The organism is Paracoccus sp. C2R09, assembly GCF_018860625.1.
Taxonomy (GTDB): domain Bacteria; phylum Pseudomonadota; class Alphaproteobacteria; order Rhodobacterales; family Rhodobacteraceae; genus Paracoccus.
In genome coordinates this window covers 55559-108980 of record NZ_JAHKQB010000027.1, presented here as the reverse complement: position 1 = coordinate 108980, position 53422 = coordinate 55559, and the positions used below count along the sequence as shown (strand labels likewise).

Below are 53422 nucleotides of genomic sequence, written 5' to 3'. Positions count from 1 at the left end.
AACTGGTTCTCGTCGGTCAGGCCCAGCTCGCGGCCGATCTCGTTGCGGGCGCGGCCTGCCACACCCTCGAAGGCCTCGGGCTTGCCGCCAAGGAAGAACGCGGCATCGCCGATGCCCAGGCCCAGCTGCTGGCGGATCGCCTCGGTCCGTTCGGGGCCGATGTTCTTGGCGACGGGGCCCGCGGCCTCGATCTGGCCGTTATCGTCCTTGCGCCACAGGATATAGCCCATGCCGGGCAGGCCCTGGCCCTGGGCAAAGGCGTTCATGCGGTCGGCGAACTTGCGGCTGCCGCCGGTCGGCGCGGGAATGGCGCGGATCTCGGTCCCGTCCTGTTCCAGCAGCTTGGCGAAGATCGCAAAGCCCGAGCCGCGGAAATGGTCGCTGACGACCTGCATCTCGATCGGGTTGCGCAGGTCGGGCTTGTCGCTGCCGTATTTCAGCATGGCCTCGGCATAGGGGATGCGCGGCCATTCGGTATCGACCTTGCGGCCCTTGCCGAATTCCTCGAACAGGCCCTGCACGACCGGCTGGATCGCGGCGAAGACGTCCTCCTGGTCCACGAAGGACATTTCCAGGTCCAGCTGGTAGAAGTCGGTCGGGCTGCGGTCGGCGCGCGGATCCTCGTCGCGGAAGCAGGGCGCGATCTGGAAATACCTGTCGAAGCCCGCGACCATGATCAGCTGCTTGAACTGCTGGGGGGCCTGCGGCAGGGCATAGAACTTGCCCGGATGCAGACGCGAGGGCACGAGGAAGTCGCGCGCGCCTTCGGGGCTGGACGCCGTGATGATCGGCGTCTGGAATTCGGTGAAGCCCTGGTCCCACATGCGGTTGCGGATCGACCGGACCACCTGGCTGCGCAGCATGATGTTGTTGTGCAGGCTTTCGCGGCGCAGGTCGAGGAAGCGATACGCAAGCCGCGTTTCTTCCGGGTAATCCTGATCGCCGAAGACCGGCAGCGGCAGTTCGTCCGCGGCGCCCAGCACCTCCAGATCGGTCGCATAGACCTCGATCTCGCCGGTGGGCAGCTTGGCATTCACGAGGCTGGCGTCGCGCAGCTTCACGCGGCCGTCGATGCGGATGACGGTTTCCGCGCGCAGCTTCTCCATCGCGGCGAAGGCGGGGCTGTCGCTGTCGGCCAGGACCTGCGTCATCCCGTAATGGTCGCGAAGATCGACGAACAGGACCCCGCCATGGTCGCGCACACGATGGACCCAGCCCGAAAGGCGGATGGTTTCACCGGCATTGGCGGCAGTCAGATCGCCGCAGGTATGGCTGCGATAGGCGTGCATGATGGGTCCCCATTTGTTCAGCCCCCGCATGAACAGCGCCACAGGCGGGAAGTCAACCGCTCAGAAGGGACGGACCACGTTGCCGGTATAGAAATAGGCCCCCATACCCACCGCGAACAGCACGTTCCCCGCCACCGCATGCAGGACCCAGGCCGAGGGGAAGCCGTGACGCAGATAGGCGCGCCCGAAGATCCATCCGCCCACGAAGGTCATCACGGCCACGATCAGCGACCAGTACATCAGATGCGCAAAGGCGAAGACGGCCGCGTTCAGGGCGATCGCCGCCTGACCATGCGGCAGGATCGCGCCGTAGCGATGGAAGAACAGCGGGCGGAAGATCAGCTCCTGCGGCAGGGCCGACAGCAGCGGATAGAAGACCCAGATGAAGGGCAGGAATTCGGGCCGGTTGCGGATCAGCGAAAACAGCGCGTCCGGTTGCAGGGTTGCCAGGATGGCCCAGCCCGCGAACAAGGTGGCCAGCGTGATCCCTAGGATCTCCAGCCAGGGAAGGCGGCTCCAGCCGCGGACCAGGACCCGCCACTGAAAGCCGCCGGTCGCATAGAGAAGGGCGATGCCCGCAAGGCTGAAGATCACCAGAGCCTGGAACAGGCGCCCCGGCGGCAGATAGATCGCCATGGCCAGCGGCGCCCCGATATAAAGCGCCGCGAATTCGATCTTCAGCCAGCGATGCGAGACTACCGCACCATTCGTGTCTGCAACCATCTTGCCCAATCCGTTGCGGAACCGGCAAAGGCGTTCAGATCGGTGTCGCCCTTGATGCCCGGGACGATCCCGGTGCCGGTATATTGCCAGAAGCCCCAACGCTGACCCGGATAGATCCGGCTGGGATGATTGGCGACCGAACGCAGCCAGAACTCGGCACGCATGTCGCCCATTTGGTTGTCACGGTAGAAATCGACCGTGGTATAGATGATGGGACGCTGCCCGTAGTGACGTCCGACCAGCTGCAGGAAGACCTCGGCCTCGCGCTTGATCTCGGATGCCGAGGGGCGACGCGGGCAGGTCTTGGAATGCGACCATTCCATGTCCAGCACGGGCGGAAGCGAACCGGCCTCGCGCGGGACGTTGCGGATGAACCATGCCGCGTTCTCCGCACCCGAACGGCAGAAATAGTAGAAGTGATAGGCCCCGCGCGGAATGCGTGCCTGCCCCGCCTCGCGCCAGTAGCGGTGGAAGTTCGGATCCAGGTGATCCCCGCCCTCGGTCGCCTTGATGAAGGCGAAGCTGATGCCCGCCCCGCGCACGCGGTTCCAGTCGATGTCGCCCTGCCAGCGGGAAATGTCGATCCCGTGGACCTGGTGCCCATAGGGCGCGGCATAGTCCCACGAATGCGGCGCACGATCGCCCAGCTGCGAATTGGCGCCCGGTCCGGGGGCGTTGCGATACCCCCCGCTTGGCGGCGTCCGAGAACATGATGCCACGATCGCCAGCGCCATGCATGCGACCAACAGTTTTCCGAGAAGTCTCATTCCTGCCCCGACCTTGTTCTTGAGTATGTCTGCCCGTGACGCGTTCCGCGTCGGCTCGGGCGGTTATCTCAAATACGTGAGGTCTTGTCATGGCAGGGGCGCTATCACGAACTCGTCAGGTGGGACCGGGCCCGTCGCGGCCCGGCGGGTCAGTTCTGGGCGTCGGACTGGCCTTCGGGGGCCGCATCGTCGGCATCGGGCACGCCGTCCTCGGGGGTGACCGTGGGCGTCGGCTCGTCGCCATTGCCCTCGGCATCCTCGACGGGGGTGCCCTCGGGCGGGGCGGTGGTGGCGATGCCCGTTTCCTCGGTCGGTTCGGTGCCGGGGCGCATCACCAGCGTGATGACCAGCACCAGCGCCAGCATCGCCACGATGGCGATGATCGCGGGCTTGTGCCGACGCGCGGACTTGTCCGGATCTTCGTTGTTGTAGGACATGGGGAAAACCCTCCGGTTGCTTGGCAAGTGAACGCCGCCTGAACCAAGCGGTTCCCCCCCGATCGCGGGACGGGCTTGGACTTGGGGCCGGATGCTGTCAGTGATGGGCGCGACCGTTTCCCGACCGAAAGGTGCCGGATGACCGCCATCCCCCTGCCCGACGGCCTGATGGCCGACATGCCCGCCCGCAGTGATCGTGCCTATGTCACGCTGGTCAGCAACGATGCCTATCTGCCGGGGGCCGAGGCGCTGCTGCGGTCCCTGCGCCTGACGGGCACCGATGCCGACCTGGTGGTGCTGCACCGCGCCCTGGACCCCGACGCACAGGCCCGGCTGACGCGCCTGGGCGCGCGGATGGTGCAGGCCGATCTGCTGCCGACCTCGGAAGCGTTCGATCTGACCCATGCGCGCGATGCGCTGCACGCCCGCGCGGCATTCACCCGTGGCGGCAAGCCCGCCTTCCATACGCCCCTGGACAATTTCATCAAGCTTCGGCTGTGGCAGCTGGACTATGCACGGGTGGTCTTCGTGGATGCGGATGCCATCGTGCTGCGCAATATCGACAAGCTGTTCGCGATGCCCGAATTCTGCGCCGCGCCCAATGTCTATGACGGGCTGGACGGGTTTCGCAGGATGAACTCGGGGGTCTTCACGGCCAGGCCCGATTCCGCGACATTCGCCGCGATGATGGCGCATCTGGACCGGCCCGGCATCTTCTGGCGGCGCACGGATCAGACCTTCCTGCAAAATTTCTTTCCGGACTGGCACGGGCTGTCGGTCCATCACAACATGCTGCAATACGCCTGGTTCGCGATGCCGGGGCTGTGGGACTGGGACCAGATCCGCGTGCTGCATTACCAATACGAGAAACCCTGGCAGGACCATGACAAGGCGGACCGCCTGCGCCCGCTGATCGAGCTGTGGCGGACCATCGCACGGGGCGATCCCATGCCGGACCTGTCGCGCATGCCCGGTCCGCCCGCCTGATGCGCGTCGCGCTGACAGGGGCCACGGGGATCGTGGGCGGCTTCGTCCATACCGCGCTGCGGGCGGCGGGGCACCGCGTCACGACGCTGGACAGGCAGAGCGGCTGGCGGCTGGGGCAGAATGCGGACCTGACGGGCCAGGACGCGCTGATCCACTGCGCCTTCGCCCATGCGCCGGGCCTTTATCGCGGGGGCGAGGGCGATGATCCCGACGCCTTCATCGCCGCCAATCTGCAGGGCAGCCGGATGCTGTTCGACGATGCGCATCGCGCGGGCGTCGGGCGGGTGCTGTTCCTGTCCTCTCGCGCGGTGCATGACGGGCATGGTCCGGGGCTTCTGCCGGACGATCTGCCCGCCCTGCCCGCCAATCTCTATGGTCGCGTCAAGGCCGGGGCCGAGGCGCATCTGGCGGCCCTGCCCCTGGCGGGATGCGCCATCCGCGCGACCGGGGTCTACGGGCCGGGGCCTGCGATGAAATGGGGTCCGCTGTTTCGCGACCACCTTGCCCGCCGCCCCATCGCGCCCCGCATCGGGACCGAGGTTCACGCCGCCGACCTGGCGGCCGCGATCATCCTGCTGCTGGACCACCCCCGCCCGCCCGCCACGGTGAATGTCAGCGACATCGCGCTGGACCGTGCCGAGCTGCTGGGAATGGTCAACGAACATCTGGGGCGCGCCCTGCCCCTGCCCGACCCCGCGGACGGCTCGGCGCTTGGGCGACTGGACTGCACGTTCCTGCGACGGGCGGGTTGGCAACCGCGGGGAATGGACGGGCTGCGCCGCGAGATCCCGGACCTTCTGGACGCTGCAACGAATTTGTGATCGGTTTGGCGCGACGGAAGGCCGCATGAATGCCCCAAGCCAAGCGCGACAGATCGACGATACGCCTGCTGAAACCCATGACGCGACGGTTGCGCCATGCGCTGCACCTGATGCGCGACCGCGGCCCCAGCCAGCTGCAGTTCTGGATGCTGGCCCTGATGATCGGCATCGGGGCGGGAACGGCCGCGCTCGGCTTCCGGCTGGGGATCTCGGCGCTGCAGCGCGCGATCTACGGGGCGGACGACCTGACGCTGGCCAGCACGGCGGGCAGCCTGCCCTGGTACTGGGTGCTGACGGTGCCCTGCTTGGGCGGTCTTGCTGTCGGGCTGATCCTGGACCGGTTCACGCCGGACGGGCGCGTGCGGTCGGTCTCGGACGTGATCGAGGGGGCGGCGCTGGATGGCGGGCGGGTCGAGAAACGCGAGGGGCTGGCCTCGGCCCTTGCATCGCTGATCACCCTGGGGACCGGGGGCAGTTCGGGGCGCGAAGGCCCGGTGGTGCACCTGGCGGGCGTCATCTCGACCACGGTAGCCGAACGCATCAAGGCCAGCCCCATCACGGGGCGCGAACTGCTGGGTTGCGCGGTGGCGGGCGCGGTGGCTGCCAGCTTCAACGCGCCCATTGCCGGCGCGCTGTTCGCGCACGAGATCGTGCTGCGTCATTTCGCCGTCCATGCCTTCGCCCCCATCGCCATTTCCGCCGTGGCGGGCACCGTCATCAACCGGCTGCAATTCGGCGGCCTGACCGAGTTTCGCCTGAACGAGGCCGTGGATCTGGCCTTCTATGTCGAGCTTCCGGCCTTCATGGCGCTTGGGCTGATCGCGGGGCTTGTGGCGGCCGCGATGATGCGCGGCATCTTCGGCGCGGACCGGCTGGCAGCGCGGGCTATGTCCCGCCTGGGCTGGCCACGCTGGACGCGACCGGCGCTGGCGGGGCTGGCGCTCGGGGCGATCGCGATTCCGTTTCCGCATATCATCGGCGTCGGATACGAGACGACGGCCGCCGCCCTGTCGGGCCGGATCGGCCTGACCGAGGCGCTGATCTTTGCCGTGGTCAAGGCCGTCGCGGTCGCCATCACGCTTGGCGGGCGCATGGGCGGGGGCATCTTCTCGCCCGCGCTGGTGATGGGGTCGCTGACCGGGCTGGCCTTCGGGATCATCGCGACCTCCATCGCGCCGGAATATTCGGGCGAGGTGAACATCTATGCCTTCGCGGGCATGGGCGCCGTGGGGGCCGCCGTTCTGGGTGCGCCCATATCCACCGCGCTGATCGTCTTCGAACTGACGGGCGACTGGCAGACGGGGCTTGCGGTGATGACATCCGTCTCGCTCAGCTCGGCGCTGGCATCGCGGCTGGTCAGGCGGTCGTTCTTCCTGACGCAGCTGGAACGGCGCGGCATCCGCCTGGCCGAGGGGCCGCAGGACTGGCTGCCCCGTCAGCTGCGGATCACGCCCGTCATGCGGGCCCCCGACAGCGCATCGGCACCCTCACCCGACCTGCTGCGCAACCTTGCCGATCAGGGCCTGTCCCTGCCCGAGGGCAGCCGCCTGGACGTGGCCCTAGCCCGGTTCGAGCGGGAGGGTTCCGCCTTCCTGCCCGTCGTCGCCGACCCCGCCCCGGGGGACGAGGACGGCCCGATCCGGATCGTGGGCGTCGTCCATCACGTCGATGCGCTGCGGGCCTTCAACCAGGCCCTGTGCGAGACCGCGGCCGAGGAACACGGCTGACCCCTCAGCGGCGCTGCGAGGCCATCCCCATCACCCGCGCCCGCTTGCGCGGATCGGCGTCGAACAGCGCCGCCAGCTGTTCGGTGATCGCGCCGGCCAGCTGTTCGGCATCGGTGATCGTGACCGCGCGTTCGTAATACCGCGTCACGTCATGCCCGATCCCGATGGCCAGAAGCTCGACCGCGCGGCGACGCTCGATCATGGCGATCACGTCGCGCAGGTGGCGTTCGAGGTAATTGGCCGCGTTCACCGACAGGGTGCTGTCATCGACCGGCGCCCCGTCCGAGATCACCATCAGGATCTTGCGCGCCTCGGACCGCTTGGCCATGCGGCGATGGGCCCATTCCAGCGCCTCGCCGTCGATGTTTTCCTTCAGCAGGCCTTCCTTCATCATCAGGCCCAGGTTGGGCCGCACGCGACGCCAGGGCGCGTCGGCGGACTTGTAGATGATGTGGCGCAGGTCGTTCAGGCGACCCGGCGTGGCAGGCCGCCCCGAGGCCAACCACGCCTCGCGCGATTGGCCGCCCTTCCAGGCGCGGGTGGTGAAGCCCAGGATCTCGACCTTGACGTTGCAACGTTCCAGCGTCCGCGCCAGCACGTCGGCGCAGATGGCCGCGATGCTGATGGGGCGTCCCCGCATGGACCCCGAATTGTCGATCAGCAGCGTGACGACCGTGTCGCGGAACTCGGTGTCCTTCTCGATCTTGAAGGACAGTGGCATGGTCGGGTTCGCGACGACGCGCGCAAGGCGGCCCGCATCCAGAACGCCCTCCTCGCGGTCGAATTCCCAGCTGCGGTTCTGCTGGGCCTGAAGCCTGCGCTGCAGCTTGTTGGCAAGGCGGCTGACGGCACCGCGCAACGGGTCCAGCTGCTTGTCCAGATAGGCGCGCAGCCGTTCTAGTTCGGCGGGATCGGCCAGATCCTCGGCGCGTATCTCCTCGTCCCAGGTCTGGTTGAAGACCTTGTAACCGGGATCGGCATCGCTGACGGGCGGCGGCTGATCGGGCGGCGCGTCGGCATCGGGCATCTCGGCCTCTTCGGACATCTCGTCCTCGGAGGTGTCGTCCATGCTGACCTGCGCCTGGCGTTCGTCCTGCTGCTGTTCCTGGCTGCGCTCGGGGCTGGCCTCCGCCTCGTCGCCATCATCCTCGTCGCGGGACTGGTTGTCGCCCGATTCCTCGTCCTGCTCGGCATTCTCCTCGGCGTCGTCATCCTCGGGTTCGTCCGGGTCGTCGCCCAGCTGATCGCCATAGCCCAGATCGGTGATGATCCGCCGCGACAGGCGCGCGAATTCCGCCTGATCGGCCAGCGCGCCATCGACATCGCCAAGCGCGGCGCCGGCCTGGCTCTCGATGAAGGGGCGCCACAGATCGGCCACGTTCTGCGCGCCGGGGGGCAATGCCCGCCCGGTGGCCGCCTGGCGCAGCACGTATCCGGCAGCCACCGAAAGCGGCGCATCGGCAGGCTGCGAGATCTGGGAATAGCCCTTCTTGTCGGCCTCGGCCCCCATCTTGACGTCGATATTGGACAGCGCACCCGGCATGTCGCGCGCGCCCAGTGCCTCGCAGCGGGCGGTTTCCAGCGCTTCGTACAGCTCTCGGGCCATGGGGCCTGCGGGGGCGAATTTCGCATGGGTCGCCGCATCGTGATGACGCATGCGCATGGCCAGGGCATCGGCCGTGCCACGTGCGATCAGGATCTCTTCGCGGGTCAGCCTGCGGCTGATCTGCGGCAGTCGCATCGTGTCGCCCGCAACCCCCGAGGGGTCGGCGCTGAAGGTGACGTTCAGCTCCCGTTCATCGGCCAGCGCCCGGGTCGCCTCGGACAGGGCCTTCTTGAAGGGATCGGCGGGGTTGTCGGACTTTTTCATGGCTTGGAATAGACCACCGCCGCGCGCGGGTCGCAAGGGCCTGCGCACCTGCGCAGGGCAGCTGTGCGCCCATGCGGGGCAACCCGCCGCACCGCCCGCGCATTGGTTTACGAACCGCCCCCGTGGCGTTGTTGCGCCTGAAGGAGGAAACCATGCAGACACCCCGCATCGCCGTGATCATCGGCTCGACCCGCGACGCCCGCTTTGCCGACAAGCCCGCAGCCTGGCTGATGGACAAGGTGAAGGACCACCCGGACCTGCAGTTCGAGCTGCTGGACCTGCGCGATCAGGACCTGCCCTTCTTCAACGAGAAGGCGTCGAACCGCTTCGCCCCGTCCAAGGATCCGCGCGTGGTGGCCTGGCAGCGAAAGCTGGAAGGCTTCGACGGCTTCGTGTTCCTCGTGGCCGAATACAACCACTCGATCACCGGGGCGCTGAAGAACGCGCTGGACCAGGCCTATGTCGAATGGAACCGCAAGCCGATGGGCGCGGTGGGCTATGGCGGGGTCGGTGCCGCCCGCGCGGTCGAGCATCTGCGCCAGATCGCGGTCGAACTGCAGATGGTCCCGATCAGCAGCGCCGTCCATATCGGCGGCGGAGATTTCATGAAGGTGTCACCCATGGGCGAGAACGCCCCCATGAGCGCGATCGAGGATCACCTGCAGGGGTCGCTGGACGCGCTTCTGGAACAGATGACCTGGTGGGCGCGCGCTACCAAGGCCGCGCGGTCGCAGGGCTAGGCCGTCACTGGCGGAATGGCGTGTCCTGCCTGATCAAGGCGCGACATGCCTCGATTTCCCGCACAAGCGTTTCGATCTGATCGATCCAATGCGCTGCCGTCCAAGGCATGAAGTGCAGTTCCTTTGGTGCGATCTCCGAGTCGACCCTCAGCCGCGTGATCGCTTTGTACGACCAGAAAGACACGCGGAATGCCTCGCCCTCGCGACGCCAGACACCGTGGCTGATTGTGTTTCTGAATTTGGCATGTTGCTGAACAAGCGATGCGATATTCTGGATGGATGTCCGGGCGGCTTCGATCTCAATATCCGGGAGCAGATCACCAAGAAGTCTTGGATATTGCCCAAGGGACTGGCCCATTGCCCTTTCCAAGCTCATGGCCTCGGGTGCGTCACGGTCATCCACACGCTCACCGTGCCTGAGCACGTGAATATCGATGAACAGCCCGCCGAGAACGTATTCCAGTTCACCATAGGCACAGACCATCCTGCCGATCAGGGCAAGCTGGTCCGCGCCAAGGGCCGTCCCGGTCACAGCGCCCGGGCTGCCGCGCTCTCGGGCAGTTCCTCGTCGAACAGCCGCTGATAGAACTCGGCGACGGTCTGGCGCTCCAGCTCGTCGCACTTGTTCAGGAAGGTCAGCCGGAAGGCATAGCCCACATTGTCGAAGATGCGCGCGTTCTGCGCCCATGCGATGACGGTGCGCGGCGACATGACCGTGGACAGATCGCCCTGCATGAAGGCCGTGCGCGTCAGATCCGCCAGGCTGACCATCTGGCCGATGATCTTGCGGCCCTTCTCGGTGTTCCAGGTCGGGTTCTTGGACAGCACGATCGCCGTTTCCGCGTCATGGGACAGATAGTTCAGCGTGGACACCAGCGACCAGCGGTCCATCTGGCCCTGGTTGATCTGCTGCGTCCCGTGATAGAGGCCGGTCGTGTCGCCCAGGCCCACCGTGTTCGACGTCGCGAACAGGCGGAAGAACGGGTTGGGCGAGATGACCTCGTTCTGGTCCAGCAGCGTCAGCTTGCCCTCGGCCTCCAGCACGCGCTGGATGACGAACATCACGTCCGCGCGGCCCGCATCGTATTCGTCGAAGACGATGGCCGTCGGATTGCGCAGCGCCCAGGGCAGGATGCCCTCGTGGAACACGGTGACCTGCTTGCCGTCCACCAGCTTGATCGCGTCCTTGCCGATCAGGTCGATCCGGCTGACATGGCTGTCCAGGTTCACGCGCACGCAGGGCCAGTTCAGGCGGGCGGCGACCTGTTCGATATGGGTCGACTTGCCCGTGCCGTGATACCCCTGGATCATGACCCGGCGATTATGGGCGAAGCCCGCAAGGATCGCCATCGTGGTGTCGGGATCGAACTTGTAGGTGCTGTCGATCTCGGGGACCCGGTCCGAACGTTCGGCGAAGCCCTTCACCTTCATGTCGCTGTCCAGACCGAACGTCTCGCGCAGGTCGATTTCCTCGGTTGGTTTGGCGTTCATGTCCAGCATCGCAAGCCCTTTCCATCGCGTCGCGCATTGATCGCGCAAAGTTTCGCCATGCGCAAGCGGGGCCTCGTTGACGCCCCTTTCGGGCGTCCATAAGGTGGCCGCGTCGTCCAAGCACGGGAATTCGACGCCTTGACTGACAAACGCCGGACCGAACTGGAACAGCTGATTTCCCGCACCGCGCTTGGGGATCGCGAGGCTTTCGATGCGCTCTATGCGGCGACATCGGCCAAGCTGCACGCGGTGGTGCTGTCGATCCTGAAGGATCGCCCCGAGGCCGAGGAGACCCTGCAGGATGTCTATGTCCGCATCTGGCAAGGCGCGTCGCGATACGCCGTGAACGGGCTGTCGCCGATGACCTGGCTGATCACGATCGCGCGCAATCGCGCCATCGATCGGCTGCGCGCGCGCGCATCGCGCCCCGCGACCGCCCCGGCCGAGGCCGCCTCGACCGTCGCGGCCACCACCCCCAGCCCCGAGACCGCGACGATCCATGCCCAGGAACGCCGGATGCTGGACGAATGCCTGTCCCAGCTGGCCGACGCCCAGGCGGGTGCGGTCAGGGCCGTCTATCTGGAGGGGGCGAGCTATGCCGATCTGGCCGCGCGGGAAGGCAAGCCCATCAATACCGTTCGCAGCTGGCTGCGCCGCAGCCTGTTGCGCCTGAAGGACTGCGTAGGCCAATGACCGAGGACACCCCCCTGAGCGACACCGAGACCGACGAGGCGCTTGCCGCGGAACTCGCGCTTGGGCTTCTGGACGGCGCCGAGGCCGAAGAGGCCGTGGCCCGCCTGTCCACCGATCCGGCCTTCGCGGGGCAGGTCCGCGAATGGCAGGAACGTCTTGCGGGCCTGGCCGAGGGGCTGACCCCGGTGATGGCTCCGGCCCGCGCACGCCAATACATCCGCGAACGGCTGGGTCACGCCGAATCCCCCCTGGCCTCGGACCCGGCCGAGGGCACGCCCTGGTGGCGTGGCCCCATCGGCGTGATCGGCGGCTTCTTCGCCGCGGCCGCCATCGCCTTCGTGCTGTTCAGCCCCGAGGACCGGACCACCCCGCCATCCCAGCCCGGATACCGGGCGGAACTGGCCGCCGAGGATGGCGCCATGGCGGTCGAGGCGATCCTGCGCGGGCGCGAGATGCGCATCGCCATGCAATCGGGCGCCCCGGACGAAGGACGCGACTGGGAGGTGTGGTGGCTGGCCGAAGGGGCCGATCCCGTATCGCTCGGCGTGTTGCCGCGGGAAGGGGACATGACGATGATGCTGCCCGAGGGGCTCGAACCCTCCTCCGATGCGCGCATTGCGCTGTCCGACGAACCAGAAGGCGGATCGCCGACGGGCCAGGCGACGGGCCCCGTGATCGCGGTCGCCGAACTCACGGACATGTGAGCGCATTTTCCAGGGGCGGCGGCGCAACTTTTCCGCATTCCCTCCGTGTTTGTTGGCGACGGCGCGGCCAAAGGCCCGCTGCAACCAACCCGGAGGAAAGACATCATGACCAGCACCATCAAGTTCGGCGCACCGATCCTTGCCGCGGCCATCGCATTCGGCGCGCCCGCGCTGGCACAGAACACCATGGTCGGCGGCGCCGAGATGCTGCCCGGCAAGACCATCGTCGAGAACGCGTCCGCATCGGCCGATCACACGACGCTGGTCGCGGCGGTCCAGGCCGCGGGCCTGGTCGAGACGCTGTCGGGCCCCGGCCCCTTCACCGTCTTCGCCCCTACCGATGCCGCATTCGAGAAGCTGCCCGCCGGCACCGTCGAAGACCTGCTCAAGCCCGAGAACAAGGACAAGCTGGTCCAGATCCTCAGCTGCCACGTCGTGTCCGCCGATGCCATGTCGCCCGCGATCGGCCGCATGATCGCCGATGACGGCGGCGCCCATACCGTGGAAACGCTTGGCGGCTGCATGCTGAACGCGACCATCCGCGACAGCGACAACGCCCTGCAGCTGACGGATGAGAACGGCAATGTCGCGACCGTCAACATTCCCGATGTGGATCAGTCGAATGGCGTCGTTCATGTCATCGACACGGTGATGCTGCCCGCGATGTGATCCCCCTTCGCATCCATGGCAGCGACGCCCGCGCAATCATCGCGCGGGCGTTTTTTATTGCGCGGCAGCCACTTCGCGCTGAACCCGGCTTGCCTTGCGGGCGTTGCCAAGCTTTGCTGAACAGCGACGACATGTCGCCAGAAGAACAATACGAGGGGATAGGGGAATGAGCGGTCTGATCGCGCTGCTGGACGACGTCGCGACAATCTCGAAGGTTGCGGCGGCTTCCATCGACGATGTTGCCGGACAGGCCGCCAAGGCCGGGGCCAAGGCCGCGGGTGCGGTGATCGACGATGCGGCGGTGACGCCGAAATACGTGCACGGCTTCAAGGCCGATCGCGAATTGCCCATCGTCTGGAAGATCGCGCGCGGGTCCATCTTCAACAAGCTGGTCATCCTGCTGCCCATCGCGGTCCTGCTGTCGGTCTTCGCGCCTTGGGCCATCTCTCCGCTGCTGATGCTGGGCGGGGCCTATCTGTGCTACGAAGGCGCCCACAAGGTCGCAAGCCTGTTCCACAAGTCCGACGCGCATGACAGCAAGGCCCATACCCATCCCGAGACGGACGGTGCCGCGCTGGAGGAGAAGCGCGTCGCGGGGGCGATCAAGACCGACTTCATCCTGTCGGCCGAGATCATGACCATCGCCCTGTCCACCATTCCCGCAACCGACAGCGTGATCACCAAGGTGCTGATCCTGGCGATCGTGGCGGTGGGGATCACGGTCGCGGTCTATGGCTTCGTCGCGGTCATCGTGAAGGCCGACGATGTGGGCGTGCATCTTGCGACCGAACGCACCGGCGCGCTGGCGGCCCTGGGGCGTGGGATCGTCAAGGTCACGCCGGGCTTCATGACCGCGCTGACCGTCGTGGGCACCGCCGCCATGATCTGGGTCGGCGGGCAGATCATCGTCCACGGCTTGTACGAACTAGGCTGGCCCCTGCCCTACGAGACCGTGCACCACTGGGCCGAGGCCGCAGCCGCCGCCGTTCCGCAGGCGCCGGGCATCGTCGCATGGATCGTGACGGCCTTCTGCGACGGGGTTCTGGGACTGATCCTGGGGCTGATCCTTCTGCCGATCGTGGCGAATGTCGTGAAGCCCGCGATCGCGGCGATCCGCCCCGAAACGAACTGAAACGAAATTTATTGACCAAACAGTCATGACGTCACATGACTGTTACCCAAGGGTTGCCGGATTGTCGCAATCGCCCGCTAGGCGGTCTTCATCCATGCAGCCCGAATGGGAGGGAAGATAGATGATCCGTTACAGCACCGTATCCGCGGTCGCGCTGGCCGCATCCGCTTGCGCAGCCTCGGCCGAGACGACCATCAACTGGTGGCACGCCATGGGCGGCGAACTTGGCGCCAAGCTGGAAGAAATCGTCCAGGGCTTCAATGACAGCCAGGACGAATACACCGTGGTCCCGTCCTACAAGGGCACCTATCCGGAAACCATGACCGCTGCCATCGCCGCCTTCCGTGCGGGCGAACAGCCGACCATCGTGCAGGTCTTCGAGGTCGGCACCGGCACCATGATGGCCGCCGACGGCGCGATCGTCCCGGTCTATCAGCTGATGGAGGAACACGGTCAGGACTTCGATCCGGCCGCCTTCCTGCCGCAGGTCGTGGGCTACTATACCGATACCGACGGCAACATGCTGTCGATGCCGTTCAACAGCTCGACCCCGATCCTGTATTACAACAAGAACGTCTTCGAAGCGGCCGGTTTGGACCCGGAAACCGCGCCCAAGACCTGGGCCGAGGTCGAGGAGTTCTCGAAGAAGATCATGGATAGCGGTGCGGCCACCTGCGGCTTCACCACCGGCTGGATCAGCTGGATCCAGACCGAGAACTTCAGCGCCTGGCACAACCAGCCCATCGGCACGATGGAGAACGGCTTCGGCGGGCTCGATGCCGAACTGACCGTCAACGGACCCGCGCAGGTCAAGCACTGGGGCAACCTCAAGCGTCTCGCGGACGAGGGCGTGTTCAAGTATGGCGGCCCGGTCGGCGGCGACAACGCACCGCCCATGTTCTATGGCCAGGAATGCGCCATGATCATGAACAGCTCGGCCAGCCGTGCGGGCGTGATCGCCAACGCCACCGATTTCGAGGTCGGCTACGGCATGCTGCCCTATTACGACGATGTCGAGGGTGCGCCGCAGAACTCGATCATCGGGGGCGCCACCCTGTGGACGCTGTCGGGCAAGTCGGATGACGAATACGCCGCCGCCGCCGCCTTCTACAGCTATCTCTCCTCGGCCGAGGTGCAGGCCGACTGGCACCAGTTCTCGGGCTATCTGCCGATCACGCAGGCCGCCTACGACCTGACCCGCGAACAGGGCTACTACGACGAGAACCCGGGCGCCGAGACCGGCCTGCAGCAGATCACGCTGAACGAGCCGACCGAGAACTCGAAGGGTCTGCGCTTCGGCAACTATGTCCAGATCCGCGGCGTCATCGACGAGGAGTTCGAGCAGCTTCTGTCGGGCGACAAGGATGCCCAAGGCGCGCTGGACAACGTCGTCGAACGCGGCAACGCCCTGCTGCAAGAGTTCCGCGAGCAGAACCAGTAATCCAACGACATCACCGGACGGGGCCGCGCGGGACAACGCGCGGCCCCTGACCGTTTCCAACGGGGACCGCGATGAAGCGCACCATTTTCCGCAACCAGCTGCTGCCATGGCTTCTTCTGGCCCCGCAGCTTGCCATCACATTCGTCTTCTTCCTGTGGCCGGCCGCGCAGGCCGTCAGACAGAGCTTTCTCAGGGAAGACGCCTTCGGCACCCGCACCAGCTTCGTCGGCCTCGCGAATTTCGAGAAGCTGTGGGGGAATGCGGAATACCTGAATTCGCTGCAGGTGACGGCGGTCTTCGCCATCTCGGTGACGATCCTGTCGATGGGGCTGTCGCTGATCCTGGCGGTGGCCGTGGATCGGATGATCCGGTCCTCGCGCATCTATACCACGCTGCTGGTCTGGCCCTATGCGGTCGCGCCCGCCGTCGCGGGGATCCTGTGGTGGTTCATCTTCAACCCGACCATCGGGATCATGCCCTATGTGCTGGCGCAGGTGGGCTATGACTGGAACCACATCAGTTCGAAATCCGACGCGATGACGCTGGTGGTGATCGCCAGCGCATGGAAGCAGATCAGCTACAACTTCCTGTTCTTCGTGGCGGGCCTGCAGGCGATCCCCGCATCCCTGCGCGAGGCCGCGGCCATCGATGGGGCGGGCCCGGTGCGCCGCTTCTTCGACATCACCTTCCCGCTGCTGTCGCCCACGACCTTCTTCCTGCTGGTCGTGAACATCGTCTATGCCATGTTCGACACCTTCGGCGTCATCGACGCCACGACCGAGGGCGGCCCCGCCCAGGCGACGAACATCATGGTCTACAAGGTCTATTTCGACGGTTTCGTGGGGCAGAACATGGGCAGCTCGGCCGCGCAGTCGGTGGTGCTGATGATGCTGGTCCTGGTTTTGACCGTGGTCCAGTTCCGCTATGTCGAGAAGAAGGTCGAATACTGATGATCGAGAACCGTCCCGGCCTGAACCTGCTGGCGCATCTGACGCTGATCTTCGGCGTCTGCGTCGTGGCCCTGCCCGTCTGGGTGGCCTTCGTCGCATCGACCCATGGCGCGACCGACTTCATGTCGGGCACCATCCCGATGTGGCCCGGCCCCCACCTGGTCGAGAATTACAGCCAGATGCTGGGCGCGGGCGTGTCCACCAGCGGCACGCCGCCCGTCGCCACGATGATGATGAACAGCCTGATCATGGCGCTGTGCATCGCCATCGGCAAGATCGCCATCTCGATCCTGTCGGCCTTCGCCATCGTCTATTTCCGCTTTCCGTTCCGCGGCCTGGCCTTCTGGTGCATCTTCATCACGCTGATGCTGCCGGTCGAGGTGCGGATCGTGCCGACCTTTCAGGTCGTGGCCGATCTGGGCCTGCTGAACAGCTATGCGGGCCTGTCGATCCCGCTGATCGCCTCGGCCACGGCGACCTTCCTCTTCCGGCAGGTCTTCCTGACCATCCCGGACGAGCTGACCGAGGCCGCCCGGATCGACGGCGCGGGCCCCATGAAATTCTTCCGCGACATCCTGCTGCCGCTGTCGCGGACCAATATCGCGGCGCTGTTCGTGATCCTCTTCATCTATGGCTGGAACCAGTATCTCTGGCCTTTGCTGGTCACCACCAGCAGCGATTACTACACCATCGTCGCGGGCATCAAACGCATGTCCGACGCGGTCGATGGCCTGCCCCAATGGCACCTCGTGATGGCGACGGCGATGCTGGCCATGATCCCCCCCGTGGCGGTGGTGATCGGCATGCAGCGGCTGTTCGTCAAGGGCCTCGTCGAGACGGAGAAATAAGATGGCATCCATCACCCTGGACAACCTCGGCAAGATCTATGCCGGCGGCACCCGCGCCGTGGGCGACGTGAATATCGACATCGCGGATGGCGAATTCATCGTGCTGGTCGGCCCTTCGGGTTGCGGCAAATCCACCCTGCTGCGCATGGTCGCGGGCCTCGAGAGCATCTCCGAGGGCGAGGTCCGCATCGGCGACCGCGTCGTCAACGAGGTCGAGCCCGCGGATCGCGACATCGCGATGGTCTTCCAGAACTACGCGCTCTATCCGCACATGTCGGTGCGCCAGAACCTGGCCTATGGCCTGAAGAACCGCCGCACCCCCAAGGCCGAGATCGACCGCCGCGTGAACCAGGCGGCCGAGATCCTGCAGATCGGCAAGTTCCTCGATCGCAAGCCCAAGGCCTTGTCGGGCGGCCAGCGCCAGCGCGTGGCCATGGGCCGTGCGATCGTGCGCGAACCGGCGGCCTTCCTGTTCGACGAACCGCTGTCGAACCTGGACGCCAAGCTGCGCGTCGCCATGCGGCTGGAGATCAAGGAACTGCAAAAGCGCCTGCGGACCACGTCGCTCTATGTCACGCATGACCAGCTTGAGGCGATGACCCTGGCCGACCGGCTGGTCGTGCTGAACGGCGGGCGCGTCGAACAGATCGGCACCCCGCTCGAGGTGTATCGCCGCCCGGCATCGGCCTTTGTCGCGGGCTTCATCGGCAGCCCCGCCATGAACCTGATCGACGCGGGCGCGGTTCCCTTCCTGCCCGGCAGCGCCCATGCGGGCCAGGTCGGCATCCGCCCCGAGGACATGGACGTCACCCCCGAGGGCCCGATCCACATGCAGGTCACCGCGGTCGAGGAACTGGGCGCGCAACGCCTGGTCCACGGCCATACGGCAGGCGAACGCATGACGATCACCCTGCCATCCGATGCGGCACTGTCCGACAGCCTGCGCCTGACGCCGCGCCCCGGTGCGCTGCATCTGTTCGACCGGGAAACCGGAATGCGCATGGACTGAGCTTGCCCGAAAAGACACGCGGGCCTAGGCTTCGGGGGCAACACACCCCCGAGGTCGCCTCATGTGCCTGTCGCTGTCCTGCAACCACGCGGTCCACAACCCGATCGCCTGCATCGTCCCGCCCTACATGCTGCGCGTCCTTGCGATGCGCGGCGATCCGGCCACGGCCCGCATGGCGCGCAGCCTTCTGGATCACGACCGCGAATTGCGCGACCTTCGCGCCGCGCAATCCAGCCCGCCCCTGCCCCATGACGGCATCCTGCCCATCGCTGATCCCGATCTGTGCTGCCCCGACAGGCGCATCCATGACGGCGAATTCCGCGCGACACTTCCGGGCAAGCTGGTCCGTGCCGAGGGCGACGACCCGGCCGGGCTGACCGATGCCGATTTCGCCTATGATGCGGCGGGTCAGGTCTTCTCGCTCTTTGCCGAGGAATACGGCCGCAACTCTCTGGATGGCCAGGGGATGCCCCTTGTCGCCACGGTGCGCCACCGCCGCGATTACAACAACGCCTTCTGGAACGGCGAACAGATGGCCTATGGCACCGGAGATGGAAAGATTTTCCAGACCTTCCTGGAACTGTCTGTCGTGGCGCATGAGATGACCCATGGCGTCATCCAGCATTCGGGCGGGCTGATCTATGAAAACCAGTCGGGCGCGCTGAACGAAAGCGTCGCCGACGTCTTCGGCGCCCTTGCCCTGCAACGCGCGCGCCGCCAGATGCCGCACGAGGCCGACTGGCTGATCGGCCGGGGCATCCTGGGGCCGAACATCGCGGGTGCCGCGCTGCGCAGCATGAAGGCGCCGGGCACCGCCTATTCCGACGATCTGCTGGGACAGGACCCGCAGCCCTGGCACATGGACGGCTTCATTTCGACCACTGACGACAATGGCGGGGTGCATGTCAATTCGGGCATCCCGAACCACGCGTTCTATCTTTTCGCGTCATACCTCGGCGGCCCCGCATGGGAGCTTCCGGGACGGATCTGGTATCATGCGCTGCAGAACCTCAACAATCCGATGGCCAGCTTCTCGCAATGGGCCGAACGGACGCTGCGCAGCGCGGACGAGCTGACGGGATCGGGATCCTACCAGGGGCAGATGCTGCGCCGCGCCTGGAAGCTGGTGGGGGTGGCCGTCTGATGATCATCCGCATCGAGAGCATGGGCGGCTTTGCCGGCATCGCCGCCGCCGCCGCACCCCCGCGCCGGGTCGAGGTGCCGGACGGATCCGACATGGCCCATGCCTTCGCCCCCGAGGCTCTGGACCGGATCGCCACGGGACGCGGGGATTGCACCGATGGCATCAGCTATCGCATCACCGTCATCCGGCAGGGCGACGAACGCTGCTTCGAGCTGCCCGAATCCCGGCTGCCCCCCGAATTGCTGGACATGATCGACCGGATCTAGAGCCAATTCTTCCAGCGCAGGAACAGATAGGTGCCGCCCGTGGTCAGCGCCATCAGCAGCAGCGCCCAGGCATAGCCCCAGGGCTTGTCCAGTTCCGGCATGTGGGCGAAGTTCATCCCGTAGATGCTGGCGATCAGCGTGGGCGGCAGGAACAGCGCCGCGATCACCGACAGGATGCGCACGGTATTGTTCTGTTGCAGGTTGATCATCCCCAGGGTCGTATCCACGGCCAGGCTGACGCGATTGCCGAGGAAATCGGCATGAACCTCCAGCGCCTGGACATCGCGCATCTGGGCGCGGATCGCGGGGCGCATGCGCTTGGCCTCGGGGCGATCCTCGATCACGGCGGTATAGAAGGCCAGGATGCGCTCGATCGTCAGCAGGCCCAGCCGCACGCGGGCCATCGTCTCGGCCTCGCGGCCCACGTCGCGCAGTGCGGCCTGCAGCCGGTCCGATGCGGCACTGGTGTTGCGGCGCTCGAAGACCGAGGCCGTCGTCGCGTCCAGCACCCGCCCCGACCCTTCGAGAATGTCGGCCAACCGGGCGATGATCTCCTCGAGCAGGCCCGAGAACAGCCTGTCCGGCGTGCCGCACCCCAAGGTCGAACGCTCGGCCCGCGTCGGGAATGTCAGGAAGGGGCGCGGCGAATGGTGGCGGACGGTGACCAGCCGCCTGTCCGACAGGATGAACGTCACCGGCAGGGCGCCGTTTTCTCCGCTGCTGCGTTCGCCGGGCAGGACGGCCGTCATGTAATCCAGCCCGTTCTCGCGATAGAGCCGGTTCGACAGCTCGATCTCCTCCATCTCGGCCAGGGTCGGGACAGCCACGCCCATCTCGCGCAGCAGCGCCATCTCGCGGTCCGAGGGCTGGACGAGGTCGATCCATTCGGCATCGCGCAGGTCGCGGTCGCCCTCCATCCGGACCAGCCGGTTGCCGTCGGTGACATAGGCGTAATGCATGGCGTTTCCCGGAACTGTCTGCTGCAAGGCTGGACGATAGCGACGGGTCCGCCAATGAGAAAGGGGACGCCGAAGCGTCCCCTTTCGCCGTCACCCCCTGACGGATTCACTTGTCGCGGAAATACTCGTCGATCTCGCGATCGGCATCGGCCTTGGCCCAGCCGTATTTCTCCTGCAGCTTGCCCGACAACTGGTCCTTGTTGCCGTCCAGCTGATCGACATCGTCCTCGGTCAGCTCGCCCCACTTCTCGCGAAGCGAACCTTTGACCTGCGACCACTTGCCTTGGATGATATCCCAGTTCATCTGAGAACTCCTTCCATTTCTACATCGCGAACAGAACACCGCTGCCCCCGCGCAGGTTCCGTGTCGATCAGGCGACACGATCGGGCGGGTTGCGCCCTTCGGCCACGGCCAGCAGGTTCTCCATCGCCCGCAGGCCCATGCGGCTGCGCGTCTCGTCGGTGGCGGTGCCCAGATGCGGCAGCAGCGTGGCATTCGGCGCATCCAGCAGCGCCTGCGGCACATCGGGTTCGCGCGCATAGACGTCGAGCCCCGCCCCCGCGATGGTGCGATCATGCAGCGCCGCGATCAGCGCATCCTCGTCCACGACATCGCCCCGCGCGATGTTCACGAGGTAGCCTTCGGGGCCCAACGCCTCCAGCTCCGGGCGGCCGATCAGGTGGCGCGTCGCCGCCCCGCCCGGCACCGCCAGAACGGCGATGTCGCACATGCGCAGCATGTCGCGCAGCTGGGGCACCTGCCGCGCAGGGATGTCCAGCGACGACACGGTCGAGCGGTTGAAGAACTGCACCTCCATCCCGAAACCCAGATGGCAGCGCCGCGCGATGGCCTTGCCGATGCGGCCCATGCCCACGATGCCCACGCGGCGGCCGGTCATCTCCTGCCCCAGCAGCTGCGTGGGGCGCCAGCCGATCCAGTTGCCGTCACGCAGAAGGCGTTCGCCCTCGGACGCGCGGCGTAGCGTCATCAGCATCAGCATCAGCGCGATGTCGGCGGTGGCATCCGTCACCACGTCGGGGGTGTTCGTGACGGCGATGCCCGCGGCCCGCGCGGCATCCAGGTCGATATGGTTCGTGCCCGCACCGAAATTGGCGATCACCTTGCAACGCAATTCGCCTTGGAAGGCGGCCGCGCCGAAATCGTCACCCAGGGTGGGCAGGATCGCGTCATGGGTCTGCATGGCGGCGCGCGCCTCGGTCGCATCCATGGGCGTGTCGTCGCGGAACGCGACCTCGAAGCGGGCCTGAAGCGCGGCGGTGGCCCGGGCGGTCATCGGGCGTGTGACGAGCAGTTTCAAAACAGTCTCCCTCCGTTCGGAACCGGCAGATCGGGGCGGATCAGCACGACCTCGCCCGTGTCGTCGGGCAGGCCCAGCACCAGCACCTCGGACCGGAAGGGCCCGATCTGGCGCGGGGCGAAGTTCACCACGCAGATCGCCTGTCGCCCGATCAGCACCTGCGGATCGTAATGCCGCGTGATCTGGGCCGAGGATTTGCGTTCACCCAGATCGCCCAGGTCCAGCCACAGCTTGATCGCGGGCTTGCGCGCCTCGGGAAAGGGTTCGGCGCGGATGATCGTGCCGACGCGGATGTCGATCCTCTGGAAATCCTCGAAGCTGGCGGTCATTTCTCGCCCCGGCCCAGCGCGCGGCCCCGTTCGGCGGCGGCAGCGACGGTGCGCACCATCAGCGGCGGCAGGCCGTTTTCGGCATCCATCAACACTTCGAGCCCCGCAGCGGTGGTCCCGCCGGGCGAGGTGACGTTCCGGCGCAGCACTGCGGGATCCTCGTCGGCATCGACGGCCAGCGCGCCCGCGCCCGCGACCGTCATGCGGGCCAGTTCCAGCGCCATGTCCGCGGGCAGACCTTCGGCGCGACCGGCTGCGGCCATCGCCTCGATCATGTGGAACACATAGGCCGGGCCGCTGCCCGACAGCGCGGTCACCGCATCCATCTGGTGTTCACCCTCCAGCCGGACGACGCGGCCCACGGCCGACATCAGCGCCTGCGCCAGATCCAGATGCGCCTCGGTCGCGCGCGCATTGCCGACCAGGGCCGAGATGCCCTGCCCGATGGCTGCGGGCGTGTTCGGCATGACGCGCACGATGGGCGCATCGGCAAAGCTTTCCTCGAAGGTGGCGATGGTGGTGCCTGCCGCGACCGACACGACCAGCGTGTCGCGAAGCTGCGGGACGTGGCCCAGGGCATCGGCCATCATCTGCGGCTTGACGGCAAGGACCAGCACGGCGGGATCGGCGGGCAGATCGGCATTCACGCGCAGGCCGACATCCCGCCATTCGGGCGCAAGCCCCGGATCGATCACCGTGACGGCGCCGGGTTCCAGCCCCCGTGCCAGCCACCCCTTGAGCATGGCCCCGCCCATGCGGCCGCAGCCGACCAGAACCAGCCCGCGTTCGTTGATGTCGTCGAAATCGCTCATCCGTTCCCCTCCGTGGCGGTCGGGGGTCGGTGCCCCCTCAGGCTCGTCCGTAGGTTTCCCCAAGCGCGATGTCCAGCGCCTGGCGCGGTTCGGCATTGCCCCAGCCCACCAGCTGGAAGCTGGGATAGAACCGCTCGCAGGCCTTCACGGCATTGACGACGATCTGGTCCACCTGATCGGGCGTGGGCATCTGGTCGGGCCCCAGCACAAGGCCATAGCGCCAGACCATCTGCCGCTGCCCCGCCCAGTAGGTGAAGTTGCCGTCCCACACGGTGTCGTTGGCCAGGTTCAACACCTCGAACAGGGCCGGGCGGCGGTCCTGCGGCGGGTCCAGATCGAAGCTGCAGACAAGGCGCAGCACCTCGTCGCGGGCCGACCAGGCCAGCGTCAGGCAATAGCTGCGCCACTGCCCCTCGATCGCCATGACAAGCTGATCCTCGGCCAGTCGGTCGAAGTCCCAATCGCGCAGGCTTGCGACCTCTTCGGCGATGTCGATCGGGTGTATCCCGTCGCTGTCGATGAAAAGTTCGGTCTGCGCCATGGCGTCGTATCCTTGCGGGCGGTGAAGGGCCCTCTATCGGTGGGGTGAAACACAAGAAGGGGCGTGATCGCGCCTTCGTTCATACCATATATCGTGTGTTCATGGCGACCGGCTGTAAAGTCGAAAGCTGTGGATGGATTGCACGGGCCGGACGGTCGCCCTAGGACATGGACAGGGACAAGCTGGGGACAGATGCAGGATGCAGCGCGATCACGGGGGAAATCTGGACTGGGCGCAGGCGCATTGGGGCGGGGATGACTGGATCGACCTGTCCACGGGGATCAACCGTCGTCCTTGGGTTCCGGGCGTCTTATCCACAGAAGCGTTCCGCGCCCTGCCCACCGGAACCGCCGAATCGCGGCTGATTTCCGTGGCCGCCGAATGGTTCGGATGCCCCGCCGACATGGTGCTGCCAATGGCCGGCGCATCCGCCCCGATCCAGGCGCTGCCGCGCATCCTGACGCCCGGACATGCGGCGGTCCTTGCCCCCAGCTACAACGAACATGCCGCCAGCTTGAAGGCCGCGGGCTGGCGGGTGACGGATGCCCCGACCCTCGCGCGGATGGAGGGGGCGGATCTGGCCGTCGTCGTGAACCCCAACAATCCCGACGGGCGCGAATTCCCCCCGGCGACGCTGCGCGCGCTTGCCGCGCGGACGGGCCGGCTGATCGTCGACGAAAGCTTTGCCGATCCGCGTCCCGACCTGTCGCTGGCCCATGACCTGCCCGCCAACGCGGTCGTCCTGCGCAGCTTCGGCAAGTTCTGGGGCCTTGCGGGTCTGCGATTGGGCTTCGTCATCGCGGCCCCTGCCCTGCTGGCGCGTCTGCGCGAATTCAGCGGCCCCTGGTCCGTCAGCGGCCCCGCGCTGGAGATCGCGACCCTTGCGATGGCGGATCGCGAATGGGCGGCCGATACCGTCACCTATCACGCCGAGGCCGCGAACAGGCTGGACATGCTGGCCATGGGCGCGGGCTGGTCGGTGGCGGGCGGCACGCACCTGTTCCGACTGTTCGACACGCCGGATGCCGCCGCCGCGCAGAATGCATTGGCGCGACACCGCATCTGGTCGCGGCGCTTCCCCTATTCCGACCGCTGGCTGCGTCTGGGCCTGCCCGGCACCCGCGCCGAATGGGACCGGGTCGCGACTGCGCTTGCCGCCATCCGAGGCGTCGCGCCATGATGCCCCGACCATCGAAAGCCACCGCCATGCGCCTGATCCTTGTCCTTTCCGCCTGCCTTGCCACCCCCGCCCTGGCCGATGCACCGCTGATCGTGCTGGACCGGACGCAGCTGCCCTTCGATCTGGGCCCCGGTCATCCCGCGAACCGGCCCTCGCGCACGGGGAATTCGCCCAACGCGCCGTGGAATTCGGCCGGGAATACCGCCAATTCGCCCTCGGCCTGGCAGAACCGCCCGTCGAACCCCGAAAACGAACAGCGGCTGATCTTCACCTCGGATGGCAGCGTGCTGGGTTATTACGCGCAGAATGCGGGGGGCGTGCTCAACATCTTCGACACGCAGGGGCGCCGCTTCGCCTATCGCCCGGCGCGGGGAACCCGCAGCATCTTCTCGGTTTCGGGGGAATGGTGCGGGACGGTGGACAACCCGCGCGGGGGTGGCATGGTATTGGCCATGACCCCCGAATGCGCCCGCCGCTTCGGGCGCTGACGCGTCACTGTCACACGAACCACCTAAGACCCCGCCCGACACCACCCCTTCGGAGAAGACCCATGGATGAGACCGCCCGCGATTGGCTGGAAGCCGAACTTCAGGAAACGCTGGACGAGGACATGGAGATCGAGCTGGAGGATGCCATCCTGTCCGAGGAGATCCGCCGCATCTATCGCAGCCATCATCCCGACCAGATGGACCGCAAGACTTATTTCCAGGAACTGCTGCGCCTGCAATCCGAACTGATCCGGCTGCAGGACTGGGTCAGCTATCACAAGGAAAAGGTCGTAGTCATCTTCGAGGGGCGCGACAGCGCCGGCAAGGGCGGCGCGATCAAGCGCATCACGCAGCGCCTGAACCCGCGCGTGGCCCGCGTCGTGGCCCTGCCCGCGCCGTCCGACCGCGAGAAGACGCAATGGTATTTCCAGCGCTATGTCCCCCATCTGCCCGCGGGCGGCGAAATCGTCCTGTTCGACCGCAGCTGGTACAACCGTGCAGGCGTCGAACGCGTCATGGGCTTTGCCGACGAGGAACAGGTCGAGCAGTTTTTCCAGGACGTTCCCGAATTCGAACGGATGCTGGTCCGTTCGGGCATCCGCGTCATCAAGTACTGGTTCTCGATCACCGACGAGGAACAGCAGATGCGCTTCCTGATCCGCATCCACGATCCGCTGAAGCAGTGGAAGCTGTCGCCCATGGACCTGCAATCGCGCATCCGGTGGGAGGCATATACCAAGGCCAAGGAGGACATGTTCGAACGCACGAACATCCCCGAAGCGCCTTGGTACATCGTTCCGGGCAACGACAAGAAACGCGCCCGCCTGAACTGCATGAGCCATCTTCTGAGCATGATCCCCTACGAGGACGTCCCCCACGAGGAGGTCCGCCTGCCCGAGCGCGTCTTCAACCCCGATTACGAACGAGAGGTCTTGCCGCGAGAACTGTATGTGCCCCAGAAATACTGATGCAGGTGAACCGGGGGCCCGAATGCTGAACTATCATATCCGCGACGTCTTCACGGACCGCGCCTTCGCGGGCAACCCGTTGGCGATCGTGATGGAGGCCGACGGGCTGACGGGCGCGCAGATGCAGGCCATCGCGACCGAGTTCAACCTGTCCGAGACGATCTTCGTCACCGCCCCCACGAATCCCGACCACGATGCCGCCGTGCGGATTTTCCTGCCCCGTGCCGAGATCCCCTTTGCGGGCCATCCCGTCATCGGATGCGCCCTGCATCTGTCGGGCGGACGCGACGGGCGGATCGCGCTGGAATGCCAGGCGGGCCTCGTTCAGGTGGAAATCGCGGATGGTCGTGCCGAACTGACCGCGCCGGTCCTGCCCCGTCTGATCGCGGGCGATGTCGATGCGACGGAACTGGCGGCGGCGCTGGCGCTGGCGCCCGAGGATATCGGCTTCGGCACCCATGCCCCCTGCCGTGCCGAGGCCGGGCCGGGCTTCGTCTTCGCGCCGCTGCGCGATATCGCAGCGCTGGAACGGGCGCGGCCTTCGGGCGATGCCTTCGCGCGGATCACGGCGGGCCTGGGCAAGCTCTATGCCTTCGCGCCCGATGGCGGCGGCTTCCGCGCCCGCATGTTCGCCCCCGAGATGGGCGTCCCCGAAGATCCCGCCACGGGGTCCGCGACCGTTGCGCTGGCGGCCCCCCTGCTGGCGGCGGGCGTGCTGCGTCCGGGCGAAAACGCCTTTGCCCTGCGCCAGGGGGTCGAGATGGGCCGCCCGTCCGATCTGGGCCTGCGCATCGACGTGGCGAATGGCGCGCTGAGCCGCGTATGCGTGTCCGGCCGCAGCGCGCCCGTCGCCTCGGGCCGCATCGCGATCCCGCCGATGTGACGCGCATTCGCCTTGCCCGCATCGCGCGGGCGGGGCATCCTGCGGCGATGTTCAAGGATATCCTCAACCGCCTTCTGGGCGAAGATCCGCATCCCCAGCCGCTGGCCTCGTCCGAGGCCGAGCTGGCGATTGCCGCGCTGCTGGTCCGGGTCGCCCGGTCCGACAACAGCTATGACGAGACCGAGCGCCAGCGCATCGACCGCGTGCTGGCCCGCCGCCGCGGCCTGTCCCCCGACGAGGCCGCGCATCTGCGCCTTGATGCCGAAGCGATGGAGGCCGAGGCCAGCGATACCGTCCGCTTCACCCGCCAGATCAAGGACATGATCGCGCTGGACGACCGCGCCGGCGTGATCGAGGCGATGTGGGAGGTGGCCTATGCCGACGAGGACCGCGCCGCAGACGAGGAATCGCTGATCCGTCTGGTCGCGGGGCTGTTGGGCATCCCCGACCGCGAAAGCGGCCAGATCCGCCAGCGCGTGCTGGACCGCATGGGCCTGCCGCGCGCCTAGAACCCCAGCCGGTCGCGCAGCCCGTACCAGGCCATGCCCGCCACCAGCAGCGGCCCGCGCAGCAATGCGCCGCCCGGAAACGCACGCGTGGGCACCGCGGCCATCGCGTCGAAGCGCCCCGCCTGCCCCGCGACCGCCTCGGCCATCAGCCGCCCCGCAAGCGTCGCCATCGCCACCCCGTGCCCCGAGAACCCGCTGGCCGACAGGCAATTCGCCGCCGGTCGTGCGAAGCAGGGCATCCGGTTCATGGTGATCGCCAGCGTGCCGCCCCAGGCATGGGTCAGCTCAACCCTTTCCAGCTGCGGATAGACCGACAGAAGATGCGGCCGCACGGTCGCGAAGATGTCCTTGGGGAAACGGTAGGTCACCGTCTCGCCCCCGCCGAAGACCAGGCGGCGTTCATGGTCCAGCCGCCAATAGTTCACGACGAACTTGGTGTCGGCCACCGCGAAACGGTCGGGCAGGATCTCGGGGAAATCGTCGCCAAGCGGACGGGTGGCCACGATATAGTTGTTGATCGGCATGACCCGCGCCGCGACATGCCCGTCCAGCCCGCCCAGATATCCGTTGGCCGCCAAGATCACGTGCCGCGCCCGCAGGCTGCCCTGCGCGGTGCGGATCGTGCTGTCCTGTCCCGCATGGGATGCGTGGTCGATGCCCGTCACCTCGGACCGTTCATGGATGACGGCACCGGCATCCCGCGCCAGCCGCGACATGCCCAGAACCAACGCCAGCGGCTGCACATGGCCCGCCCCCATATCGACGTCGCCCCCTGCATAGGCGCTGCTGCCGATGGCCTGCGCCAGCCCCTGACGGTCCAGCGGGCGGACCTTGTCATAGCCATAGTTCCGCGCAAGGTGATCGGCCATGTGGCGGGCATGGGCGATCTCGGGGTCCGTCCGGCAGGCATGGGCGATGCCGAAACGCACGGGCACGCCGGATTCGGCGGCCAGCGCGCGGGTCAACGACTTCGCCTCTTCGGCCAGATCCCACAGCCTGCGGGCGGCGTCGCGGCCCAGCTGCGCCTCCAGCCAGTCGACCTCTTGCCGCTGGCCCGACCCGATCTGCCCGCCATTGCGCCCCGACGCACCGAAGCCCACACGCTGCGCCTCCAGCACGGTGACCGTCAGGCCCTGCCGTGCCAGGTGCAGCGCCGCCGACAGCCCTGTATATCCCGCCCCGATCACCGCGACATCCGTGCGGGCATCGCCCTGCAGCGGCGGCAGCTCGGGCTGCGGCCCCGCCTGCGCGGCATAGAGGCTGGGCGGATAGGCCCCCGGCGCGTCGTTCAGATGCAGCAGGTTCATACGTTCAGCAGCAGGTGTTCACGTTCCCATGGGCTGATGACTTGCAGGAACTCCTTGTATTCGTTCCGCTTCACGGCCTCGTAGACGGCGCAGAACTCCTCGCCCAGAACCTCGCGCATGGGGGCGCTGTCGGCCATCAGATCCAGCGCGTCGCCCAGGTTGTAGGGCAGTTCGTCCCGCGACATGTAGGCATCGCCCAGGCATTCGGCACGCGGATTCTCGGCCTCGATCAGACCCAGGTAACCGCAGGCAAGGCTGGCCGCGATCCCCAGATAGGGGTTGCAATCCATGCCCGCCAGGCGGTTCTCGATCCGCCGCGCCTCGGGGCCGGAAATCGGCACGCGCAGGCCGGTGGTGCGATTGTCGCGCCCCCATTCCAGATTGATGGGTGCCGCGAAATCCGGGACATAGCGGCGATAGCTGTTCACATAGGGCGCAAGCAGCGCGACTGCGGCAGGCAGATGGCGCTGCATCCCCGCGATGAAATGCAGGAATGCGCCCGTCTCGCGGCCCTTCTCGTCCGAGAAGATGTTGTTCCCCGTCGCAATATCCGTGACCGAATGGTGGATATGCATGGCGCTGCCTGGTTCGCCCTCGATCGGCTTGGCCATGAAGGTCGCGAAGCAGTCGTGACGCAGCGCAGCCTCGCGGATGAGGCGCTTGAAGTAGAAGATCTCGTCTGCCAGCGCGACCGGATCGCCGTGGTTGAGGTTGATCTCGACCTGGCCCGCGCCGCCTTCCTGCAGGATGCCGTCGATCTCGAATCCCTGCGCCTCGGCAAAGTCGTAGATGTCGTCGATCACCTTGCCGTATTCGTCCACCGCCGACATGGAATAGGCCTGCTTGGCCGCGGCCCGCCTGCCCGTGCGCCCCATCGGCGGGATGATCGGCTGGTTCGGGTCGATGTTGCGCGCGACCAGGAAGAACTCCATCTCGGGGGCGACGACCGGGCTCCAACCCTTGTCGCGATAGAGCTGGACCACGCGTTTCAGCACGTTGCGCGGGGCGGTCGGCACCGGGTTGCCCTGCTGATCGACCGCGTCATGGATCACCTGCAGCGTCCAGTCCGCCGTCCAGGGCGCCGCGGTCGCGGTGGTGAAATCTGGCGTCATCACCATGTCGGGTTCGGTGAAGGCCCCCGCCGGGTTGTCCGCCCATTCCCCGGTGATCGACTGCAGGAAGATCGAGTTCGGCAGATAGAACTTTTCCTGCCGCGCGAATTTCGAGGCGGGCATCGCCTTGCCCCGCGCGACGCCCGCGATGTCGGCCACGATGCATTCGACCTCGTCCAGGCGACGGTCGGCCATGTAGTCCCGCGCCGCCTGCGGCACCTTGTCGGTCCAATGTGTCATGCGGCCCCCTTGTCGGTGGTTGTCTGCGTTGCAGCGGTGCGCGGCGCCTTGAGGAAGGCCTCGATGCGGTCGGCCAGAAGCCCGGTATCCTTGGGTTCATCCATGCGTTCGGCCGCGAGGTCCAGCAGATCCTGCGGGACGACGCCCTTCGCGCGGGTGTCCATCAGGCCCTGGACGAAGGCATCTTCGAATTCGGGATGGGCCTGCACCGTGAAGGCCCGATCGCCATAGATCAGCGCCGCATTCTCGCAGAATGCGTTGCTGCCCACCGGCACGGCACCTGCGGGCCTGCGGGTGACCTGGTCCTGGTGCCAGGCGTTCAGGCGGACGGTCTGGCCGTCGAAATCGTAATCCTGCGTGCCGACGGCCCAGCCGCCAGCGAATTTCTCGACCTTGCCGCCCAGTGCCTGTGCGATGATCTGGTGACCGAAGCAGATGCCCACCATCGGCATCCCGGCATCGTGGATCCGGCGGATCAGATCCTCGAGCGGGGGGATGAAGGCGTGATCCTCGTAGGCACCGTGGCGCGAACCGGTCAGCAGCCAGCCATCGGCCTCGTGGATATCCTGCGGGAACTCCATCTCCTCGACATGCCAGTTGCGGAACTCGAACCCGCGGCCGGCCAGCAGGCGCAGGAACATGTCGGGATAATCGCCCAAGCCTTCCTTCAACTGGGCAGGCGACTGGCCGCATTGAAGTATGCCGATACGCATGAAAAACCTTGATGTTGCTGATATTGCGAAGGTAGCCATCGGAACGGGTCAGCTGCAAGGGTCAAAGGCCAGGGGAATGAACATCACCATCGCATCCGAGGATCCGCGACATCCGGATCTGGACCTTCTGTTCCACCGCCATGCCGAGGCGATGCAGGCCGACACGCCGCCCGAATCGATGCACATGCTGCCGCGCGCCGAGCTCGTGTCCGATCGCATCGGCTTCTTCGTGCTGCGCATCGACGGACGGCCCTGCGCGATGGGCGCGCTGAAGGATCTGGGCGATGGACTGGGAGAGCTGAAATCCATGCATGTCCTGTCCGAAGATCGCGGACGCGGCCTGTCGCGGCAGATGCTGGCGCATCTGATGAAGACCGCCCGCGCGCAGGGCCTGACGCATCTGTCGCTGGAAACCGGGGCGCAGGCCAGCTTTGCCGCGGCACGGGGGCTTTATTCCCGGGCGGGCTTTGCCGAATGCCCGCCCTTCGGCAGCTATCGCCCCGATCCGAATTCCGTCTTCATGACAATGGCGATCTGACGCAATTTGCCTTTGAAAGCGTCAGGCCGTGACGCTATGACGACGCCACGGCCCCGTAGCTCAACTGGATAGAGCACGGACCTTCTAAGTCTGTGGTTGTGGGTTCAAGTCCTACCGGGGTCGCCAAAATCCTCCAGTCCCGTCAATGCATCGCCCTGCGCGGCTGATCCTGCATGGCATCGGTCGCAGGGGGGGCGGCAACCATCCCGTCGACCGAGACCCGGTTCCGGCCCGACCCCTTGCTGCGATAGAGCATCCTGTCGGCGGCTGTCAGCCAGTATTCGGCATCCAGCCCCGGTTCGGACATCCCCCATGCGACGCCGACGCTGACCGTCACGCAGGGGCCCGCATCGGATGCGCCATGCGCGATGGCCAGCGCCTCGATCCGGGCGCGGATCGTTTCGGCCATATGCGTTGCGCCCTCCAGGTCGGCATCGGGCAGGATGCAGGCGAATTCCTCGCCGCCATAACGGGCCGCGAAATCCGCGCCCCGCTGCATGCATCGCCCGATCTCGGCCCCGACCTGGCGCAGGCAGCGGTCGCCCTCGGGATGGCCCAACGTGTCGTTGAAGCGCTTGAAATGGTCGATATCCATGAGGATCACGGCAAGCGTCCCCTCTTCGCGGGCCAGGCGGCGCAGCTCGGATTGCAGCTTGCGTTCCAGCATCCGACGGTTGCCAAGCCCCGTCAGCGCGTCGGTCAGCGCCTGATCGGCCAAGCTGTCGCGCATGCGCTTCATCTGGACGTGGTTCGCGACCCGGCGGCGCAGCGATGCCGGGCGAATGGGCTTGGTCACGAAATCGATCGCGCCGGCGGTCAGCCCGCGGACCTCTGCTTCGTCATCGCCCAGGCCCGTGGCGAAGATGACCGGGATGTCGGCAAGCTGCCTGTCGTCCTTCAGTGCGCGGCACAGCTCGTATCCGTCCATGTCGGGCATCACCACATCCAGAAGGATCAGGTCGGGACGGACCTCGTGGACGGCCTCCAGCGCCTGGGCGGCGGACAAAGCGAAGCAGACTTCGTACTCCTCTTCCAGCGCGGCGCTGCAGATCTCGATATTGGCAGGATCATCGTCGATGATCAGGATGGTGGGGCGATCGGTCATGTCAGTTTCCGGGTTCCAGGGGGAAGGGTCCGACCAAGCCGGCAGCGGTAGCATAGTCGAGACGTTGAAGGGCGATGGAGAGCGGGTGCGCGTGACGCGCAGTGTTCGGGACCTGCAGCGCATCGGCGAGCTCGTCGAAACATGCGCGCGCGGACATGCTGCGACGGCGGATCAGTTCGCCCAGTTTCCGACGCAGATCGTCGGCGGCGGCAGGATCGGCCTGGCGACCGGGTTCGGGCGTCACGGGGATGGCAATCCCGGATGCGGCGGCGACCGCCATGTCCAGCTGCCGGGCGAATTCCGGCATGATCGGCTGCACGGCCTTGCCGTCGCGGATCGCATGTTCCAACCGGCCGGCTTCGGCTGAAAGGTCGTCCAGTCCAAGCGACGCGGCCACCCCCTTGAGGCTGTGGATACGGCGATGCGCGGCCTCTTGGTCATCCCGGGCGACCAGGTCGTCCAGCAGGGCGACGTCATCCGCATGTTCGCGCGCAAAATCGGTGATCAGGCGGCGCAGCAACGCCTCCTTGCCGCTGAGGCGCCGAAGGGCTGCGGCCAGGTCGAAGGGTCCAAGCCGATCCGGCAGGTCGCCCGAGGGACCGGTCGGCCGCGCCTCCGGCGCCGCATCGCCCCGCAGGTGGCGCCGCAGAACCCGGATCAGGCGTTCGGGATCGACGGGCTTGGCGATATGGTCGTTCATTCCCGCATCCAGGCACCGCTGGCCTTCCTCGTGGAATGCATGAGAGGTCATGGCGATCACGGGAAGCTCTTGGCTATCATGGCGCTGACGGATGCGGCGCGTCGCGGTCAGCCCATCCATGCGCGGCATCTGCAGGTCCATCAGAACGGCGGCATAGCGGTTCTGCCAGACCATCTCGACCGCCTGCTGGCCGTCATGGGCGCAATCCACCTGCAGCCCGTTCTCGGCCAGCATGGCCAATGCGATTTCACGGTTGATCGGGTTGTCTTCGACCAACAGGACATGCTGCCCTTCGACGGCGCAATCGGGCACGGGCAGTGCATGTTCGACGGCAGGCACCTCCAGCAGGACGGCGAAGGTGAAGCTGCTGCCCTGGCCCGGCACGCTCTCGGCACGGATCCAGCCATTCATCTGCGTGACGATCTGGCGGCAGATCGTCAGGCCCAGCCCCGTGCCGCCGAAGCGCCGCGTGGTCGAGGCGTCCGCCTGCGTGAAGGGCACGAACAGGCGATCCAGCTGTTCGGCCGTCATCCCGATCCCGCAGTCGGAGATCCGGACCTGCAGCCCCGGTCGATTGTCGCAGGCTTCACCGACCGTGGCCTCGACCACGATCTCGCCATCCTCGCTGAACTTGATGGCGTTGCTCAGCAGGTTCAGCACGACCTGGTTCAGGCGCAGTTCGTCCCCCAGCACCACCTGCGGGACCGCATCGTTGAAGCTCAGCCGAAGGGTCAGTCCCCGGTTGCGCATTTCCTCGGCCATCAGCTGGCCCTGGGCGGAAATGGCCACACGCGGATCGAACTCGCGCCGCTCGAGGATCAGCTTCCCATCCTCGTTCTTCGAGAAGTCCAGAAGGTCGTTCACCAGCCGCAGCAGCGCCGTCCCGGCCGAGGCGATCTTGCCCAGCTGATCGCGCTGCCGGTCATCCAGGGAACCGCGCTGCAGCAGGTGGCAGAAGCCCAGGATCGCATTGATGGGCGTGCGGATCTCGTGGCTCATGTTGGCCAGGAACATGCTCTTGGTGCGGGTCGCGGCCTCGGCCTCTTCGCTGCGTTCTTGCAAGGCGCGGCCATTCGCGTCCAGTTCGTCACGCACGCGGGACAGATCCATGAAGGAATCGACCGTCTTGTCGCGCACCCACAGAAGGACGGTGGTCTGGAAGGCGACGACGCCCCCGTGCAGCAATGCGCGGCTCATGTCGCCGCCATTGGCGAAGACCGCACTGGGCAGGACATAGGACAGCACCAAATGGTGCAATGTCGTGGCGGTCGCAGCGGCCAGCAGCGCGCCCCGGTCGAACCAACCAAGGTTCAGTGCCAGCAGCGCGAAGAAATACATGTGCATGTCCATCTGCCAGGGATGGCCGCGAAAGATCAGCAGCAGCATGGCAGGCTGGGCGACCAGCGCCACGGCGGCCAGATACCGGGTCGTGGGCGCGATGCCCCAGGCCCGCCAGGCAAGGTGATAGATTGCGCCCAGAAGCACCGACCAGAAGACCGCAAGCGCAACGGGCATCCCGCCGGTCCAGGCCGCCGTCAGCCCCATCAGGGGCACATGCGCCCAGAACAGCGGCACCAGCATCCCCCCGAAGCGGCCCCGCAGGATATCCAGTTCCAGATTCACGACACCACCCCGCCCGAGGCGCAACCCAGATCGCGTGAATTAGGCAGGACCAGCCAGGCACCCTCGGCCCGCAGGCGGCGCGGAAAATCCGGATCGTCCGAAAGCGCGACCCCGAAACCGGGCAGGACGCCCTGGCGCAACAGACCGCCCCCGGCCCGCCATGCAAGGTCGATCAGCCCTGCCCCGCCGATCCGGGGATCGGTCACGACAAGGAACTGGCCCGCAACTCCGGGGCGAGTCACCTGAATGACCGTCAGGGCCAGAAGCAGGACAAGACCCAGCCCCAGGGCGGGGAACCAGTCAGGCATTTGGCGGCTGCTTGTGATATCGCTCATTCCACCCGTCTTTCGCATAGGTTGCATGTCCTGCATAAAGGAACGGGTCCCTGCAGTCCCTTGCTGGGTAGAATTCGAAAGACTCGGGTTTTAGGAAAAATATGCGTCCGGTGTGACAATCGAGACCCTTGCCCCCGTGGCCCGCGCATGGCCACCCTGCCGCAGCGGAACCGCATCTGACGGAGGTATCATGGCCTGGCCCGGTACCCGGATCGACGCCGAGAAACGCCTTGCCGATTTCGCGCCGTTCATGGGCGATGCCTATTGCAGACGGCGCGGATTCGACCGTGGCCCGGGTCGGCATTCGGACGTCTCGCGCCTGTCGCCCCTGCTGCGGCACCGCCTGATCCTGGAACGCGATTGCATCGAACTGGCGATCCGCACCCATGGGCGGGCCGCCGACAGGTTCGTCCACGAGGTCTTCTGGCGCAGCTACTTCAAGGGCTGGCTGGAACAGCACCCGCAGGTCTGGACCGACAGCCGCCCCGACGGGCCGCCGGACGAGGCCACGCTGCGCGCCATGCGGGGCGAAACAGGCATCGACTGCTTCGACGCATGGGTCCGAGAGCTGGTCGGAACGGGATACCTGCACAACCACGCACGGATGTGGTTCGCCTCGATCTGGATCTTCACGCTTGGGCTGTCGTGGCGCAGGGGTGCGGATTTCTTCCTGCGGCATCTGCTGGACGGCGATCCGGCGTCGAACACGCTGTCATGGCGATGGGTGGCGGGGCTGCACAGCCGCGGCAAGTCCTACCTTGCCGATCCCCGCAACATCGCGGAATTCACCCTGGGCCGATTCAACCCCACCGGACTGGCCACAACGGCACCCCCGCTGGACCACCAGGAACCCGATGCACCCGAACGCCGCCCCCTGCACGAACCGCAGGCACCGCAGCCGGGGCGCCCGACCGTCCTGCTGATCACCCCCGAGGATTGCCGCCCCGAGGATTTCGCCTGGCCCGAGACACCGCGTGCCGCAGCCACGCTGCACACAAGCCACCTGCGATCCGACCTGCCCGTGGCCCCCATGGTCGCGGAATACGAAGACGCGCTGTTGCGGGATGCGGGCCGGCGCAGCGGATACGAGGTGACGCGGCTGCGCGCGGGCGACCCGCGCCAGCTGGCGGATTGGGCGCAGGGCCACCGGGCCACCCAGATCGTCACGCCGCATGTCCCGACCGGTCCGCTGCGCGACTGGCTGGATGCCGCCCGCCCCCATCTGGACGCCCGCGGGATCACCCTGGCCCAGCAGCGCCGCGACTGGGACAGGATCGTGCATCCATTCGCAAGCGCCGGATATTTCAAGCTGAAAAAGCGCATCCCCGAGATCCTGCAGGCGACCGGACTGGCCTGAGGCGCGGCGTATTTCCCCATTGCACGCAACGGGGGCCCGGCGCATCAATTCCCCGAAACAGGCAAGAGGATCGCCATGAACCGGCAAGGCAGCCCCTCCGAGGTCTTTCGCGTGTTCCTGCGGCTGGGGCTGACCTCTTTCGGGGGGCCGATCGCGCATCTGGGCTATTTCCGGGATGAACTGGTGACCCGCAGGCGCTGGCTGGACGATGCGGCCTATGCCGATCTGGTCGCGCTGTGCCAGTTCCTGCCCGGCCCCGCCTCGAGCCAGGTGGGCTTCGCGCTTGGGCTGATGCGGGCGGGATGGCGCGGGGCGGCGGCGGCGTTCCTGGCCTTCACGCTGCCATCCGCGCTGATCCTGATGATCTTCGCGATGGGATGGGGCGCGGGCGGCGGGGCGCTGGCGGGCCTGAAGATCGTGGCCGTCGCGATCGTGGCGCAGGCCGTGCTGGGCATGGCCCGCACCCTCTGCCCCGACCGCGAACGCGCATCCATCGCGGTGATGGCGGTGGTGCTGCTGGCGCTGCTGCCTACGGCTGTCGGGATGATCGGGGCGATCATTGCGGGTGCCGCGGCGGGCCTGGCCCTGGGGCGGGGGCAGGCCCGTCCACCCGCGCATGCCCCGAGGCTGGCCGTCACGCGTCGCCAATCGCTGCTGGCCGCCATCGCCTTCGTCCTGTTGCTGATCCTCGGAACGGGCCTTTTCGGCGGGTTCTTCCGCGCGGGTGCATTGGTCTTCGGCGGCGGTCATGTCGTGCTGCCATTGCTGGAACAGGCGACGGTCGCGCAGGGCTGGCTGAGCCATGACAGCTTTCTGGCGGGATATGGCGCGGCGCAGGCCGTGCCAGGGCCGCTCTTCACCTTTGCGGCCTATCTGGGGATGGCGATCGACGGCATCCCGGGCGCGGTCATCGCCTTGGCGGCGATCTTCCTGCCGGGCTTCCTGATCCTGATCGCGGCCCTGCCCCATTGGGATCGGCTGAGGCAGGCAGCACTTGCGCAATCGGCCATGCAGGGCGCGAATGCGGCCGTGGTCGGCATCCTGGGGGCCGCGCTCTATGACCCGGTCTTCACGGGCGGGATCGGCGACATGGGCGATTTCGCACTGGCCCTTGCGGGCTTCGTCGCGCTGGTCGCGTGGCGGATGCCGCCCTGGGTGGTCGTCGCCGCCAGCGCGGCGGTCGGGGCGCTGATGGTCTAGGGCTGCGCGGGCGTGGGCAGGCGGAAGTTCCAGGCGATCAGCAGGTTCAGGATCACCGCCCCCACCAGCGACCACAGGAACTGGTCCACCGGCAGCACGAAGGCCGCCATCAGAAAGATCACGGCGTCGAAGCTCATCTGCACCCAGCCCGCCTTGATCCCGCGCGTTTCCTGCAGCCACAGCGCCAGGATGCCGATGCCGCCGGCGCTGGCCTTGTGGCGGAACAGCGCGATCAGTCCGATGGCGATGCAGCAGCCCGCAAGGATCGCGCCAAGGGGGACGGGCAGCGTCTGGAAGGTGACCAGCCGCCCCAGCAGGGGCGACAGCGTCGATATGCCCGCGACCGCGATCAGCGTGCGGATCGTGAAGGCCGCGCCGCGCTTGCGCCAGGCCAGCACGTAGAAGGGCAGGTTCAGCAGGAAGAAGGCCAGCCCGAAGGACAGCGGCGTGACGAACGAGGCCAGCACCGACAGCCCCGCAAGCTGACCCGTGACCAGTCCGCAGGATTCGAGGAACAGCACGCCCAGGCTTGTCATCACGATCCCGAAGGCGATGCCCTGAACGTCGTGGAACTGTTCCATCCTGCGGCCCATGCGGTATCCCCCTGCTGCGATTCTCCGCTTCTTAACGGGGGGCGCCGCGTCCTTGCAAGCGGTCCTCAGTCGTAGGCGCCCGCCGAATAGGTCAGCTCGTAGCTGTGGCTGTAGAGTTCGAAGACGATGCCGAAGGGATCTTCGACATAGACCATGCGATAGGGCTTCTCGCCGGGGAAATATTCGCGCACGGGCATGCGCTGACGACCGCCCGCCGCGACGATCTTCGCGGCCAGCCCTTCGACATCGGGGTCCTGGATGGCGAAATGGAAGGTGCCGTGGCGACGATAATCCAGGTTCTCCTCGGGGGGGCGGTTGCCGTCGAATTCGAACAGTTCCAGCCCGATCCGGTCCGCGGTCGCCATATGCGCGATGCGCAGACGGTTCCAGCCGGGGCCGAAGACATCGGTGCACATCGTGCCGATATCGCTGTCATCCTCGGTCACTTCGGTGGGCTCCATGATGACATAGAGGCCCAGCACGTCGCGGTAGAATTCGACGGCCTTGTCGAGATCGGGAACCGACAGGCCGATATGGGAAAAGCTGCGGGGATACATGATCGCTCCTTGGGGTGGTGGCGTTTGCGTAAGTGTCAGGGCGAAAATGGCCTTGCGGGGCGCGAACATCAAATTATGATTTGTCGCGTGTTTGATAATGAAACGTTTGTCATGCTGAACGCGACCTGGCTCGAGACCTTCCGCATCCTCTGCCGCACGGGCAGCGCTACGCGCGCGGCACGCATGCTGAACATGACTCAACCGGGCGTGTCGCAGCATCTGCGCAAGCTGGAAGGTCAGGCCGGGACCGAACTGGTCCTGCGCCAGGGCAAGGGCTTCGTCCTGACCGAGGCCGGGGACCGGCTGCGCAGGCTGGCCGAGGATCGCCACCGACAGGAACGCGACCTGATCGAGGGGTTGCGCGGCGACGACCCCGATCGCGGAACTTTGGCCATCGCCTGTTCGGGCAGCTTCGCGCTGATGCTGGGGCCGCGGCTGATCGCCCATGCCGCGACGCGACCGGGTCTGGGCATCACGCTGGAGGCCGCGCCGCAGCCGACCATCACCGAGGGCGTGTTGTCGGGACGGTTCGACCTGGGCATCCTGCATGCCGATCCGCAGAACCCCCGCCTGACAGCCACCGCCATCGGACAGGAGGAGCTGTGCCTGGTCATGCCGAAGGGGGCGCCGCCGCCCACGGGGATCGACGATCTGCAGGATCGCGGCTTTGTCGGGCACCCCGACGGCCCGGCGCTGGCGGATCTGCTGCTGGGTCCGAATTTCGACGACCATCCCGGCGGAGACCGTTTGCGCATCCGCGTCCACCTGAACCAGATCGGGCAGATCCCCCTGCCCATCGCGGCGGGCATCGGCTGGACCGTCCTGCCCCGCAGCGGCATCGAGGCAAGCCCCGCCCGCGACCGTCTGGCGATCTGCCCGTTGCCCGTGCACGTCCGTCAGCCCCTATGGCTGATCACCCTGGCCGCCCGGCCGACCACCAGCAGGCTGGAGGCTGCGGCCGGCCTGATCGGCGAAACGGCGGCGCTGCTGGATCAGACCGTATCCAAATACAGCTCGACGGTTTCCTCGTCGGACAGCTCGGCCATGTAGAACAGCTCTTGCCGCTTGGTCATCAGGTAGTTGTCGATCAGGTGCTGCGGGAAGATGCGCCGCATTTCGGGGCAGTTCGCGAAGGCTTCGATGGCCGAGCCCCAATCGGTCGGCAGCTGCGCCATCTGCTTGTCATAGGCGTTGCCGGTGAACGGCTCGGGCGCGGGCAGCTTGTCCTCCAACCCGTCCAGCGCCGCGCCGAGGATCGCGGCCACCGTCAGATAGGGGTTCACGTCGCCCCCCGCCACGCGATGTTCGATCCGGCGGGCCTTGGGCCCGGACGAGGGGATGCGGATGGCCGCGGTGCGGTTCTCGTAGGCCCAGCCGATGCTGGTGGGCGCATGGGCATTCGGCACCAGCCGGTCATAGCTGTTCTCGTGCGGGGCGAAAAGCAGGGTCGATCCCGGCATGGCACGCAGGCACCCCGCGACCGCGTGGCGCAGTTCGTCGGTGCCGCGTTCCGTGCCGTCGTCGAAGATGTTGCGCCCCGCCTTGTCCAGCACCGAGAAATGCATGTGCATGCCGTTGCCGGAAAACGCCTCGTAGGGCTTGGCCATGAAGCTGGCGGCAAAGCCGTAGCTGCGGGCGATCCCCTTGACCGCCATCTTGAACAGCCACGCATCATCGGCGGCCTTCAGCGGGTCGGCCTGATGCATCAGGTTGATCTCGAACTGGCCGGGTCCGGCCTCGGAGATGGCGGTATCGGCGGGAATGTCCATCGATTCGCAGACATCGTACAGGCGGGTGAAGAACTGGTCGAAGGCGTCCAGCGCGCGCAGGCTCAGAACCTCGCCGCCGGTGCGGCGCTTGCCGGAACGGGGGTTGGGGGGCACGCGCAGCTGGCGGCCGCTGTCGTCGATCAGGAAGAACTCGAGCTCGGTCGCGACGACGGGAACCAGCCCCGCGGCGTCATAGCGTTCGACCACACGGGCCAGCGCCTGGCGGGGATCGCCTTCATAGGCGCGGCCATCGGGATGGAACATCCACAGCGGCAGCAGCGCGGTCGGCGCGTCCAGCCAGGGCATCGGCAGGAAGCCGCGTTCGGTGGGCATCAGCAGCCCGTCGGGATCGCCGGATTCGAAGACCAGCGGGCTGTCCTCGACATCCTCGCCCCAGATATCGAGATTGAGGACCGAGAAGGGGAACTTCGTCCCTTCTTCCGTCAGCCGATCGGTATAGCGTGCGGGAATGCGCTTGCCGCGCGCCACCCCGTTCAGATCTGCAGCCGCAACGCGGATCGTCTTGACTTCGGGGTGTTCACGCAACCATTCCATTGGGATCATCTCACAAGTTGGGGCCTGTATCGGACGCGCCCGCCCTGCCCCGGCAGATGTCGGTTCAGGCGCTTGTTCACCCTGCCGAAAACCCAGATCAGCAGCAAGGTCGCGATGATGAAATACATCGCGGCCACCGGATAGGCGACGAAGGGGTTGAAGGTCCGGTCCGCGAAATAATTCGCGTAATAGAGCGCGTCCCCCTTCTGCTGGAACGCCGGGAACCCCGAGAAGAAGACCAGCGTCGTTGCATGGAACAGGAAGATCGCCTCGTTGGTATAGGCGGGCCAGGCAAGGCGCAGCATGGTGGGCCAGGTGATCCGGCGGAACCGCGACCAGCCTGCCAGGCCATAGGCATCCGCAGCCTCGATATCGCCCTTGGGCACCGACATCAGCGCGCCGTGGAAGATCTGCGCCGAATAGGCCGAGGTGTTGAGGATCAGCACGATCAGCGCACCGGCCCAGGCCTTGGTCAGCCAGCTGGTGGCCACGGTGATACCGAAGATCTCGATCCCCGCGCGGGGCAGCATGACCAGCGCCTCGTAGGCCAGGAAGAACTGGATGAAGAGCGGGCTGCCCCGGAACAGGAAGATGAACCCGTCCGCGAACTTGCGCAGGACGACGCTGCGCCCGGCCCGCGCGACGGCCAGACCCGTGGCGATGAAGAAGCCCACGAACAGCGCCAGCGCCGCGAAATACAGGTTCCAGATCAGCCCCGACCCGATCAGCACGAATTGCTGGCACAGGTCGAAATCGGATCGCGGCAGCAGCCGCTCGCCCATGCCGATCGAACGAAGGGCATAGTTGGAAAAGACTTCGGTGCAGGTCATGCGGCCCCCTTGCGCAGGGCTTCACCCGCCAGCGTTGCCTGCCCCGCCGACAAGCGGCGCGTCAGGCGACCGATGATCCGTTCGGACCCCCAGGTCATCAGAAGATAGAAGATCAGGATCCCGATGAAGTAATACAGCCGCCAGTCGGGATGCGGATAGGTGAAGGCGCTGGTCTTGGCCCCGCCCAGCTCGCGCGCCCAGTAGACGATATCCTCGACCCCCAGCAGGAACAGAAGCGGCGTGGCCTTGATCAGGATCATCCACAGGTTCGACAGGCCCGGAATGGCATAGGTCCACATCTGCGGGATCAGGATGCGGCGGCTGATCTGGCGCTGCGTCAGGCCGTAGGCCTCGGCGGTCTCCAGCTGCGCGCGCGGGACGGCGCGCATCGCGCCTGCCAGCACATTGGCCGCGAAGGCGCCGAAGACGATGGCAAAGGCCATGACCGCCAGCGTGAAGCCATAGACCTCGTGGACCCATTGCGGGCTGGTGGACAGGGGCAGCTTGGCGGCCGCGCAGACGACGAAATCGTTGCCCTGCCGGACAGGCGCGTCACCGCCGCACAGCGCCTTGTGCCGCAACCATTCCAGGCCCTGATCGACCGCGATGGGCACGAACAGGAAGAACAGGATGTCCGGCACGCCCCGCACCATCGAGGTATAGAGCCAGCCGAACCAGCGCAGCGGCGCAATCCGCGACCGCGAGGCCAGCGCCCCCCCGAAGCCGAAGGCCAGGGCCAGCGGCGCGGTGATCGCCAGAAGCAGCAGCACCGTGCCGAAACTGGCATAGAACATCATGTGCTTGCCCGATGTGAGGTAACACATCAGCCATGACAGCCCCTGAAGCGAGGCGGGATCGGCACATTGGGCAAGCATCGTGGTTCTTCCTTGCAGCCGTCCCCGTGGGGGCGGCCCTCATCTGGTCGGCCGCCCGCGAACGGGCGGCCATCTCGGATCACTCGTAGGTGGTGGCGTCTTCGCCCAGCCACTTCACGATCAGCTCGTTGATGGTGCCATCTTCCTTCAGCTCGGTGATGACGGCGTCCAGCTTGTCGCGCAGCTCGCCATCCGACTGACGCAGACCGATGCCGATCCCCTCGCCCAGGGCCACGTCCTCGCCGACCCAGACCAGCTGCCCCGAGGATTCCTCCACATGGGGGGTCAGCACGTCCTTGTCGGCCAGCACCGCGTCGGCCTCGCCGTTGCGGACGGCGGCCAGCGTGTCGTCCAGCGTCGCGTATTCCAGCAGCGTCGCGCCGGTCTCGGACACGTGACCCGCCTGGATGGTGCCCGCCTGCGCGGCGATGATGGCGGTTTCGGGATCGATATCGTCCGACAGCGCGACATAGGCCGATGCGATCGGCGGGATGTAGTTCTGCGTGAAGGAGATGACCTCCTGCCGCTCGGCCGTGATGCTCATCCCGGCCATGATCGTGTCGTAGTTCCCCGAGACGAGGTTCGGGATGATGGAATCCCAATCGTTCGTGACCCAGGTGCAATCCAGTTCGGCACGTTCGCAGATGATGTCGCCCAGCTCGCGTTCATAGCCGTCGACCTCACCGGAATCGTTGATGAAGTTATAGGGAGGGTATGCGCCCTCGGTGCCCATGCGCAGCGACTGGGCCTGGGCCACGCCCGCCCCCATCGCAAGGATCGCGGCGGTCAGTACGATCTTCTTCATATGGTATTCTCCCGTTGGTTTCTTGTCTTGTCAGCCGGCCATCGTCGCGGACAGGAACTGCCGCAGGCGGTCCGTCTTCGGCGCGCCGAACAGATCTTGCGGGGGGCCTTCCTCGCAGATGACGCCCTGATGCAGGAACACGACATGGTCGCTGACATCCGCCGCAAGGCGCATGTCATGCGTCACAAGGATCATGGTCCGATGCTCGGCCGCAAGATCCTTGATGACCTTCACGACCTCTTGCTGCAGTTCGGGGTCCAGCGCGCTGGTCGGTTCGTCGAACAGCAGCGCCTTGGGCTGCATGCACAAAGCGCGCGCGATCGCCGCGCGCTGCTGCTGGCCGCCCGACAGCTGGGCGGGCCATGCATCGCATTTGTCGCCGATGCCCACCTTGGCCAGCAAGGCGCGGGCGCGGGTCTCGACCTCGGCGCGGTCTTCGCCCAGCACGGTGACCGGAGCCTCCATCACGTTCTGCAGGATGGTCATGTGGGACCACAGGTTGAACTGCTGGAACACCATCGACAGGTTGGTGCGCAGGCTGCGGACCTGCGCGCGGTCGGCGGGACCGCGATCCTGGCCCTGCCCCTTCCAGCGCACGGGCTGACCCTCGAACAGGATCTCGCCCTCCTCGCTCTGCTCCAGCAGGTTGCAGCAGCGCAGCAGCGTGGACTTGCCCGATCCCGACGATCCGATCAGGCTGATGACATGGCCGCGCGGCGCGCGCATCGAGACGCCCTTCAACACCTGAAGATCGCCATATGATTTGCGAAGGCCCCGGATCTCGATGACCGGGGCGGCGGCGTCAATCGTCATGTCATTCCTGTCGTTCATCCGCGAATAGGGCGGGAATTGCACCGATTTTGCAACCGGGCATGCCGGGCAACCTGCCGATAATGGCAGATTGCCGCAGCGTCAGCCGGTCTTACTGCGCGATCTCGATGCTGTATTTCTCGATCACGGTATTGGCCAGCAGGCCTTCGCACATGCGCGCCACTTCGGCGCGCGCGGCCTCGGCATCGGTCGCCTCCAGGTCAAGCTCGATCAGCTTGCCCTGGCGGACGCCGCCGACGCCCTTGTGGCCCAGACCGCCCAGGGCGTGGCGGATCGCCTCGCCCTGGGGATCAAGGACGCCGTCCTTCAGCATGATGGTGACAAGAGCTTTCATGGCGTCCTCTCAGTTGATCGCGGTCGGTTTCAGGCTGGTCGTGTTGGCGGGCATCAGGCCCAGCCGGCGTGCCACCTCGGTATAGGCGTCGGTCAGATCGCCCAGATCGCGCCGGAACACGTCCTTGTCCAGCTTCTGGCCGGTCTTGACGTCCCACAGCCGGCAGCTGTCGGGGCTGATCTCGTCGGCCACGATCAGCCGCATGAAATCGTTGTCCCAGACGCGGCCGATCTCGATCTTGAAATCGATCAGCTTGATGCCCGCGCCATAGAAGACCCCCGACAGGAAGTCGTTCACGCGCAGCGCAAGGCTGACGATGTCGTCCAGATCCTGCTGCGTCGCCCAACCGAAGGCGATGACGTATTCCTCGGACACCATCGGATCGCCCAACTCGTCGTTCTTGTAGCTGTACTCGACGATGGGACGGGGCAGCATCGTGCCCTCTTCCAGGCCCAGGCGCTTGGCCAGCGACCCTGCCGCGAAGTTGCGCACGATCACTTCCAGCGGCACGATCTCGACCTGGCGGATCAGCTGCTCGCGCATGTTGATGCGCCGGATGAAGTGGTTCGGCACGCCGATATTCGTCAGACCCTGCATGAAGAACTCGGACAGGCGGTTGTTCAGCACGCCCTTGCCTTCGATGGTGGCCTTCTTCTGCGCATTGAAGGCGGTCGCATCGTCCTTGAAGTACTGGACCAGCGTTCCCGGCTCCGTGCCTTCGTAAAGGATCTTGGCTTTGCCTTCGTAAATCTTCTTGCGCCGCGGTGCCATGGCCCGACCGTCCTTTCGCATGTCCCCGATGCCGCGCCTTATCGCGAAACGCCCCCCACACGCAATACGAGGCTTGCCTGCAAGGGGTCCGCATGCCCATATCTGGGTGATAAGACAGCAGGAGGGTCCGATGACCACATTCGACGATCGCGAACGCGCTTATGAATCCAAGTTCGCCCACGACGCCGAGTTGCGCTTCAAGGCCGAGGCCCGCCGCAACCGCCTGCTGGGCGAATGGGCGGCGGAACTGCTGGGCAAGACCGGCGACGACGCCCGCGCCTATGCCATGAGCGTGGTCACCTCGGATTTCGAGGAACCGGGCGAGGACGACGTCTTTCGCAAGGTCGCGGCCGATCTGGACGGCAAGGCCGATGCGGACACGATCCGCACCAGGATGGCCGAATTGACCCTCGAGGCCCGCCGACAGGTCGCCGACGAGGCCTGAGCGATCATGCCGGGGCGGCCGCCGCCTCGGCCCTTGGGTACAGGCGGATCATCGTGACCGCCCGCGCCGCGTTCAGCGCCATCAGCGCCGCCCACAGCCCGTGATTGCCCATGACGGGCGGCAGCAGGACCACCCCCAGCACGAAGACCGCGACCGACTGGATCATCGCGACGCGCATCTCGCGCGTCAGGGTGGCGCCGATGAAGATCCCGTCCAGCATCCATGCCCCCGCCCCCAGAAGCGGCGCGATGCCGATCCAGGGCAGGTAATGTCGCGCCTCGGCCCGGACGCCCGGCGCCGTGGTCAACAGGTCGATGATCGCCCCGCCCGCCCCCATGAAGAACAGCCCCAGCACGACGGCCCCGCCCATTCCCCATTTCGAGGTCAGCACAGATGCCCGCCGCACCCGGTCCGGCCTGCCGGCCCCCACGGCCTGCCCCACCAGGCTTTCGGCGGCAAAGGCGAAGCCGTCCAGCGCGAAGGCGGTCAGGGTCAGGAACTGCAGCAGAACCTGGTTCGCGGCCAGCGTCACGTCCCCCTGCCCCGCCCCCAGGAACAGGAAGCTGGTCATGCAGCCCTGCAGCAGGACCGACCGGATCATGATGTCGCCATTCACCCGCGCGAAGCGTTCCATCTTGGCCCGCGCCAGCAGTACCGCACCGCTGCGCGCGGCGGCCACGGCCCGGCGCAGCACCGGCATGGCCAGCCAAAGCCCCACGGCCAGCCCCGCATATTCGGCCGCCAGCGTCGCCCAGGCCACGCCCGCGACGCCCAAGGCCAGCCCCAGCACGAACCACAGGTCCAGGACCACGTTCAGCCCGTTCTGCAACAGTTGCAGCGCCAGCACGGCGCGTGTGCGCTCGACCGCGATCAGCCAGCCGGTCAGTGCATAGAGCCCGATCGTCGCAGGCGCGCCCCAGATGCGGATTGCAAGATATTGCCGCGCCAGGGTCTCGACCTCGGGGCTGGCGGGGGCCAGCCGGAACGCCGCCCAGAAGATCGGGATCTGCAGCGCGACGAAGGCCAGCCCCGCCGCGAAGCCGATGACCAGCGCGCGCAGCAGATGCGCGCCCACCTCGGGGGTATCGCCCGCGCCATGCGCCTGCGCGACCAGCCCCGAAGTGCCCATGCGCAGGAACCCGAAGATCCAGTAGACCGAGGCCAGGATCACCGCGCCGATGCCCACCGCGCCGATGGGTTCGGGCGCACCCAGCTGACCCACCACGCCCGTATCGACCAGCCCCAGGATCGGGACGGTCAGGTTCGACAGGACGATGGGCAGCGCGATATGCAGAACCCGGTTGCGGGTCAGCTCGGCTGCGCTCATGGCTGCGGCATCAGGAAATGCCCCGTGGCCTGCGCCATCAGCCGCGACCGGTTGTCCTGCCAGGTCTCGACATGGACGCTGGCATAGCGGCGGCCCGACCGGACGATCCGCGCTCGTGCATAGGCGTCGCGCGGCAGGCCCGACCGCAGATAGTCCACGGTGAAGTCGATGGTCTTGGGCAGACGCGGCACGCTGCCCGGCACCTCGGCGGTGGGGGCGATGCGGCCGGCCTCCATATCCTCCCACATGGCGGTCCAGGCCAGCTCCATGATCGCGGTCATTTCAAGGAAGGCCGCCGTCACGCCGCCATGGATCGCGGGCAGGCGCGGATTGCCGATCAGCCTGTCGGCATAGGGCAGGATGGCCGTCAGTTCGTCCCCGCGGCGGTCGAACTGGACGCCCAGCCACTGCATGTAGGGGACGCCTGCGACCAGCGCCTTCAGCGCCGAATCGCGGCGGGACTTGATCTGGTGAAGCGGTTCGTTGCGATCGCCCATGGACTACCTCTCGATCGTGAAGGCGCCGGTCGCGGTCGCCACGGGGTTTCCGCCGTCCTCGTCCAGCGCGACGGCGCGCAGGAAGGCGACGCTGCGGGTCATGTGATAGCATTCGGCCCGCGCGGTGATCCGCTGGCGCGGCGTGGCCGACCGCATGTAGTCGATGCGCAGATCCAGCGTCGCGGTGGACCGCGGCTGGCTGGGATGGGACATGACCGCCGCCCCCGAACAGGTGTCCATCAGCGCCGAGATGACGCCCCCGTGGATCACGCCCGTATGGGGATCGCCCACCAGGTGTTCCGCCCAGGGCATCGAGACCACGGCCTTGCCGGCCCCGATCTCGTCCACGCGCATCTGCAGGGCCCTGGCATGCGGCAACTGCTCGATGAAGGCCTGCGCAAGCTTGGCCCTCTCTTCGGCGCCGGGCGCCGTTCCGTCCTCGGACATTGATGCTCCTGTCGTTTTGTCATGATTATCCCTGCCCGCGTCCCATCCTCAACCCCGTCGATTCGGTTGAGATGCGTTCGCGCATTGCCTAGGTTGACGCCAAGGGAAATGCACAGGAGGCGCGGATGACCGGGGACGAACTCAGTTTCAAGGAAATGTGCACACGCTTCGACGTCACGCCGCGCACGCTGCGCTATTACGAATATATCGAACTGCTTCAGCCCCGTAAGGAGGGTCGCGCCCGTTATTACGGCCCGCGCGAGGTTGCGCGGATGACGCTGATCCTGCGCGGTCGCCGCTTCGGCTTCAGCCTCGAGGAGATTCGGCAATGGCTGCAGATCTACGACAAGCAGGGCTCGCGCGAACAATACGAGGTCTGGATCGGGATGGCCGAACGGCAGCTGGCCGTGCTGGACCAGCAGCTGAAGGAAATGCAGGGCGCGCGCGACGAGCTGGAGGAGCTGCGGCGCGCCACTGCCGAGGAGCTGAGCCGCATGGACTGACGTGACGGCAGGTGGCATCCGTGACGCGGCGTCTTGCTTACGTTCACGTCAACCTGCCCATATGTTCAGCCCAAGGACGACAAGCCGGTGAAGGAGGAGAAGCCGCCAGATGTCCGATACGCTGATGACCATCCGTGAAATGTGCGATGCCTTCGAGGTGACGCCCCGCACGCTTCGGTTCTACGAGGCGCGCGAGCTGATCTTTCCCCAGCGCAAGGGGCAGCATCGCCTGTACGACCGCCGCGACAGGGCACGCCTGACGCTGATCCTGCGCGGCAAGCGGTTCGGTTTCAGCCTCGAACAGATCCGACAGCTTCTCGAGCTCTATGAACCCGGCGGCGCGAACCGCACCCAGATCGCCGCGACGATCGAGGTGAGCCGCGACCGCCTGGCCGACATGGAGCGCCAATACGCCGAACTGAGCATCGCCATCGACGATCTGCGCCGCCAGATCTCCGATGCCGAAGGCCGGCTTGCCGCCGAGACAAACGAACAGCCCACGGGGTAAAGCCATGCCGATCTTCGAACCGCCCGTCCGCGACCTGCAATTCGTCCTGCACGACCTTCTCAAGCTGTCCCAATCGGACCTGCCCGGTCATTCCGATCTCGATCCCGAATTCACCGAAGCCATCCTCGAGGCCGCCGGCAAGCTGTCGGCCGAGGTGCTGGCGCCCCTGAACCGCGTGGGCGACGAGCAGGGCTGCGTTCTGGAAAACGGCGTCGTCCGCACGCCCGAGGGCTTCGGCAAGGCGTTCGAGGCCGTGAAGGAAGGCGGCTGGACCGCGCTGGATTGCGACCCCGAATATGGCGGGCAGGGCATGCCCTTCGCCCTCGGCACCGCCGTGGGAGAGCTGTTCGTGGGCGCCAACATGGCCTTCAACATGTATCAGGGCCTGACGCATGGCGCCTATTCGGCGATCCACGCCCATGGCACCGACGAACAGAAACAGACCTATCTGCCCAAGATGGTCAGCTGCGACTGGACCGGCACGATGAACCTGACGGAACCGCATTGCGGGACCGATCTGGGCATGCTGCGCACCAAGGCCGAACCGCAGGATGACGGCAGCTACCTGATCACGGGCCAGAAGATCTTCATCTCGGCCGGCGATCACGACATGTCGGAAAACGTCATCCACCTGGTGCTGGCCAAGGCCCCCGGCGGCGGCGAGGGCACCAAGGGCATCAGCCTGTTCATCGTGCCCAAGTTCCTCGTGAACGAGGACGGCTCGGTCGGGGAACGCAACGGCGTCTCGGTCGGATCGCTGGAAGAGAAGATGGGCATCCACGGCAATGCCACCTGCGTCATGAACTATGACGGTGCCAGGGGCTGGCTGCTGGGCGACCTGCACAAGGGCATGCGCGCCATGTTCACCATGATGAACGAGGCCCGTCTGGGCGTCGGCCTGCAGGGCTATGCCTGCGCGGTGCCCGCCTATCAGAACGCGCTGGCCTATGCCAAGGATCGCCTGCAGGGCCGCGCCGTCACCGGCACGCAGAACCCGTCCGGTCCCGCCGATCCGCTGATCGTGCATCCCGACATCCGCCGCAGCCTGATGGACCAGAAATCCTTCCTGGAAGGCGCGCGTGCGCTGGCGCTGTGGGGCGCGCATCTGATCGACCGCAGCCACATGGCACAGGATGCCGATGCCGAGGGGCTGATCTCGTTGCTGACGCCGGTCATCAAGGGCTTCATGACCGACAAGGGGCTGGAGACCACAATCCAGGCGCAGCAGGTCTTCGGCGGCCACGGCTATGTCGAGGAATGGGGCATGTCGCAATTCGTTCGCGATGCGCGCATCACCATGATCTACGAAGGCGCGAACGGCGTTCAGGCGCTGGACCTGGTCGGGCGCAAGCTGGCGCAGGACGGCGGCAAGCACGTCATGGCCTATTTCGAGATGGTGAAATCCTTCTGCAAGGAAAACGCCGACGGACCGCTGGCCGACGATTTCATCGCGCCGCTGAAGGCAGCCTCCAAGGACCTGCAGACCGCCGCCATGTTCTTCATGGAACGCGGGATGAAGAACCCCAACGACGCGCTGGCGGGCAGCTACGACTTCATGCACCTGTTCGGGCATGTGACCTTCGGGCTGGTCTGGGCACGCATGGCCGTCGCCGCGCAGGCGGCGCTGGATGCGGGCACCGCGGACGAGGCCTTCTATCGCACCAAGCTGGCCACCGGGCGCTACTACATGAAGCGCCAACTGCCGATGACGGCGACGCATCTGGCCCGCATCCAGTCGGGCGCCGAAACCGTCATGGCGCTGGAGGCCGAAGCGTTCTGAACCCGTGAACCGCAACATGCCGGGGGCCGCACCCCCGGCAGCAGGAGGAAAGATGACCGCAGATCTCTGGTGCTTCGGCGAAAGCGGCAATGCCTACAAGGCGGCGCTGACCCTGGAACTGACGGGCCATGACTGGCGCCCCGTCTATGTGGACTTCTTCAACGGCGAGGCCCGGACACCTGAATTCCGCGCGCTGAACCCCATGGGCGAGATTCCCGTCTTTCGCGAGGGCAGCCTGACGCTGACACAGTCGGCGGTCATCCAGATGCACCTGGCCGACCTGCACGGCAAGTACTGGGGCAGCGACCGCAACGAGACGCTGCGCTGGCTGATGTTCGACAACCACAAGGTTTCCGCCTCGGGCGGGCCGGCACGGTTCCAGCTGAACTTCATCCCCCAGAACAAGCGCCCCGTGGGTGCGGCAGAGTTCCTGCAGGGTCGCCTGCTGGCAGCGCTCAAGGTGCTGGACACGCATCTGGCCGATCGCGACTGGGTGGCCCCGGGCGGGCCGACCATCGCCGATTTCGCGCTGTGCGGTTACCTCTATTATCCCGAACCCTTCGGCTTCGACCGCGCCGAATGGACGAATATCGACCGCTGGCTGGACGGCATCGCCGATCTGCCCGGCTGGAAGCACCCCTATGACCTGATGCCCGGAAATCCATCGGACCGGGCGACCGAGGAGGACATATGACCGACGCATATATCTATGACGCCGCCCGCACGCCGCGCGGCAAGGGCCGCCCCGATGGCAGCCTGCACGAGGTCACGTCGCTGGCGCTGTCCGCGCGCCTGCTGAACGCCGTCAAGGAACGCAACAACCTGGAGGGCCACGCGGTCGAGGACGTGATCTGGGGCAACGTCACCCAAGTCAAGGAACAGGGCGGCTGCCTGGCACGCAGCGCGGTGCTGGCATCCGATCTGGACGAACGCATTCCGGGCCTGTCGATCAACCGCTTCTGCGCATCGGGGATGGAGGCCGTGAACCTGGCCGCCAACCAGATCAAGGGCGGTGCGGGCAGCGCCTATATCGCCGGCGGGGTCGAGATGATGGGCCGCGTGGCCATGGGCAGCGACGGCGCCGCCATCGCGGTCGATCCCAGCCTTGCGATGAAATCCTATTTCGTGCCGCAGGGCATCAGCGCGGACATCATCGCGACCGAATACGGCATCACCCGGGACGAGGCCGACGCCATGGCGCTGGAAAGCCAGCGCCGCGCCGCGCAGGCATGGGAGGAAGGTCGCTTCGTCAAGTCCATCGTTCCGGTTCTTGATCAGAACGGGCTGACGATCCTTGATCGCGACGAATACATGCGCCCCGGCACGACGATCGACGATCTGGCCAAGCTGAAGCCCGCCTTCAAGGAGATGGGCGAGATGATGCCCGGCTTCGACAAGGTGGCGATGCTGAAATACCCGCATCTGTCCGCCATCGACCACATCCACCACGCGGGCAACAGCAGCGGCATCGTGGACGGCGCGGCTGCCGTGCTGATCGGGAACGAGGAATTCGGCAAGGCCCACGGCCTGAAGCCCCGCGCCCGCATCCGCTCCACCGCCAAGATCGGCACCGATCCCACGATCATGCTGACCGGCCCGGTCCCCGTGACCGAGAAGATCCTGCGCGACAGCGGCATGTCCATCGGCGATATCGACCTGTTCGAGGTGAACGAGGCGTTCTCCTCGGTGGTGCTGCGCTTCATGCAGGCCTTCCAGGTCGATCCCTCGAAGGTGAACGTCAATGGCGGCGCGATCGCCATGGGCCATCCGCTTGGCGCGACCGGCGCGATCATCATCGGCACCCTGCTGGACGAGTTGGAGCGTCAGGACAAGAACGTGGGTCTGGCGACCCTGTGCATCGCGTCCGGCATGGGCGCGGCCACCATCATCGAGCGCGTGTGAGGAGCCTGATCATGACCGATTTCACGATGGAGAAGGGCGCCGACGGCGTCGCGATCATCACCTGGGACGTTCAGGGCAAATCCATGAACGTGCTGTCGATGGATGGCGCGAACACCCTGAGCGACCTGATCGACGACGCGCTGGCCGATGATGCGGTCAAGGGCATC

Annotated in this window: 61 protein-coding genes and 1 tRNA gene (2 of these 62 cut by a window edge); 31 read left to right on the top strand and 31 right to left on the bottom strand. The window is 66.5% G+C overall.

The features are described from left to right. The 4 genes from aspS to KO490_RS10860 all read right to left on the bottom strand — a co-directional run. Positions 1 to 1289 carry the 5' portion of an aspartate--tRNA ligase gene (aspS, locus tag KO490_RS10875; RefSeq protein ID WP_216019443.1) on the bottom strand. Its footprint begins 487 nt before the window's first position, so 1289 of the gene's 1776 nt are visible here — the first part of the coding sequence; the start codon lies at positions 1287 to 1289; its stop codon lies off the left edge, out of view. A 60-nt stretch (positions 1290 to 1349) separates the two neighbouring features. After that, complete coding sequence (locus KO490_RS10870; RefSeq protein WP_216019442.1) at positions 1350 to 2012, bottom strand: CPBP family intramembrane glutamic endopeptidase; 663 nt, start codon at positions 2010 to 2012, stop codon at positions 1350 to 1352. Next, on the bottom strand, positions 1985 to 2779 hold the full coding sequence (locus KO490_RS10865; protein ID WP_216019441.1) for a GH25 family lysozyme: 795 nt from the start codon (positions 2777 to 2779) through the stop codon (positions 1985 to 1987). Before KO490_RS10865 ends, KO490_RS10870 begins: the two co-directional genes overlap by 28 nt. Before the next feature lie 149 nt (positions 2780 to 2928). After that, positions 2929 to 3216, bottom strand: coding sequence for a hypothetical protein (locus tag KO490_RS10860; RefSeq protein WP_216019440.1), 288 nt, complete (start codon positions 3214 to 3216; stop codon positions 2929 to 2931). Positions 3217 to 3354: 138 nt separating this feature from the next. Here KO490_RS10860 and KO490_RS10855 point away from each other — a divergent pair, with 138 nt between their 5' ends. The 3 genes from KO490_RS10855 to KO490_RS10845 are packed head-to-tail and all read left to right on the top strand — an operon-like array spanning position 3355 to position 6751. Further along, positions 3355 to 4203, top strand: coding sequence for a glycosyltransferase (locus KO490_RS10855; protein ID WP_216019439.1), 849 nt, complete (start codon positions 3355 to 3357; stop codon positions 4201 to 4203). After that, positions 4203 to 5024 (top strand): NAD(P)-dependent oxidoreductase, encoded by an 822-nt coding sequence (locus KO490_RS10850; protein ID WP_216019438.1) that lies wholly within the window; start codon positions 4203 to 4205, stop codon positions 5022 to 5024. Before KO490_RS10855 ends, KO490_RS10850 begins: the two co-directional genes overlap by 1 nt. A gap of 29 nt (positions 5025 to 5053) precedes the next feature. Then, positions 5054 to 6751 carry a chloride channel protein gene (locus KO490_RS10845; RefSeq protein ID WP_371822304.1) on the top strand — a complete coding sequence of 566 codons (1698 nt, stop codon included), beginning with the start codon at positions 5054 to 5056 and terminating at the stop codon, positions 6749 to 6751. A 4-nt stretch (positions 6752 to 6755) separates the two neighbouring features. On the opposite strand, the gene cobT is transcribed toward KO490_RS10845, so the two are convergent. Beyond that, positions 6756 to 8621: a cobaltochelatase subunit CobT gene (gene cobT / locus KO490_RS10840; protein ID WP_216019437.1), complete on the bottom strand. Its 1866-nt coding sequence runs from the start codon at positions 8619 to 8621 to the stop codon at positions 6756 to 6758. Between the two features lie 152 nt (positions 8622 to 8773). Here cobT and KO490_RS10835 point away from each other — a divergent pair, with 152 nt between their 5' ends. Continuing rightward, a complete protein-coding gene (locus KO490_RS10835; RefSeq protein ID WP_216019436.1) occupies positions 8774 to 9361 on the top strand; it encodes an NADPH-dependent FMN reductase in 588 nt (195 codons plus the stop codon). 4 nt (positions 9362 to 9365) lie between these two features. Here KO490_RS10835 and KO490_RS10830 read toward each other — a convergent pair whose 3' ends face one another. Continuing rightward, positions 9366 to 9893: a hypothetical protein gene (locus KO490_RS10830; protein WP_216019435.1), complete on the bottom strand. Its 528-nt coding sequence runs from the start codon at positions 9891 to 9893 to the stop codon at positions 9366 to 9368. Beyond that, the gene (gene cobS / locus KO490_RS10825; RefSeq protein WP_216019434.1) at positions 9890 to 10861 is read right to left on the bottom strand and encodes a cobaltochelatase subunit CobS; all 972 of its coding nucleotides are present in this window, start codon (positions 10859 to 10861) and stop codon (positions 9890 to 9892) included. The genes KO490_RS10830 and cobS overlap by 4 nt, the downstream gene beginning before the upstream one ends. Positions 10862 to 10990: 129 nt before the next feature. Between cobS and KO490_RS10820 the strand changes: the two genes are divergently transcribed. From KO490_RS10820 to KO490_RS10775, 10 genes are all read left to right on the top strand, one after another. Beyond that, positions 10991 to 11545, top strand: coding sequence for a sigma-70 family RNA polymerase sigma factor (locus tag KO490_RS10820; RefSeq protein ID WP_216019433.1), 555 nt, complete (start codon positions 10991 to 10993; stop codon positions 11543 to 11545). Further along, on the top strand, positions 11542 to 12249 hold the full coding sequence (locus KO490_RS10815; RefSeq protein WP_216019432.1) for an anti-sigma factor domain-containing protein: 708 nt from the start codon (positions 11542 to 11544) through the stop codon (positions 12247 to 12249). The genes KO490_RS10820 and KO490_RS10815 overlap by 4 nt, the downstream gene beginning before the upstream one ends. Before the next feature lie 105 nt (positions 12250 to 12354). Further along, positions 12355 to 12918 carry a fasciclin domain-containing protein gene (locus KO490_RS10810; protein WP_216019431.1) on the top strand — a complete coding sequence of 188 codons (564 nt, stop codon included), beginning with the start codon at positions 12355 to 12357 and terminating at the stop codon, positions 12916 to 12918. 166 nt (positions 12919 to 13084) lie between these two features. Next, positions 13085 to 14050, top strand: coding sequence for a DUF808 domain-containing protein (locus KO490_RS10805; RefSeq protein ID WP_216019430.1), 966 nt, complete (start codon positions 13085 to 13087; stop codon positions 14048 to 14050). 121 nt (positions 14051 to 14171) lie between these two features. After that, positions 14172 to 15491, top strand: a complete 1320-nt coding sequence (gene ugpB / locus KO490_RS10800; RefSeq protein WP_216019429.1) for a sn-glycerol-3-phosphate ABC transporter substrate-binding protein UgpB — start codon at positions 14172 to 14174, stop codon at positions 15489 to 15491. Between the two features lie 71 nt (positions 15492 to 15562). Further along, positions 15563 to 16441 carry a sn-glycerol-3-phosphate ABC transporter permease UgpA gene (gene ugpA, locus KO490_RS10795; RefSeq protein ID WP_216019428.1) on the top strand — a complete coding sequence of 293 codons (879 nt, stop codon included), beginning with the start codon at positions 15563 to 15565 and terminating at the stop codon, positions 16439 to 16441. Beyond that, on the top strand, positions 16441 to 17289 hold the full coding sequence (gene ugpE, locus KO490_RS10790; protein ID WP_216019427.1) for a sn-glycerol-3-phosphate ABC transporter permease UgpE: 849 nt from the start codon (positions 16441 to 16443) through the stop codon (positions 17287 to 17289). The genes ugpA and ugpE overlap by 1 nt, the downstream gene beginning before the upstream one ends. Before the next feature lies 1 nt (position 17290). Further along, positions 17291 to 18298: a sn-glycerol-3-phosphate import ATP-binding protein UgpC gene (locus KO490_RS10785; protein ID WP_216019426.1), complete on the top strand. Its 1008-nt coding sequence runs from the start codon at positions 17291 to 17293 to the stop codon at positions 18296 to 18298. Between the two features lie 61 nt (positions 18299 to 18359). Further along, positions 18360 to 19442, top strand: a complete 1083-nt coding sequence (locus tag KO490_RS10780) for a M4 family metallopeptidase (RefSeq protein ID WP_216019425.1) — start codon at positions 18360 to 18362, stop codon at positions 19440 to 19442. Then, positions 19442 to 19708 carry a protealysin inhibitor emfourin gene (locus tag KO490_RS10775; protein WP_216019424.1) on the top strand — a complete coding sequence of 89 codons (267 nt, stop codon included), beginning with the start codon at positions 19442 to 19444 and terminating at the stop codon, positions 19706 to 19708. The genes KO490_RS10780 and KO490_RS10775 overlap by 1 nt, the downstream gene beginning before the upstream one ends. Here KO490_RS10775 and KO490_RS10770 read toward each other — a convergent pair. The 6 genes from KO490_RS10770 to KO490_RS10745 all read right to left on the bottom strand — a co-directional run bounded on the left by KO490_RS10770 (position 19705) and on the right by KO490_RS10745 (position 23668). Beyond that, positions 19705 to 20667, bottom strand: coding sequence for a magnesium transporter CorA family protein (locus KO490_RS10770; protein WP_216019423.1), 963 nt, complete (start codon positions 20665 to 20667; stop codon positions 19705 to 19707). The two genes, KO490_RS10775 and KO490_RS10770, sit on opposite strands and share 4 nt — an antisense overlap. 106 nt (positions 20668 to 20773) lie before the next feature. Then, positions 20774 to 20971 carry a CsbD family protein gene (locus tag KO490_RS10765; protein ID WP_216019422.1) on the bottom strand — a complete coding sequence of 66 codons (198 nt, stop codon included), beginning with the start codon at positions 20969 to 20971 and terminating at the stop codon, positions 20774 to 20776. 67 nt (positions 20972 to 21038) lie between these two features. Continuing rightward, the gene (locus KO490_RS10760; protein ID WP_216019421.1) at positions 21039 to 21986 is read right to left on the bottom strand and encodes a D-glycerate dehydrogenase; all 948 of its coding nucleotides are present in this window, start codon (positions 21984 to 21986) and stop codon (positions 21039 to 21041) included. Further along, positions 21983 to 22315, bottom strand: coding sequence for a tRNA-binding protein (locus KO490_RS10755; protein WP_216019420.1), 333 nt, complete (start codon positions 22313 to 22315; stop codon positions 21983 to 21985). The genes KO490_RS10760 and KO490_RS10755 overlap by 4 nt, the downstream gene beginning before the upstream one ends. After that, entirely contained in the window at positions 22312 to 23127 is an 816-nt protein-coding gene (proC, locus tag KO490_RS10750; protein WP_216019419.1) for a pyrroline-5-carboxylate reductase, read from the bottom strand. Before proC ends, KO490_RS10755 begins: the two co-directional genes overlap by 4 nt. Positions 23128 to 23164: 37 nt before the next feature. Further along, entirely contained in the window at positions 23165 to 23668 is a 504-nt protein-coding gene (locus tag KO490_RS10745; protein ID WP_216019418.1) for a YbjN domain-containing protein, read from the bottom strand. A 199-nt stretch (positions 23669 to 23867) separates the two neighbouring features. On the opposite strand from KO490_RS10745, the gene cobD reads away from it, so the two are divergent. From cobD to KO490_RS10720, 5 genes are all read left to right on the top strand, one after another. Then, positions 23868 to 24848 (top strand): threonine-phosphate decarboxylase CobD, encoded by a 981-nt coding sequence (gene cobD / locus KO490_RS10740; protein ID WP_216019417.1) that lies wholly within the window; start codon positions 23868 to 23870, stop codon positions 24846 to 24848. A 26-nt stretch (positions 24849 to 24874) separates the two neighbouring features. Then, the gene (locus tag KO490_RS10735; protein ID WP_216019416.1) at positions 24875 to 25336 is read left to right on the top strand and encodes a hypothetical protein; all 462 of its coding nucleotides are present in this window, start codon (positions 24875 to 24877) and stop codon (positions 25334 to 25336) included. Positions 25337 to 25398: 62 nt separating this feature from the next. Next, positions 25399 to 26304, top strand: coding sequence for a polyphosphate kinase 2 (gene ppk2 / locus KO490_RS10730; protein WP_216019415.1), 906 nt, complete (start codon positions 25399 to 25401; stop codon positions 26302 to 26304). A 22-nt stretch (positions 26305 to 26326) separates the two neighbouring features. Continuing rightward, a complete protein-coding gene (locus tag KO490_RS10725; protein WP_216019414.1) occupies positions 26327 to 27187 on the top strand; it encodes a PhzF family phenazine biosynthesis protein in 861 nt (286 codons plus the stop codon). Next, positions 27127 to 27696, top strand: coding sequence for a TerB family tellurite resistance protein (locus KO490_RS10720; protein ID WP_371822302.1), 570 nt, complete (start codon positions 27127 to 27129; stop codon positions 27694 to 27696). The genes KO490_RS10725 and KO490_RS10720 overlap by 61 nt, the downstream gene beginning before the upstream one ends. Here KO490_RS10720 and KO490_RS10715 read toward each other — a convergent pair. Genes KO490_RS10715 through KO490_RS10705 form a run of 3 tightly spaced genes read right to left on the bottom strand, consistent with a single transcriptional unit; the run spans position 27693 to position 31068 of the window. Continuing rightward, complete coding sequence (locus KO490_RS10715) at positions 27693 to 29003, bottom strand: FAD-binding oxidoreductase (protein ID WP_216019413.1); 1311 nt, start codon at positions 29001 to 29003, stop codon at positions 27693 to 27695. The two genes, KO490_RS10720 and KO490_RS10715, sit on opposite strands and share 4 nt — an antisense overlap. Then, the gene (locus KO490_RS10710) at positions 29000 to 30355 is read right to left on the bottom strand and encodes a glutamine synthetase family protein (RefSeq protein ID WP_216019412.1); all 1356 of its coding nucleotides are present in this window, start codon (positions 30353 to 30355) and stop codon (positions 29000 to 29002) included. The genes KO490_RS10715 and KO490_RS10710 overlap by 4 nt, the downstream gene beginning before the upstream one ends. Beyond that, the gene (locus KO490_RS10705; protein ID WP_216019411.1) at positions 30352 to 31068 is read right to left on the bottom strand and encodes a type 1 glutamine amidotransferase; all 717 of its coding nucleotides are present in this window, start codon (positions 31066 to 31068) and stop codon (positions 30352 to 30354) included. Before KO490_RS10705 ends, KO490_RS10710 begins: the two co-directional genes overlap by 4 nt. Positions 31069 to 31144: 76 nt before the next feature. Between KO490_RS10705 and KO490_RS10700 the strand changes: the two genes are divergently transcribed. Together KO490_RS10700 and KO490_RS10695 are read left to right on the top strand one after the other, a co-directional pair. Continuing rightward, positions 31145 to 31606, top strand: a complete 462-nt coding sequence (locus KO490_RS10700) for a GNAT family N-acetyltransferase (protein ID WP_216019410.1) — start codon at positions 31145 to 31147, stop codon at positions 31604 to 31606. A gap of 49 nt (positions 31607 to 31655) precedes the next feature. Next, positions 31656 to 31732, top strand: a tRNA-Arg gene (locus KO490_RS10695). Positions 31733 to 31748: 16 nt separating this feature from the next. On the opposite strand, the gene KO490_RS10690 is transcribed toward KO490_RS10695, so the two are convergent. From KO490_RS10690 to KO490_RS10680, 3 genes are read right to left on the bottom strand one after another with little or no spacing between them, the layout of a single operon-like run. Further along, positions 31749 to 32711, bottom strand: coding sequence for a diguanylate cyclase (locus KO490_RS10690; RefSeq protein WP_216019409.1), 963 nt, complete (start codon positions 32709 to 32711; stop codon positions 31749 to 31751). 1 nt (position 32712) lies between these two features. Next, complete coding sequence (locus KO490_RS10685) at positions 32713 to 35034, bottom strand: response regulator (RefSeq protein ID WP_216019408.1); 2322 nt, start codon at positions 35032 to 35034, stop codon at positions 32713 to 32715. Continuing rightward, positions 35031 to 35369 (bottom strand): hypothetical protein, encoded by a 339-nt coding sequence (locus KO490_RS10680; RefSeq protein ID WP_216019407.1) that lies wholly within the window; start codon positions 35367 to 35369, stop codon positions 35031 to 35033. Before KO490_RS10680 ends, KO490_RS10685 begins: the two co-directional genes overlap by 4 nt. Before the next feature lie 190 nt (positions 35370 to 35559). Here KO490_RS10680 and KO490_RS10675 point away from each other — a divergent pair, with 190 nt between their 5' ends. Next, positions 35560 to 36726, top strand: a complete 1167-nt coding sequence (locus KO490_RS10675; protein WP_216019406.1) for an FAD-binding domain-containing protein — start codon at positions 35560 to 35562, stop codon at positions 36724 to 36726. A gap of 75 nt (positions 36727 to 36801) precedes the next feature. Beyond that, a complete protein-coding gene (gene chrA / locus KO490_RS10670; RefSeq protein WP_216019405.1) occupies positions 36802 to 37926 on the top strand; it encodes a chromate efflux transporter in 1125 nt (374 codons plus the stop codon). Here chrA and KO490_RS10665 read toward each other — a convergent pair. Together KO490_RS10665 and KO490_RS10660 are read right to left on the bottom strand one after the other, a co-directional pair. Then, entirely contained in the window at positions 37923 to 38519 is a 597-nt protein-coding gene (locus tag KO490_RS10665) for a YitT family protein (RefSeq protein ID WP_216019404.1), read from the bottom strand. The two genes, chrA and KO490_RS10665, sit on opposite strands and share 4 nt — an antisense overlap. 65 nt (positions 38520 to 38584) lie before the next feature. Continuing rightward, positions 38585 to 39076 carry a lactoylglutathione lyase family protein gene (locus KO490_RS10660; protein ID WP_216019403.1) on the bottom strand — a complete coding sequence of 164 codons (492 nt, stop codon included), beginning with the start codon at positions 39074 to 39076 and terminating at the stop codon, positions 38585 to 38587. A gap of 111 nt (positions 39077 to 39187) precedes the next feature. Between KO490_RS10660 and KO490_RS10655 the strand changes: the two genes are divergently transcribed. Further along, positions 39188 to 40126 (top strand): LysR family transcriptional regulator, encoded by a 939-nt coding sequence (locus tag KO490_RS10655; protein WP_216019402.1) that lies wholly within the window; start codon positions 39188 to 39190, stop codon positions 40124 to 40126. Here the strand turns inward: KO490_RS10655 and KO490_RS10650 are convergent. From KO490_RS10650 to purC, 7 genes are all read right to left on the bottom strand, one after another. Then, a complete protein-coding gene (locus KO490_RS10650; protein WP_216019401.1) occupies positions 40069 to 41400 on the bottom strand; it encodes a glutamine synthetase family protein in 1332 nt (443 codons plus the stop codon). The two genes, KO490_RS10655 and KO490_RS10650, sit on opposite strands and share 58 nt — an antisense overlap. 5 nt (positions 41401 to 41405) lie before the next feature. Continuing rightward, the gene (locus tag KO490_RS10645) at positions 41406 to 42230 is read right to left on the bottom strand and encodes an ABC transporter permease (protein ID WP_216019400.1); all 825 of its coding nucleotides are present in this window, start codon (positions 42228 to 42230) and stop codon (positions 41406 to 41408) included. Then, positions 42227 to 43105 (bottom strand): ABC transporter permease, encoded by an 879-nt coding sequence (locus tag KO490_RS10640; RefSeq protein ID WP_216019399.1) that lies wholly within the window; start codon positions 43103 to 43105, stop codon positions 42227 to 42229. Before KO490_RS10640 ends, KO490_RS10645 begins: the two co-directional genes overlap by 4 nt. A 79-nt stretch (positions 43106 to 43184) precedes the next feature. After that, a complete protein-coding gene (locus tag KO490_RS10635) occupies positions 43185 to 43910 on the bottom strand; it encodes a transporter substrate-binding domain-containing protein (protein WP_216019398.1) in 726 nt (241 codons plus the stop codon). A 30-nt stretch (positions 43911 to 43940) separates the two neighbouring features. Further along, positions 43941 to 44723, bottom strand: a complete 783-nt coding sequence (locus KO490_RS10630) for an ABC transporter ATP-binding protein (protein WP_216019397.1) — start codon at positions 44721 to 44723, stop codon at positions 43941 to 43943. A gap of 109 nt (positions 44724 to 44832) precedes the next feature. After that, positions 44833 to 45075, bottom strand: coding sequence for a phosphoribosylformylglycinamidine synthase subunit PurS (purS, locus tag KO490_RS10625; RefSeq protein ID WP_216019396.1), 243 nt, complete (start codon positions 45073 to 45075; stop codon positions 44833 to 44835). A gap of 9 nt (positions 45076 to 45084) precedes the next feature. Beyond that, entirely contained in the window at positions 45085 to 45846 is a 762-nt protein-coding gene (purC, locus tag KO490_RS10620; RefSeq protein WP_216019395.1) for a phosphoribosylaminoimidazolesuccinocarboxamide synthase, read from the bottom strand. 130 nt (positions 45847 to 45976) lie between these two features. Between purC and KO490_RS10615 the strand changes: the two genes are divergently transcribed. Then, positions 45977 to 46291, top strand: coding sequence for a DUF1476 domain-containing protein (locus KO490_RS10615; RefSeq protein ID WP_216019394.1), 315 nt, complete (start codon positions 45977 to 45979; stop codon positions 46289 to 46291). 4 nt (positions 46292 to 46295) lie between these two features. Here KO490_RS10615 and KO490_RS10610 read toward each other — a convergent pair whose 3' ends face one another. From KO490_RS10610 to KO490_RS10600, 3 genes are read right to left on the bottom strand one after another with little or no spacing between them, the layout of a single operon-like run. Next, positions 46296 to 47618, bottom strand: a complete 1323-nt coding sequence (locus tag KO490_RS10610) for an MATE family efflux transporter (RefSeq protein ID WP_216019393.1) — start codon at positions 47616 to 47618, stop codon at positions 46296 to 46298. Beyond that, positions 47615 to 48115: a PaaI family thioesterase gene (locus tag KO490_RS10605; RefSeq protein ID WP_216019392.1), complete on the bottom strand. Its 501-nt coding sequence runs from the start codon at positions 48113 to 48115 to the stop codon at positions 47615 to 47617. The genes KO490_RS10610 and KO490_RS10605 overlap by 4 nt, the downstream gene beginning before the upstream one ends. A gap of 3 nt (positions 48116 to 48118) precedes the next feature. Beyond that, positions 48119 to 48562 (bottom strand): PaaI family thioesterase, encoded by a 444-nt coding sequence (locus KO490_RS10600; RefSeq protein ID WP_216019391.1) that lies wholly within the window; start codon positions 48560 to 48562, stop codon positions 48119 to 48121. Positions 48563 to 48687: 125 nt separating this feature from the next. On the opposite strand from KO490_RS10600, the gene KO490_RS10595 reads away from it, so the two are divergent. From KO490_RS10595 to KO490_RS10570, 6 genes are all read left to right on the top strand, one after another. After that, positions 48688 to 49065, top strand: a complete 378-nt coding sequence (locus KO490_RS10595; RefSeq protein WP_216019390.1) for a MerR family DNA-binding transcriptional regulator — start codon at positions 48688 to 48690, stop codon at positions 49063 to 49065. Positions 49066 to 49174: 109 nt separating this feature from the next. Continuing rightward, positions 49175 to 49573 (top strand): MerR family DNA-binding transcriptional regulator, encoded by a 399-nt coding sequence (locus KO490_RS10590; protein ID WP_216019389.1) that lies wholly within the window; start codon positions 49175 to 49177, stop codon positions 49571 to 49573. A gap of 4 nt (positions 49574 to 49577) precedes the next feature. After that, positions 49578 to 51353, top strand: a complete 1776-nt coding sequence (locus KO490_RS10585) for an acyl-CoA dehydrogenase C-terminal domain-containing protein (protein WP_216019388.1) — start codon at positions 49578 to 49580, stop codon at positions 51351 to 51353. 52 nt (positions 51354 to 51405) lie between these two features. Continuing rightward, entirely contained in the window at positions 51406 to 52047 is a 642-nt protein-coding gene (locus tag KO490_RS10580) for a glutathione S-transferase family protein (protein WP_216019387.1), read from the top strand. Then, entirely contained in the window at positions 52044 to 53255 is a 1212-nt protein-coding gene (locus tag KO490_RS10575; protein WP_216019386.1) for an acetyl-CoA C-acetyltransferase, read from the top strand. The genes KO490_RS10580 and KO490_RS10575 overlap by 4 nt, the downstream gene beginning before the upstream one ends. A gap of 11 nt (positions 53256 to 53266) precedes the next feature. Next, positions 53267 to 53422: the 5' portion of a 3-hydroxyacyl-CoA dehydrogenase NAD-binding domain-containing protein gene (locus KO490_RS10570; RefSeq protein WP_216019385.1), read on the top strand. It continues 2031 nt past the right edge of the window; only the first 156 of its 2187 coding nucleotides appear in the window; it begins with the start codon at positions 53267 to 53269; its stop codon lies off the right edge, out of view.

What these genes read in the sequence shown, in the direction of transcription:
- KO490_RS10735 (WP_216019416.1), top strand. Translation starts at nt 24,875, where the DNA reads ATGCGCCTGATCCTTGTCCTTTCCGCCTGCCTTGCCACCCCCGCCCTG.
- KO490_RS10745 (WP_216019418.1), bottom strand. Translation starts at nt 23,668, where the DNA reads ATGGCGCAGACCGAACTTTTCATCGACAGCGACGGGATACACCCGATC.
- cobD (WP_216019417.1), top strand. Translation starts at nt 23,868, where the DNA reads ATGCAGCGCGATCACGGGGGAAATCTGGACTGGGCGCAGGCGCATTGG.
- ugpE (WP_216019427.1), top strand. Translation starts at nt 16,441, where the DNA reads ATGATCGAGAACCGTCCCGGCCTGAACCTGCTGGCGCATCTGACGCTG.
- KO490_RS10785 (WP_216019426.1), top strand. Translation starts at nt 17,291, where the DNA reads ATGGCATCCATCACCCTGGACAACCTCGGCAAGATCTATGCCGGCGGC.
- purS (WP_216019396.1), bottom strand. Translation starts at nt 45,075, where the DNA reads ATGAAAGCTCTTGTCACCATCATGCTGAAGGACGGCGTCCTTGATCCC.
- KO490_RS10805 (WP_216019430.1), top strand. Translation starts at nt 13,085, where the DNA reads ATGAGCGGTCTGATCGCGCTGCTGGACGACGTCGCGACAATCTCGAAG.
- KO490_RS10870 (WP_216019442.1), bottom strand. Translation starts at nt 2,012, where the DNA reads ATGGTTGCAGACACGAATGGTGCGGTAGTCTCGCATCGCTGGCTGAAG.
- cobS (WP_216019434.1), bottom strand. Translation starts at nt 10,861, where the DNA reads ATGCTGGACATGAACGCCAAACCAACCGAGGAAATCGACCTGCGCGAG.
- KO490_RS10810 (WP_216019431.1), top strand. Translation starts at nt 12,355, where the DNA reads ATGACCAGCACCATCAAGTTCGGCGCACCGATCCTTGCCGCGGCCATC.
- purC (WP_216019395.1), bottom strand. Translation starts at nt 45,846, where the DNA reads ATGGCACCGCGGCGCAAGAAGATTTACGAAGGCAAAGCCAAGATCCTT.
- KO490_RS10635 (WP_216019398.1), bottom strand. Translation starts at nt 43,910, where the DNA reads ATGAAGAAGATCGTACTGACCGCCGCGATCCTTGCGATGGGGGCGGGC.
- KO490_RS10835 (WP_216019436.1), top strand. Translation starts at nt 8,774, where the DNA reads ATGCAGACACCCCGCATCGCCGTGATCATCGGCTCGACCCGCGACGCC.
- KO490_RS10595 (WP_216019390.1), top strand. Translation starts at nt 48,688, where the DNA reads ATGACCGGGGACGAACTCAGTTTCAAGGAAATGTGCACACGCTTCGAC.
- KO490_RS10605 (WP_216019392.1), bottom strand. Translation starts at nt 48,115, where the DNA reads ATGGGCGATCGCAACGAACCGCTTCACCAGATCAAGTCCCGCCGCGAT.
- KO490_RS10775 (WP_216019424.1), top strand. Translation starts at nt 19,442, where the DNA reads ATGATCATCCGCATCGAGAGCATGGGCGGCTTTGCCGGCATCGCCGCC.
- ppk2 (WP_216019415.1), top strand. Translation starts at nt 25,399, where the DNA reads ATGGATGAGACCGCCCGCGATTGGCTGGAAGCCGAACTTCAGGAAACG.
- KO490_RS10580 (WP_216019387.1), top strand. Translation starts at nt 51,406, where the DNA reads ATGACCGCAGATCTCTGGTGCTTCGGCGAAAGCGGCAATGCCTACAAG.
- KO490_RS10660 (WP_216019403.1), bottom strand. Translation starts at nt 39,076, where the DNA reads ATGTATCCCCGCAGCTTTTCCCATATCGGCCTGTCGGTTCCCGATCTC.
- cobT (WP_216019437.1), bottom strand. Translation starts at nt 8,621, where the DNA reads ATGAAAAAGTCCGACAACCCCGCCGATCCCTTCAAGAAGGCCCTGTCC.
- KO490_RS10725 (WP_216019414.1), top strand. Translation starts at nt 26,327, where the DNA reads ATGCTGAACTATCATATCCGCGACGTCTTCACGGACCGCGCCTTCGCG.
- proC (WP_216019419.1), bottom strand. Translation starts at nt 23,127, where the DNA reads ATGAGCGATTTCGACGACATCAACGAACGCGGGCTGGTTCTGGTCGGC.
- KO490_RS10675 (WP_216019406.1), top strand. Translation starts at nt 35,560, where the DNA reads ATGGCCTGGCCCGGTACCCGGATCGACGCCGAGAAACGCCTTGCCGAT.
- KO490_RS10770 (WP_216019423.1), bottom strand. Translation starts at nt 20,667, where the DNA reads ATGCATTACGCCTATGTCACCGACGGCAACCGGCTGGTCCGGATGGAG.
- KO490_RS10705 (WP_216019411.1), bottom strand. Translation starts at nt 31,068, where the DNA reads ATGCGTATCGGCATACTTCAATGCGGCCAGTCGCCTGCCCAGTTGAAG.
- KO490_RS10720 (WP_371822302.1), top strand. Translation starts at nt 27,127, where the DNA reads ATGCGTGTCCGGCCGCAGCGCGCCCGTCGCCTCGGGCCGCATCGCGAT.
- KO490_RS10755 (WP_216019420.1), bottom strand. Translation starts at nt 22,315, where the DNA reads ATGACCGCCAGCTTCGAGGATTTCCAGAGGATCGACATCCGCGTCGGC.
- KO490_RS10665 (WP_216019404.1), bottom strand. Translation starts at nt 38,519, where the DNA reads ATGGGCCGCAGGATGGAACAGTTCCACGACGTTCAGGGCATCGCCTTC.
- KO490_RS10845 (WP_371822304.1), top strand. Translation starts at nt 5,054, where the DNA reads ATGCCCCAAGCCAAGCGCGACAGATCGACGATACGCCTGCTGAAACCC.
- KO490_RS10590 (WP_216019389.1), top strand. Translation starts at nt 49,175, where the DNA reads ATGTCCGATACGCTGATGACCATCCGTGAAATGTGCGATGCCTTCGAG.
- KO490_RS10765 (WP_216019422.1), bottom strand. Translation starts at nt 20,971, where the DNA reads ATGAACTGGGATATCATCCAAGGCAAGTGGTCGCAGGTCAAAGGTTCG.
- KO490_RS10860 (WP_216019440.1), bottom strand. Translation starts at nt 3,216, where the DNA reads ATGTCCTACAACAACGAAGATCCGGACAAGTCCGCGCGTCGGCACAAG.
- ugpA (WP_216019428.1), top strand. Translation starts at nt 15,563, where the DNA reads ATGAAGCGCACCATTTTCCGCAACCAGCTGCTGCCATGGCTTCTTCTG.
- KO490_RS10690 (WP_216019409.1), bottom strand. Translation starts at nt 32,711, where the DNA reads ATGACCGATCGCCCCACCATCCTGATCATCGACGATGATCCTGCCAAT.
- KO490_RS10585 (WP_216019388.1), top strand. Translation starts at nt 49,578, where the DNA reads ATGCCGATCTTCGAACCGCCCGTCCGCGACCTGCAATTCGTCCTGCAC.
- ugpB (WP_216019429.1), top strand. Translation starts at nt 14,172, where the DNA reads ATGATCCGTTACAGCACCGTATCCGCGGTCGCGCTGGCCGCATCCGCT.
- KO490_RS10710 (WP_216019412.1), bottom strand. Translation starts at nt 30,355, where the DNA reads ATGACACATTGGACCGACAAGGTGCCGCAGGCGGCGCGGGACTACATG.
- KO490_RS10715 (WP_216019413.1), bottom strand. Translation starts at nt 29,003, where the DNA reads ATGAACCTGCTGCATCTGAACGACGCGCCGGGGGCCTATCCGCCCAGC.
- KO490_RS10680 (WP_216019407.1), bottom strand. Translation starts at nt 35,369, where the DNA reads ATGAGCGATATCACAAGCAGCCGCCAAATGCCTGACTGGTTCCCCGCC.
- KO490_RS10640 (WP_216019399.1), bottom strand. Translation starts at nt 43,105, where the DNA reads ATGCTTGCCCAATGTGCCGATCCCGCCTCGCTTCAGGGGCTGTCATGG.
- KO490_RS10630 (WP_216019397.1), bottom strand. Translation starts at nt 44,723, where the DNA reads ATGACGATTGACGCCGCCGCCCCGGTCATCGAGATCCGGGGCCTTCGC.
- KO490_RS10650 (WP_216019401.1), bottom strand. Translation starts at nt 41,400, where the DNA reads ATGGAATGGTTGCGTGAACACCCCGAAGTCAAGACGATCCGCGTTGCG.
- KO490_RS10815 (WP_216019432.1), top strand. Translation starts at nt 11,542, where the DNA reads ATGACCGAGGACACCCCCCTGAGCGACACCGAGACCGACGAGGCGCTT.
- KO490_RS10600 (WP_216019391.1), bottom strand. Translation starts at nt 48,562, where the DNA reads ATGTCCGAGGACGGAACGGCGCCCGGCGCCGAAGAGAGGGCCAAGCTT.
- KO490_RS10615 (WP_216019394.1), top strand. Translation starts at nt 45,977, where the DNA reads ATGACCACATTCGACGATCGCGAACGCGCTTATGAATCCAAGTTCGCC.
- KO490_RS10850 (WP_216019438.1), top strand. Translation starts at nt 4,203, where the DNA reads ATGCGCGTCGCGCTGACAGGGGCCACGGGGATCGTGGGCGGCTTCGTC.
- KO490_RS10865 (WP_216019441.1), bottom strand. Translation starts at nt 2,779, where the DNA reads ATGAGACTTCTCGGAAAACTGTTGGTCGCATGCATGGCGCTGGCGATC.
- KO490_RS10655 (WP_216019402.1), top strand. Translation starts at nt 39,188, where the DNA reads ATGCTGAACGCGACCTGGCTCGAGACCTTCCGCATCCTCTGCCGCACG.
- KO490_RS10610 (WP_216019393.1), bottom strand. Translation starts at nt 47,618, where the DNA reads ATGAGCGCAGCCGAGCTGACCCGCAACCGGGTTCTGCATATCGCGCTG.
- KO490_RS10575 (WP_216019386.1), top strand. Translation starts at nt 52,044, where the DNA reads ATGACCGACGCATATATCTATGACGCCGCCCGCACGCCGCGCGGCAAG.
- KO490_RS10855 (WP_216019439.1), top strand. Translation starts at nt 3,355, where the DNA reads ATGACCGCCATCCCCCTGCCCGACGGCCTGATGGCCGACATGCCCGCC.
- KO490_RS10780 (WP_216019425.1), top strand. Translation starts at nt 18,360, where the DNA reads ATGTGCCTGTCGCTGTCCTGCAACCACGCGGTCCACAACCCGATCGCC.
- KO490_RS10700 (WP_216019410.1), top strand. Translation starts at nt 31,145, where the DNA reads ATGAACATCACCATCGCATCCGAGGATCCGCGACATCCGGATCTGGAC.
- KO490_RS10645 (WP_216019400.1), bottom strand. Translation starts at nt 42,230, where the DNA reads ATGACCTGCACCGAAGTCTTTTCCAACTATGCCCTTCGTTCGATCGGC.
- chrA (WP_216019405.1), top strand. Translation starts at nt 36,802, where the DNA reads ATGAACCGGCAAGGCAGCCCCTCCGAGGTCTTTCGCGTGTTCCTGCGG.